Origin of the sequence: Affinundibacterium amnicola, assembly GCF_014284275.1 — a bacterium.
Lineage (GTDB): Bacteria > Pseudomonadota > Gammaproteobacteria > Burkholderiales > Burkholderiaceae_D > Undibacterium > Undibacterium amnicola.
Genome location: NZ_JACOFU010000003.1, coordinates 173,015 through 230,685, shown reverse-complemented (window position 1 = coordinate 230,685; position 57,671 = coordinate 173,015). Strand labels below are relative to the sequence as shown.

General features: G+C 45.5%; 54 protein-coding genes and 4 tRNA genes (1 of these 58 cut by a window edge). 25 read left to right on the top strand and 33 right to left on the bottom strand.

Annotated features, from left to right (window positions below):
• Nucleotides 1-15: 15 nt before the first annotated feature.
• On the bottom strand, nt 16-1,218 hold the full coding sequence (locus H8K33_RS09025) for a histidine kinase (protein ID WP_186890690.1): 1,203 nt from the start codon (nt 1,216-1,218) through the stop codon (nt 16-18).
• A gap of 267 nt (nt 1,219-1,485) precedes the next feature.
• Here H8K33_RS09025 and H8K33_RS09020 point away from each other — a divergent pair, with 267 nt between their 5' ends.
• The 5 genes from H8K33_RS09020 (at nt 1,486) to H8K33_RS09000 (ending at nt 7,524) form a co-directional block, all read left to right on the top strand.
• On the top strand, nt 1,486-2,406 hold the full coding sequence (locus H8K33_RS09020; protein ID WP_186890689.1) for an ABC transporter ATP-binding protein: 921 nt from the start codon (nt 1,486-1,488) through the stop codon (nt 2,404-2,406).
• Nucleotides 2,407-2,418: 12 nt separating this feature from the next.
• Nucleotides 2,419-5,679 carry a M1 family aminopeptidase gene (locus tag H8K33_RS09015; RefSeq protein ID WP_186890688.1) on the top strand — a complete coding sequence of 1,087 codons (3,261 nt, stop codon included), beginning with the start codon at nt 2,419-2,421 and terminating at the stop codon, nt 5,677-5,679.
• A 301-nt stretch (nt 5,680-5,980) separates the two neighbouring features.
• The gene (locus tag H8K33_RS09010; RefSeq protein ID WP_186890687.1) at nt 5,981-6,568 is read left to right on the top strand and encodes a hypothetical protein; all 588 of its coding nucleotides are present in this window, start codon (nt 5,981-5,983) and stop codon (nt 6,566-6,568) included.
• Nucleotides 6,569-6,577: 9 nt separating this feature from the next.
• Nucleotides 6,578-6,829: a helix-turn-helix domain-containing protein gene (locus tag H8K33_RS09005; protein WP_186890686.1), complete on the top strand. Its 252-nt coding sequence runs from the start codon at nt 6,578-6,580 to the stop codon at nt 6,827-6,829.
• Nucleotides 6,830-6,882: 53 nt separating this feature from the next.
• Nucleotides 6,883-7,524 (top strand): DUF4386 family protein, encoded by a 642-nt coding sequence (locus H8K33_RS09000; RefSeq protein WP_186890685.1) that lies wholly within the window; start codon nt 6,883-6,885, stop codon nt 7,522-7,524.
• A 90-nt stretch (nt 7,525-7,614) separates the two neighbouring features.
• On the opposite strand, the gene ybeY is transcribed toward H8K33_RS09000, so the two are convergent.
• From ybeY to H8K33_RS08980, 4 genes are all read right to left on the bottom strand, one after another.
• A complete protein-coding gene (gene ybeY, locus H8K33_RS08995; RefSeq protein ID WP_186890684.1) occupies nt 7,615-8,079 on the bottom strand; it encodes an rRNA maturation RNase YbeY in 465 nt (154 codons plus the stop codon).
• Between the two features lie 20 nt (nt 8,080-8,099).
• Complete coding sequence (locus tag H8K33_RS08990) at nt 8,100-9,278, bottom strand: PhoH family protein (protein ID WP_186890683.1); 1,179 nt, start codon at nt 9,276-9,278, stop codon at nt 8,100-8,102.
• A gap of 103 nt (nt 9,279-9,381) precedes the next feature.
• On the bottom strand, nt 9,382-10,707 hold the full coding sequence (gene miaB, locus H8K33_RS08985) for a tRNA (N6-isopentenyl adenosine(37)-C2)-methylthiotransferase MiaB (protein WP_186890682.1): 1,326 nt from the start codon (nt 10,705-10,707) through the stop codon (nt 9,382-9,384).
• 103 nt (nt 10,708-10,810) lie between these two features.
• Nucleotides 10,811-11,158, bottom strand: coding sequence for a hypothetical protein (locus H8K33_RS08980; RefSeq protein ID WP_186890681.1), 348 nt, complete (start codon nt 11,156-11,158; stop codon nt 10,811-10,813).
• Nucleotides 11,159-11,361: 203 nt separating this feature from the next.
• Between H8K33_RS08980 and H8K33_RS08975 the strand changes: the two genes are divergently transcribed.
• From H8K33_RS08975 to H8K33_RS08955, 5 genes are all read left to right on the top strand, one after another.
• Nucleotides 11,362-11,871: a flavin reductase family protein gene (locus H8K33_RS08975; RefSeq protein WP_186890985.1), complete on the top strand. Its 510-nt coding sequence runs from the start codon at nt 11,362-11,364 to the stop codon at nt 11,869-11,871.
• A gap of 8 nt (nt 11,872-11,879) precedes the next feature.
• The gene (locus tag H8K33_RS08970) at nt 11,880-12,134 is read left to right on the top strand and encodes a SemiSWEET family sugar transporter (protein WP_186890680.1); all 255 of its coding nucleotides are present in this window, start codon (nt 11,880-11,882) and stop codon (nt 12,132-12,134) included.
• A 64-nt stretch (nt 12,135-12,198) separates the two neighbouring features.
• Nucleotides 12,199-13,557, top strand: coding sequence for a sensor histidine kinase (locus tag H8K33_RS08965; RefSeq protein ID WP_186890679.1), 1,359 nt, complete (start codon nt 12,199-12,201; stop codon nt 13,555-13,557).
• Nucleotides 13,554-14,231, top strand: coding sequence for a response regulator (locus tag H8K33_RS08960; protein ID WP_186890678.1), 678 nt, complete (start codon nt 13,554-13,556; stop codon nt 14,229-14,231). Before H8K33_RS08965 ends, H8K33_RS08960 begins: the two co-directional genes overlap by 4 nt.
• A 105-nt stretch (nt 14,232-14,336) precedes the next feature.
• Nucleotides 14,337-14,891 carry a porin family protein gene (locus H8K33_RS08955; RefSeq protein WP_186890677.1) on the top strand — a complete coding sequence of 185 codons (555 nt, stop codon included), beginning with the start codon at nt 14,337-14,339 and terminating at the stop codon, nt 14,889-14,891.
• A 119-nt stretch (nt 14,892-15,010) separates the two neighbouring features.
• On the opposite strand, the gene H8K33_RS08950 is transcribed toward H8K33_RS08955, so the two are convergent.
• The 9 genes from H8K33_RS08950 to H8K33_RS08910 all read right to left on the bottom strand — a co-directional run bounded on the left by H8K33_RS08950 (nt 15,011) and on the right by H8K33_RS08910 (nt 24,415).
• On the bottom strand, nt 15,011-16,045 hold the full coding sequence (locus tag H8K33_RS08950; protein WP_246443466.1) for an L-threonylcarbamoyladenylate synthase: 1,035 nt from the start codon (nt 16,043-16,045) through the stop codon (nt 15,011-15,013).
• A gap of 18 nt (nt 16,046-16,063) precedes the next feature.
• Entirely contained in the window at nt 16,064-17,266 is a 1,203-nt protein-coding gene (locus tag H8K33_RS08945) for a 5-(carboxyamino)imidazole ribonucleotide synthase (RefSeq protein ID WP_186890676.1), read from the bottom strand.
• A 210-nt stretch (nt 17,267-17,476) separates the two neighbouring features.
• On the bottom strand, nt 17,477-17,983 hold the full coding sequence (purE, locus tag H8K33_RS08940) for a 5-(carboxyamino)imidazole ribonucleotide mutase (RefSeq protein WP_186890675.1): 507 nt from the start codon (nt 17,981-17,983) through the stop codon (nt 17,477-17,479).
• 1 nt (nt 17,984) lies between these two features.
• Nucleotides 17,985-18,881: a phosphoribosylaminoimidazolesuccinocarboxamide synthase gene (locus tag H8K33_RS08935; protein ID WP_186890674.1), complete on the bottom strand. Its 897-nt coding sequence runs from the start codon at nt 18,879-18,881 to the stop codon at nt 17,985-17,987.
• A gap of 143 nt (nt 18,882-19,024) precedes the next feature.
• A complete protein-coding gene (gene fba / locus H8K33_RS08930; protein WP_186890673.1) occupies nt 19,025-20,089 on the bottom strand; it encodes a class II fructose-bisphosphate aldolase in 1,065 nt (354 codons plus the stop codon).
• Nucleotides 20,090-20,422: 333 nt separating this feature from the next.
• Nucleotides 20,423-21,853, bottom strand: a complete 1,431-nt coding sequence (gene pyk / locus H8K33_RS08925; RefSeq protein WP_186890672.1) for a pyruvate kinase — start codon at nt 21,851-21,853, stop codon at nt 20,423-20,425.
• Nucleotides 21,854-21,925: 72 nt separating this feature from the next.
• On the bottom strand, nt 21,926-23,119 hold the full coding sequence (locus H8K33_RS08920; RefSeq protein WP_186890671.1) for a phosphoglycerate kinase: 1,194 nt from the start codon (nt 23,117-23,119) through the stop codon (nt 21,926-21,928).
• 215 nt (nt 23,120-23,334) lie between these two features.
• On the bottom strand, nt 23,335-23,658 hold the full coding sequence (locus H8K33_RS08915; protein ID WP_186890670.1) for an AzlD domain-containing protein: 324 nt from the start codon (nt 23,656-23,658) through the stop codon (nt 23,335-23,337).
• Nucleotides 23,651-24,415 carry an AzlC family ABC transporter permease gene (locus tag H8K33_RS08910; protein ID WP_186890669.1) on the bottom strand — a complete coding sequence of 255 codons (765 nt, stop codon included), beginning with the start codon at nt 24,413-24,415 and terminating at the stop codon, nt 23,651-23,653. Before H8K33_RS08910 ends, H8K33_RS08915 begins: the two co-directional genes overlap by 8 nt.
• Nucleotides 24,416-24,623: 208 nt before the next feature.
• Here H8K33_RS08910 and H8K33_RS08905 point away from each other — a divergent pair, with 208 nt between their 5' ends.
• From H8K33_RS08905 to H8K33_RS08890, 4 genes are read left to right on the top strand one after another with little or no spacing between them, the layout of a single operon-like run.
• Complete coding sequence (locus tag H8K33_RS08905; protein ID WP_186890668.1) at nt 24,624-24,821, top strand: zinc-finger domain-containing protein; 198 nt, start codon at nt 24,624-24,626, stop codon at nt 24,819-24,821.
• Between the two features lie 42 nt (nt 24,822-24,863).
• Nucleotides 24,864-25,295, top strand: coding sequence for a YybH family protein (locus H8K33_RS08900; protein ID WP_186890667.1), 432 nt, complete (start codon nt 24,864-24,866; stop codon nt 25,293-25,295).
• Nucleotides 25,295-26,251 carry a YheT family hydrolase gene (locus tag H8K33_RS08895; RefSeq protein ID WP_186890666.1) on the top strand — a complete coding sequence of 319 codons (957 nt, stop codon included), beginning with the start codon at nt 25,295-25,297 and terminating at the stop codon, nt 26,249-26,251. Before H8K33_RS08900 ends, H8K33_RS08895 begins: the two co-directional genes overlap by 1 nt.
• Before the next feature lie 16 nt (nt 26,252-26,267).
• Nucleotides 26,268-26,858: a DUF2946 family protein gene (locus H8K33_RS08890; RefSeq protein ID WP_246443463.1), complete on the top strand. Its 591-nt coding sequence runs from the start codon at nt 26,268-26,270 to the stop codon at nt 26,856-26,858.
• Nucleotides 26,859-27,661: 803 nt separating this feature from the next.
• Here the strand turns inward: H8K33_RS08890 and H8K33_RS08885 are convergent.
• Together H8K33_RS08885 and H8K33_RS08880 are read right to left on the bottom strand one after the other, a co-directional pair.
• Nucleotides 27,662-27,961, bottom strand: a complete 300-nt coding sequence (locus H8K33_RS08885) for a hypothetical protein (RefSeq protein WP_186890664.1) — start codon at nt 27,959-27,961, stop codon at nt 27,662-27,664.
• A 94-nt stretch (nt 27,962-28,055) separates the two neighbouring features.
• Nucleotides 28,056-29,657: a M48 family metalloprotease gene (locus H8K33_RS08880; RefSeq protein ID WP_343043797.1), complete on the bottom strand. Its 1,602-nt coding sequence runs from the start codon at nt 29,655-29,657 to the stop codon at nt 28,056-28,058.
• Between the two features lie 149 nt (nt 29,658-29,806).
• On the opposite strand from H8K33_RS08880, the gene moaC reads away from it, so the two are divergent.
• Nucleotides 29,807-30,328, top strand: a complete 522-nt coding sequence (moaC, locus tag H8K33_RS08875; protein WP_186890663.1) for a cyclic pyranopterin monophosphate synthase MoaC — start codon at nt 29,807-29,809, stop codon at nt 30,326-30,328.
• 253 nt (nt 30,329-30,581) lie between these two features.
• Here moaC and H8K33_RS08870 read toward each other — a convergent pair whose 3' ends face one another.
• Nucleotides 30,582-32,117: an acetyl-CoA hydrolase/transferase family protein gene (locus tag H8K33_RS08870; RefSeq protein WP_186890662.1), complete on the bottom strand. Its 1,536-nt coding sequence runs from the start codon at nt 32,115-32,117 to the stop codon at nt 30,582-30,584.
• Nucleotides 32,118-32,178: 61 nt separating this feature from the next.
• Nucleotides 32,179-33,843 (bottom strand): PglL family O-oligosaccharyltransferase, encoded by a 1,665-nt coding sequence (locus tag H8K33_RS08865; RefSeq protein ID WP_222613358.1) that lies wholly within the window; start codon nt 33,841-33,843, stop codon nt 32,179-32,181.
• Nucleotides 33,844-34,067: 224 nt separating this feature from the next.
• On the opposite strand from H8K33_RS08865, the gene tfpZ reads away from it, so the two are divergent.
• Entirely contained in the window at nt 34,068-34,817 is a 750-nt protein-coding gene (gene tfpZ / locus H8K33_RS08860) for a TfpX/TfpZ family type IV pilin accessory protein (RefSeq protein ID WP_281387322.1), read from the top strand.
• Nucleotides 34,818-34,907: 90 nt separating this feature from the next.
• On the opposite strand, the gene H8K33_RS08855 is transcribed toward tfpZ, so the two are convergent.
• The 7 genes from H8K33_RS08855 to recA all read right to left on the bottom strand — a co-directional run bounded on the left by H8K33_RS08855 (nt 34,908) and on the right by recA (nt 41,378).
• Complete coding sequence (locus H8K33_RS08855; protein ID WP_186890659.1) at nt 34,908-35,489, bottom strand: FHA domain-containing protein; 582 nt, start codon at nt 35,487-35,489, stop codon at nt 34,908-34,910.
• A 56-nt stretch (nt 35,490-35,545) separates the two neighbouring features.
• On the bottom strand, nt 35,546-36,352 hold the full coding sequence (locus H8K33_RS08850; protein WP_186890658.1) for a Stp1/IreP family PP2C-type Ser/Thr phosphatase: 807 nt from the start codon (nt 36,350-36,352) through the stop codon (nt 35,546-35,548).
• A gap of 243 nt (nt 36,353-36,595) precedes the next feature.
• Entirely contained in the window at nt 36,596-37,477 is an 882-nt protein-coding gene (sucD, locus tag H8K33_RS08845) for a succinate--CoA ligase subunit alpha (RefSeq protein WP_186890657.1), read from the bottom strand.
• 145 nt (nt 37,478-37,622) lie between these two features.
• The gene (locus H8K33_RS08840; RefSeq protein ID WP_246443461.1) at nt 37,623-37,826 is read right to left on the bottom strand and encodes a GIY-YIG nuclease family protein; all 204 of its coding nucleotides are present in this window, start codon (nt 37,824-37,826) and stop codon (nt 37,623-37,625) included.
• Between the two features lie 55 nt (nt 37,827-37,881).
• Nucleotides 37,882-39,066 (bottom strand): ADP-forming succinate--CoA ligase subunit beta, encoded by a 1,185-nt coding sequence (gene sucC / locus H8K33_RS08835; RefSeq protein WP_281387338.1) that lies wholly within the window; start codon nt 39,064-39,066, stop codon nt 37,882-37,884.
• Between the two features lie 607 nt (nt 39,067-39,673).
• Nucleotides 39,674-40,129, bottom strand: coding sequence for a recombination regulator RecX (recX, locus tag H8K33_RS08830; protein ID WP_186890655.1), 456 nt, complete (start codon nt 40,127-40,129; stop codon nt 39,674-39,676).
• A 208-nt stretch (nt 40,130-40,337) separates the two neighbouring features.
• Nucleotides 40,338-41,378, bottom strand: a complete 1,041-nt coding sequence (recA, locus tag H8K33_RS08825) for a recombinase RecA (RefSeq protein ID WP_186890654.1) — start codon at nt 41,376-41,378, stop codon at nt 40,338-40,340.
• A gap of 279 nt (nt 41,379-41,657) precedes the next feature.
• Between recA and H8K33_RS08820 the strand changes: the two genes are divergently transcribed.
• The gene (locus H8K33_RS08820) at nt 41,658-42,650 is read left to right on the top strand and encodes a sulfotransferase family protein (protein ID WP_186890653.1); all 993 of its coding nucleotides are present in this window, start codon (nt 41,658-41,660) and stop codon (nt 42,648-42,650) included.
• A 367-nt stretch (nt 42,651-43,017) separates the two neighbouring features.
• Here H8K33_RS08820 and H8K33_RS08815 read toward each other — a convergent pair.
• The 3 genes from H8K33_RS08815 to gltX all read right to left on the bottom strand — a co-directional run bounded on the left by H8K33_RS08815 (nt 43,018) and on the right by gltX (nt 44,864).
• Nucleotides 43,018-43,093: transfer RNA gene (locus tag H8K33_RS08815), tRNA-Glu, on the bottom strand.
• A 179-nt stretch (nt 43,094-43,272) separates the two neighbouring features.
• A tRNA-Ala gene (locus H8K33_RS08810) sits at nt 43,273-43,348 on the bottom strand.
• A 97-nt stretch (nt 43,349-43,445) separates the two neighbouring features.
• Nucleotides 43,446-44,864, bottom strand: coding sequence for a glutamate--tRNA ligase (gene gltX / locus H8K33_RS08805; protein WP_186890652.1), 1,419 nt, complete (start codon nt 44,862-44,864; stop codon nt 43,446-43,448).
• Between the two features lie 271 nt (nt 44,865-45,135).
• Here gltX and H8K33_RS08800 point away from each other — a divergent pair, with 271 nt between their 5' ends.
• The 3 genes from H8K33_RS08800 to H8K33_RS08790 all read left to right on the top strand — a co-directional run bounded on the left by H8K33_RS08800 (nt 45,136) and on the right by H8K33_RS08790 (nt 46,366).
• Nucleotides 45,136-46,041: a pseudouridine synthase gene (locus H8K33_RS08800; protein ID WP_186890651.1), complete on the top strand. Its 906-nt coding sequence runs from the start codon at nt 45,136-45,138 to the stop codon at nt 46,039-46,041.
• 86 nt (nt 46,042-46,127) lie between these two features.
• Nucleotides 46,128-46,204: transfer RNA gene (locus tag H8K33_RS08795), tRNA-Pro, on the top strand.
• 85 nt (nt 46,205-46,289) lie between these two features.
• Nucleotides 46,290-46,366, top strand: a tRNA-Pro gene (locus H8K33_RS08790).
• Nucleotides 46,367-46,494: 128 nt separating this feature from the next.
• Here H8K33_RS08790 and ribD read toward each other — a convergent pair.
• Together ribD and apbC are read right to left on the bottom strand one after the other, a co-directional pair.
• The gene (ribD, locus tag H8K33_RS08785) at nt 46,495-47,625 is read right to left on the bottom strand and encodes a bifunctional diaminohydroxyphosphoribosylaminopyrimidine deaminase/5-amino-6-(5-phosphoribosylamino)uracil reductase RibD (RefSeq protein ID WP_246443458.1); all 1,131 of its coding nucleotides are present in this window, start codon (nt 47,623-47,625) and stop codon (nt 46,495-46,497) included.
• A complete protein-coding gene (gene apbC, locus H8K33_RS08780; RefSeq protein WP_186890650.1) occupies nt 47,625-48,737 on the bottom strand; it encodes an iron-sulfur cluster carrier protein ApbC in 1,113 nt (370 codons plus the stop codon). The genes ribD and apbC overlap by 1 nt, the downstream gene beginning before the upstream one ends.
• Before the next feature lie 294 nt (nt 48,738-49,031).
• Between apbC and H8K33_RS08775 the strand changes: the two genes are divergently transcribed.
• The 5 genes from H8K33_RS08775 to H8K33_RS08755 all read left to right on the top strand — a co-directional run bounded on the left by H8K33_RS08775 (nt 49,032) and on the right by H8K33_RS08755 (nt 54,802).
• Nucleotides 49,032-49,472 (top strand): pilin, encoded by a 441-nt coding sequence (locus H8K33_RS08775; protein ID WP_186890649.1) that lies wholly within the window; start codon nt 49,032-49,034, stop codon nt 49,470-49,472.
• A 305-nt stretch (nt 49,473-49,777) separates the two neighbouring features.
• Nucleotides 49,778-51,886 carry a methionine--tRNA ligase gene (gene metG / locus H8K33_RS08770; RefSeq protein WP_186890648.1) on the top strand — a complete coding sequence of 703 codons (2,109 nt, stop codon included), beginning with the start codon at nt 49,778-49,780 and terminating at the stop codon, nt 51,884-51,886.
• 15 nt (nt 51,887-51,901) lie between these two features.
• Nucleotides 51,902-52,378 carry a GNAT family N-acetyltransferase gene (locus H8K33_RS08765; RefSeq protein WP_186890647.1) on the top strand — a complete coding sequence of 159 codons (477 nt, stop codon included), beginning with the start codon at nt 51,902-51,904 and terminating at the stop codon, nt 52,376-52,378.
• 93 nt (nt 52,379-52,471) lie between these two features.
• A complete protein-coding gene (locus H8K33_RS08760; protein WP_186890646.1) occupies nt 52,472-54,268 on the top strand; it encodes an aminopeptidase P family protein in 1,797 nt (598 codons plus the stop codon).
• Nucleotides 54,269-54,280: 12 nt separating this feature from the next.
• On the top strand, nt 54,281-54,802 hold the full coding sequence (locus H8K33_RS08755; protein WP_186890645.1) for a GNAT family N-acetyltransferase: 522 nt from the start codon (nt 54,281-54,283) through the stop codon (nt 54,800-54,802).
• A gap of 3 nt (nt 54,803-54,805) precedes the next feature.
• Here the strand turns inward: H8K33_RS08755 and H8K33_RS08750 are convergent, their stop codons facing one another.
• From H8K33_RS08750 to nadD, 3 genes are all read right to left on the bottom strand, one after another.
• A complete protein-coding gene (locus tag H8K33_RS08750) occupies nt 54,806-55,651 on the bottom strand; it encodes an alpha/beta hydrolase (RefSeq protein WP_186890644.1) in 846 nt (281 codons plus the stop codon).
• An 804-nt stretch (nt 55,652-56,455) separates the two neighbouring features.
• Nucleotides 56,456-57,127 (bottom strand): ribosome silencing factor, encoded by a 672-nt coding sequence (gene rsfS / locus H8K33_RS08745; RefSeq protein ID WP_186890643.1) that lies wholly within the window; start codon nt 57,125-57,127, stop codon nt 56,456-56,458.
• 89 nt (nt 57,128-57,216) lie between these two features.
• Nucleotides 57,217-57,671, bottom strand: partial view of a nicotinate (nicotinamide) nucleotide adenylyltransferase gene (nadD, locus tag H8K33_RS08740; protein WP_186890642.1) — the 3' portion only. It continues 271 nt past the right edge of the window; 455 of the gene's 726 nt are visible here — the last part of the coding sequence; its start codon lies beyond the right edge, outside the window; it ends in the stop codon at nt 57,217-57,219.

Below are 57,671 nucleotides of genomic sequence, written 5' to 3'. Positions count from 1 at the left end.
TTAGTGCTCCTATATTTATTGATCTACCAGAGTTAGCGTCAACTTCGCGCTATAACATTGATCTGTTTGCGTGATCTGTAGCAAATGCCGATCCGGATAATGCAGCGCCAAGCGTTTGCGCAGATTCGCTAAACCAATACCGCCACCCTGTGTCAGACTGCTTGTTTCTTCTGGATCAAAATTATTGACGACGCTAAAAATCAATTGCGTATGGTCAGCGTAAAGATCAATTTTTACATAGGCATTATCGACCAACTTTTCTACGCCATGTTTATAGGCATTTTCCAGTAAATTGATGAACAACAATGGCGGCAACGGCACATTTTTCTGCACATCGACAATCCATATCACTTGCACTTCTTTCTGAAAGCGCAGCTGTTGTAATTCAATAAAATTCTTTAAATACGCCATTTCCTCTTGCACACTCACGCTATCCCGCTGCCCTTGGTAAATGGTATAGCGCATCATGTCGGACAAGCGCAATATCACGTCGGGTGTTTGGTCTGATTTCTCACGCGCGAGGCCATAAAGATTGTTCAATGTATTGAAGAAAAAGTGTGGGTTGATCTGGCTCTTCAGTAACATTAATTCAGTGTTAGTGCGTTCATTACGTAGCCGCTGATTTAATTTCCACAATTGGATTATCCAACTGAGCATCATATGAATGAATAAAATCCAAAAGACGATTCTCAACTGAAAATGCGGGCCATAGGGGTCGCTCTGATCCATGATGGTACTTAGTAGAAATAACAGCACTAAAAATACCGCATACAGCAGATAAGATTGACGCTGCTGATGTTCCATCAGATCAATCAGCTCACTGTCCAAGGGAATTTTATACGCCACATAACTAATCACATGAAACAACAGCACCGCAAAGGCAAGTACGGCAGCGCTATTGTAAAGCAGTCGATGTTGCGAGATATTTTCTAACGTCATCAGCAAACAGCTTGCGATTACCAAGGTCAGTGCTGTCTTTAGCAGAGGGATGTTGGTGGCTGTCTGGGTCGCTTGTGTCTTGCGTCGCTGCGTGATTTCCATCGCAAGCAACAGCGCAAATAGAAGGTAAGCAAAGACTATATACGCCAAGGAAACCGAGTAAATATCCAGCGCGGTACTGTTATAAAAGCTAATCAGCAAACTACACATGACGAACGCAATCAACACCACAATGACTGCGATTTGATGATGACGCTTGGCAAAAAAAGTTCGCAACACTAAGGCTCCCGTATTTTTTTCATTATGCTGAAGGTGGGAGATTACGCGTTTTAGCGCCAGTTTTCCATGCTGTCGCTGATATTCATGTTCAACGCTGCGAATTAGCGGACGAAATCCCGTAAACGAAGGGTGAACGCATACACACTAGATTTCTGATTGTTGGCCGTCGATCTCAGGTGCTTAGTCATATTAATTGGCGAATGTATTGCCTTGCTTAGTTCAGCGGTGAAAGATGCAGTCCTTTCATTTGCTCATCAAGGAACCAACATGGCGCACAATAATCATCTGCTCATTCAACAGGTCTGCAAATCGTATTCAGGGGATCGCCAAGCGCTGGACAATATTCATCTGGAGCTGGGCAACGGTATGTTTGGTTTGCTTGGTCCCAACGGCGCGGGTAAGTCGTCTTTGATGCGCAGCATTGCCACCTTGCAGTCAATTGACAGCGGTAAAATTTTATTTAATGGCAACGATATTAGCAAACAGCCGGAAAGTATCAGGCGCGTCTTAGGTTACTTGCCACAAGAGTTTGGCGTTTATCCAAAGGTGTCGGCAGAAAAGTTACTGCACTATTTGGCGGTACTGAAAGGCATCCGCGACCAACAACAGCGCACACGGCAGATTGACTACCTGCTCGCACGCACAAATTTAAGCCAATATCGCCATCAGGCAGTCGCCGAATTTTCTGGTGGCATGCGGCAGCGCTTTGGTATTGCGCAGGCTCTGTTAGCCGATCCGCAAATCCTGATCGTAGATGAGCCAACGGCTGGCCTCGATCCTCAGGAATGTCATAGCCTGCATCATTTGCTATGTGAAATTGCCCAGTCGATGATTATCATTTTCTCGACCCATATTGTTGAAGACATTCACAATTTGTGCAGCAATATGGCGGTGCTTGATCATGGCAAAGTACGCTTTTCCGGTGCGCCGAAAACACTCATCGAACGTCTGTCCAAGCAGTTGTGGCAAGCCGACATTTCACCAGAGCAGATCCCTGCATTTCAACAGCAGTTCCCGCTATTATCCAGCCGCTTTATTAGCGGCCGTTGCCAAGTGCGTGTCCTCGCAGCGCAAGCGCCTTCATCCGATTTTATCCAGGCTGCACCTGACTTGCAAGATGCTTATTTCTACCTGTTGCAACAGCATCAGCACGCAAGCTTGGATCTTCAGCAAACGCAAGTAGCATAAGGAAGCAACGACATGCAATCACTACTTGGATTTGAACTCTATTTTGCGGTGAAGCAGCGTATGCTCATCGTGTTATCGCTATTAGCGCTTGGCTACGGTTATCTCATCAATAGCCAGCAGATCGGCGAAGGGATGGAACAACTCGCGTTGAATTCTCCGTATCGCATTAGCTACTTTTTAATTCTGGTTTCGATATTGTTGACGTTTGTGGTGGCCTTGTTCGCCATTACCGTCTTACTAAAGGATCAGGAACATCGATTTGCCAGTGTCATTGAACCATTAAGCAATCGCCCGCTATTAGTCAGCCGTTGGATCACAATTGTGGTGTCATCCGTACTGATTTCTTTTTGTCTGATACTGGGGATGCTGGCGGCACTACTGTTGACTGATGCTGATCCGGCCAAAGTACAGCTGCTAAATTTGAGCGATTTTGCCTGGCCCTGGCTGGTGGTGGTTTTACCGAACATTTTGCTGGTAAGTGCCGTGCTTATTGCGGTCACCACGCGCTGGCGCGACGCCAAAATTAGCTATTGCTGTAGTCTACTACTGGTCGCTCTAGCTGGCACTGCACTGATCGTGATCAAGGCACCAATCAGCGGCGAGTCTTTATTGTCGACATCGGCATGGACACCTTTTTTTGCCATTGTAGATCCATTTGCAGCCAGTGCTTTTTTTGAGCAAACACAGTTTTGGCTACCGCAGCAAAAAAATCAACAATGGTTTCAACTCAGTGGACCTATGTTGCTCAACCGAATTTGGGTGAGCGCACTAAGCTTGCTGCTATTAGGCTATTTATGGCGCGAAGCAAAAGCATCACAACTGCCGCAAGCCCGGCTCCGAAACTTAGCTAAACATGCAGCCGCACCAACGGACAACGCCGTGGACTGGCAACATGCTATGCCAGCTGTGAGACTCACATCAGTACCACAAGAACTTTCTGCCACTCGCTACTGGCTAAGTACATTGAGCCGGCAAGTCGCTTTTTATACCAGTCAATTATTGGCGAACTGGCCCATCCGCATTTTGTTGTTGCTGTGGACGTGCATGTTGCTGATTGGTATCTTGATGGTGGCTGGCGTATTTAGTAGCCATGAATTTTCCGGAAAATACATCACTAGCGCGGGCCTGATCAGACAGGCTGGTGAGGCATTTGGACTGTTTGCCCAGGCACTACTCGTGTTCATTATTGCGGAAAGCATCTGGCAAGAACGCGAACTGAAGGTCGCAGAAATCATCCTCTCGACGCCACTGTATTCAACGACCAACTACCTCGCCAAATTGATCAGCAGCATGACCATTCCGCTGGTCATGCTGGTATTGATGCTTGGCGCCTGCATGATGTATCAGACGACCATCGCTGATTCAAGCATAGCATGGACGCTATATGGCGTAAGCAGCTACTATTTTCTGCTACCGACTCTTTACCATGCCGTACTGATATTTTTTATCCAAACGCTGATCGCACAAAAAACCTCCGCCAATAAGTATCTGGCGATGGCGATCAGTGCTGGCGTGTTGATCAGCTTGAGTCAGTTGCTGCAGACTGCGGGGAACGGCTCCGTTTTATGGCAACTGAATCAATTCCCCGATTTAAGCCGCGACTATTCGGCACTGGCTGGCTTTGCAGGTCACCTTGAACAATTCAATTTGTTGGCGATCTACTGGGGAGCATTGGCTTTAGCCATCGCGCTATTCACCCAGAGATGGTGGTTACGACAGGAGCGGTTAGCGCATAAGGCTATGCGGGCATTCAAAGCTGGCATCATTTTTTTTGGCGCATTTGCTTTGTTTGTTGTCTGGTTACAATCAAGCTTACCGCCACAGGTGCGGCTAAATTCAACCAACGCTCAGTTAGCAGCCAGAGCTGACTACGAAAAAAGTTATCGCGCTTTTGCGACCTTGCCACATCCTGAATTTAGCCAAACTACGGTCTCGCTCGATATCTACCCAGAACAAGGTCTGGTCAATATTCAATCGCGTAATCAGATCACCAATCACTTCAATCAGCCGATTACCAAGATCTTAGTCACCACAAAGCAGCCACTACAAAACATCAGTATTGAAACAGGACGCATAGTAGAGCAAAGATCAGAAAACCTCTGGCACACATATAGCATTGAGCTTAGTCAGCCAATGCAACTAGGCGCACAGCTAACACTCAATTACAGTTTGCAAATGCGTTCACAAGCATTTGCCATCAACCGCGGCATCGTGGAAAACGGCGTGTACTTTCATCAAGGCGAGTTCGAGCCTTTATTGGGCTATGCCGCGATGCTAGAGATCGACGATAGTTTTAGTCGTAAGGCATATGGATTAGCAGAAAAAACTTCAGTGACGCCAAGTTTGACTACCCAAAAGCGCGCATTTTCAGCAACCATCTCAACCACCAGTCCGCAAACGGCACTGACATCAGGGGAGTTAGTTCGACAATGGCAACAGGACGGCCGTTCTTACTATCAATATGAAATGCCACAAAATATTTACCCAGTTGTCGGCTATTTCAGTGCGCAATATCAAAGGCATCAAGTGACTGCAAACGGCATTTCAGTCACCCTTTACTTCCACCCTGAGCACCAACGCAATGCGACTGAAATCGCGAAAGCAGCCACATTTACCTTGAAAACAATGCAAAAGCAATTTGGTGATTATCCTTACGCTTCTCTCAGAATCATCGAAGTGCCTCACTACCATTCCTTTGGTGGCCGTGCTTCTGCTGGAATTGTCGCGCTCAATGAAACCCTGTTCTTGCAGGACTATCAGGATGGTGCCGCGATCAATAACGTCGCGCGCAATACCATCCATGAAGTTGCACACCAATGGTTTGGCGAAAAACTAACGCCGAAAATCACCCGTGGTGAAAAGGTGCTCACCGAGTCTATTGCAAAAGAGATTGAGGCGAGTGTACTGGGTCAGATGTATGGCGCAAGCATGCAAACGAGTCTAATGGCATTCAACTTACGCCGCTATCAAAGTGGTCGTGCATTTGCTCATCAAGACCAAGCCTCGCTGCTCAATCTGGAGCAACAAGAGTACATCGCTTATGGCAAAGGACCGATCATCTTGCACGCGCTGAAAAACCATCTTGGTGATGAAAAATATCATGCGGTGTTAAGAAATTTCATCGAACTGCATCAGCACGATATGCAGGCCACCTTGCCCGAGCTAGTTGCACGGTTCGCCGAACAAAGTCCATCGCCCGAATACGTGCATCGCTTGTTTGGCGACATCGGCTTAGAGTTTCATGAAATACCGCCAAGAAAATCTGAGAAATGAAGTTACTACCATTTTTTCTTAACGCTATAAAAACAAATCTTCAAGCATAGCTTTAAGGTGTTGATAGCAGCGCGCGTGATCGAAGTCTGGCTAGCGGAATGTATCTGCGCTCTTGTACAGGTGCACTTCTCGATCTGAACTTCGGCCGCTCGCAAGGTTTATGCATAAATCTCATTTATTCAAAACCCTATTAACAAATCACTTACATTAATAAATTATCGATAAACAATAAATAAACATTGCTTTTCATATTTTTACTTCATACAATACGCCCATCATGAAACCATTTGAGGAGCGATAGATGAATGTAGAACGCAACAAGCGGATTGCCGCATTTCGCAAAGTTAGTGGGTATTTGATTTGGATTTCTATGCCGATGTTAATTTTGACAGGACTCATGGGTGCGATCGCATTACTCATTTTTGCATGCCTTCCAACAGGGAATACCACGTTAATAGATGTTGTCATAAATATGACAGTGATCAATGACCCAATGGCGTGGTTATGGAAAGCAAAACTAGACCTAACCAGCAAAATAACCTGTATTGCGATCGCGGGAATTGGGCTATACATGTGTACTTACATTATTTTTTATTTCCATGGACTAATTGAGTGTTTTTACGAGGGAGACATATTCAACAAGGTCGCCGTAAATCATGCACGAAAAGCATACAAAATGAATCTGTATTTTGCTTATTTTTTTTATGGCTGCCAATTAATGGCGATCTGCACTACCTTTTATGCTACAAGTTCTAGCGTTGGTTTAGGGATAAATAGTCTTGTCACCAGTGTTCTTCTGTTCTCGATAGAGCTAGGTTTCCTAAGTTTAATGCTTTGGGCCTTAGAAATCGGCACCGACCTCAACGAAGAAGCCGAACTTACCATTTAAGGAAACAGCATGCCTATCATTGTGAACTTAGATGTGGTGTTAGCGCAGCGCAAGATGCGCCTCAACACCTTGGCAGAGTTAGTCGATATCACACCACAAAATTTGTCGGTACTCAAATCAGGACGTGCGAAGGCAATACGCTTTGATACCTTGGAAAAAATTTGTCACGTGCTGCAATGTCAGCCAGCTGACATTTTGGCCTTTGATGGAAAATTATCCGAAGCTCAAGAGGCGACTAAGGACAAAGAAAATACCGAGTAATTTTTTCAATTCCAAGCTAAACATTTCGACGTATTAGATAAAGGAAACTGACGATGAATTTACAAAAAACAGCTGGCATCGCAGCGCTATGTGAAGCCTTAATTTATGTCACCACATTTGCACTTTACGGCACAGTGCTGGCAATGCCAGGTGGTCTGAACGCAGCACAAAAACTCACTTTTTTAGCTGAGCATCAAAGCCTACTTTTCTTCAGTAATTTACTTGCTTATGTCATCTTTGGCGTACTGCTAGCAGTGTTGGTTCTAGCATTACATGAGCGACTTAAAAATGCTGCCGGCACGCTAACCCAATTAGCGTCAATCTTCGGCGTGCTGTGGATTGGCTTGGTCATTGCTAGTGGCATGCTGGCAAACATCGGTTTGAATGCTGTGCTCAAATTAAATCTCACTGAGCCAGAACAAACTCGCGCTCTATGGCTAAGCGTAACGACTGTCATCGAAGCTTTGGGTGGTGGCAATGAAATCGTTGGTGGCTTATGGGTATTGCTGATTAGCTGCGCGGGGCTCAAAGCGGAAATACTTCCGAAGGCACTTCACTATATCGGCATTGCTGTCGGCGTCGCTGGCATCGCGACATGCTACCCCGCTGCCGGACTCACAGAGATATTTGGCATCAGCCAAATCCTCTGGTTTGGATTTCTAGGTGTTGCACTGTTACGGCAACGCCAAGATTAAGCGATTAAAATTTCAAACAAACTACCACGTAAAAAAAGAAGACCTCTGCACAATTTTTTGCAGAGGTCTCGCTAAGTTCAAACGTAGAAATCAAGATTCAGCGTAAGGATTCGCCAACCCTAAACCAGCCAAAATCTCGATTTCCAAAGCTTCCATTTCTTCCGCTTCTTCATCAGTTTCGTGATCGTAGCCTTGTGCGTGTAAAACGCCATGCACAACTAAATGTTGGGCGTGTTCGAGTACGGATTTCTTTTGCTCTTTGGCTTCATTTTCGAGTACATCGGTACACAAAATAATGTCCGCTTGCGTCACTTCGGCATCACTGTCTTCAGTGTAGGCAAAGGTCAATACATTGGTTGCATAATCTTTACCACGATAATCACGATTGAGTTCTTGCCCCTCTTCCGCATCCACGATGCGCAGCGTTAATTCTGCGGGAAAGAACAAGGCAGCTTGTATGGTTTTGCGTAGTAAAGGGCGCGTCAAGACGTCTTTCAAACGTTCGTCAGCGTACTGCACGGATAGCGTTAATTTATGTTTTGGACTAGTGCTCATAATGATCTGAATTAATTACATTATCGACGTCGAGGCTTATTCATTGCGGTAGCATGCTTCAGGCTCACAATTTCAGCATCTTGCTGATCTTGATGTTGAGTCGCTTCTTCATAAGCATCCACGATACGACCGACTAAAGGATGGCGTACGACGTCCACGCTAGTAAATTGATTGAAGGCGATACCGCGTACACTACGTAGAACCTGACAAGCATCCACTAAACCACTTTTTTGATGCCGTTGTAAATCTATCTGAGTAACGTCGCCAGTAACCACCGCTTTACTACCAAAGCCTATACGCGTTAGAAACATCTTCATCTGTTCTGGCGTGGTGTTTTGCGCTTCATCCAAAATAATGAAGGAGTGATTCAAAGTACGGCCGCGCATGTAAGCCAAAGGTGCGATCTCAATCACCTGTTTTTCAAACATTTTCTGCGTACGATCAAAGCCTAGCAAGTCGTACAAAGCATCGTACAAAGGACGTAAGTAAGGATCAACTTTTTGCGCTAAATCACCAGGTAAGAAACCCAATCGCTCGCCCGCTTCAACTGCTGGGCGCGTCAACACTATGCGTTTAACTGCATCACGTTCCAAAGCATCAACCGCGCAAGCCACTGCCAGGTAAGTTTTACCCGTACCTGCTGGTCCTATACCAAAGCAAATGTCGTGCTCCAGTATCGATTTGATATAAGTATTTTGGTGCGGCGTACGGCCACGTAAATCGCTACGACGCGTTTTGAGAATGGGGCTTTCTATCGCTTCCTCAACTTCGACGGGTGCAATTTCTTTGAGTGTGTTTTTTGATGGCGTACCTGCCTTTGTAGTCGCTTTGGTGCTACGACGTTTTACCGGCTTGACTTCTTCTAATCCTGATTCAGATTCTTCATCCGGCGCAAAGCCTGTCTCTGCCGTTTTTTTCAAACTACTTGCGGCACGTTGTTCCACCAAGGCTAACTGTACTTCATCAATGGTGATGATTTTCTTCGCTTGCGCATAAAACTTTTCGAGTAACTCCAAGCCCTTTTCTGCATTGTGCCCACTCACAATAAATTTCTCACCACGGCGGAATATACTTAAATCCAAAGCCGCAGAAATTTGCCGCAGATTTTCATCTAAAGGGCCGCACAAATGCGCGAGCCGTAAATTATCTAGGGGCTGAGGAACAAAATACAAAACTGGAACCGGCGTCTTCGTTTTCAAAATGTTTTATTTTCTAAAATTAATTTAGGTGAAATTTAAACCCCCCTCAACACAGAAAAAATCTTAGTGTTGGCGGCGCGGGTTGCACCCGCCCTACATTGCCTTAATCGACCAACTCACCACGCAAAGAATAATTATAAGATTCCGTGACGCGCGTATTCACCAAGGTACCGATCAGCTCTTTACCACCCGCGAAATTCACTACGCGATTATTTTCGGTGCGACCTTGTAATTCATTCGGGTCTTTCACCGATGGGCCTTCCACTAAAATGCGTTGTATGGTTCCTATCATCGCGTTGCTATATTTCTTGGTATTCGCGTCAATCACCGCTTGCAAGAATTGTAGGCGCTTGAGTTTTAATGGCGCGGGTGTAGTGTCTTCCAAACTCGCCGCCGGTGTACCCGGACGGGCGCTGAAAATAAAACTGAAACTATTATCAAATTCTACGTCTTTAATTAGTTTCATCAACGCGTCAAAATCCTCATCGGTTTCACCTGGGAAGCCAACGATAAAGTCGGAAGAAATGTGCATATTCGGCCGCACCGCACGCAACTTACGCACGACCGATTTGTATTCCAATGACGTATAACCGCGCTTCATCGCCGCCAACACGCGATCAGATCCATGCTGCGCAGGCAAATACACATGATCGACTAATTTCGGAATTTTGGCGTAAGCATCGATCAAACGCTGATTAAATTCTTTAGGGTGACTCGTTACAAAGCGAATGCGTTCGATTTGCGGAAATTCCGCAATGTATTCCAGTAGCAAAGCGAAGTCAGCGATTTCGCCGTCATCCATCACGCCGCGATAGGCATTGACGTTTTGTCCCAGCAAACTGATTTCTTTAATGCCTTGTTCTGCCAAGCCTGCGACTTCAACTAAGACATCATTAAATGGGCGCGAAACTTCTTCGCCACGGGTATAAGGCACCACGCAATAACTGCAATACTTAGAGCAGCCTTCCATGATCGAGACAAAGGCTGTTGAGCCTTCTACTTTCGCTGGTGGCAAGTGATCGAATTTTTCAATTTCAGGAAAACTGATATCGACTTGCGAACGACCTGAATCACGGCGGTCTTTAATCAATTGCGGCAAGCGGTGCAAAGTTTGCGGTCCAAACACCACATCGACATAAGGAGCACGACGGATAATCGCTTCACCTTCTTGCGAGGCAACGCAACCGCCCACGCCTATCAACAAATCTGGCTTAGATTTTTTCAATTCACGCAGGCGTCCTAGATCAGAAAACACTTTCTCCGACGCCTTCTCACGCACACTACAGGTGTTGAGCAAGATCACATCGGCATCTTCCGGACTATCGGTTTTGATCATGCCGTCAGTTGCCGCCAACACGTCTTGCATTTTGTCCGAGTCATACTCGTTCATTTGGCAACCAAAGGTTTTGATGAATACTTTCTTCTGCATGGAACTAAGGTCTTCCTACTATTTTAATAAACACAATCAAACACAATTTTTTATTGACACGATCTCAAATTCGAGCCGGGCATCAAGCTGCATTGCAGTCAGTCTAATTTTTCTTGGGTAAAGGCTGACGCGCCTCTTCTGCGGTCAGCACCCAAATTCTTTGGATTTCTCCGAATTCATTTTCTACGTAATTAATCATGATATTACGTACATCAACGCTTGCTATCGTCAACGTCAAGTTATCTTCGCTATAGATCCGCAAAGCAGGTGTATGTAAGCGTAATTTCCCATCGATGACTAATTCTGCGAGTGGCGTAGTACTTAATTTTCCACGCTTTACATCGACCGGAAAATTGCGCTCCATCTGCATCGCATCAGCATTCAAGATCAAGCTAAAAAAAGCGAGCACGCCACCAATCAAAAACAAACCTAATGATTTACCATTTAACATGCTGACACTCCTTTGAATGTTTTCTATAATATTCTTAAAAATCAATTAGTTACAAAAGACATCATAGAGCAATAAGGGCGACAGTTTAACACAGACCGTTGTTTTCATCGCGGTTTAAGCTCAACAGCGATAGGCGCAGATTGGCAACTCGATGCTTTCGAGAAAAATCTGGGATAATGGCGAAAAATGTTTTTGGAAAACCAATGCTCACGCCGACCAGCACCGCACTCCCACCTGATTTTGATAGCCGTCATTTCCGCCATGCTCTATCGCAATTTGCGACCGGCATCACCGTGATTACGACCCGTCTCGACCAAGACAAATTTTTAGGTTTAACGGCGAGCTCATTTAATTCTGTTTCACTTGATCCGCCACTGGTCATTTGGAGCCTTGGCGACCGCGCGCAAAGTATGCCTATTTTTGCCAATAATTCACATTATGTAATTAATGTATTAGCCGCAGATCAACGCCATCTGGCGGAACAATTCGCCAGTCGTAGCGAAGATAGGTTCGCTGGTGTGGAGTACACATTATCACGTACTGGTTTGCCAATTTTAAAAGGTGCATCAGCTTGGTTCGAATGCTTTAACCGCAGTCGTTATCCAGAAGGCGACCATGTAATTTTTGTCGGCGAAGTTGAACAATGTGCATCCAAAAATCAAGCACCCTTAGTATTTCATCATGGTCAATTCTTGACCAGTAAAACGCTGTAACTGACGCTATGACGCAATTAGATATCATCGGCTATATAGCCGCCTTCCTGACCACGAGCGCCTTCATCCCACAAGCATGGCTAACCTGGCGACGCAAACGTGCCGAAGGCGTTTCACTGGGCATGTACTGCATTATGGTGACGGGAACTGTTGGCTGGCTAACCTATGGTTTGATGCTTGGCGCATGGCCAATTATTGTGGCGAATGTGATTTCGCTTTCGCTTTCCGCGTTTATTCTTGTGATGAAATTGGTCTATAAGTAAATTGAAAAAAGCAAAATTTGGTGAAGCACAACATCATGGTGTAAGTAAAAAGCAAGGTTGAAGTATGACGAGTGTTACACACAGTTTTCTCAGCAAATACTTTCAAGCTTTTTTGAACACCACACTCACCAAAACTTTGAACGAGTCGATCCGCACACTGCAATCCTACCGATTCGTCATCATCGGCTTTTTCGCTTGCATGATTTTCGGTGGATTCGAATTCTTAGAACTATTTTTTACCGAGCCACAGAACGCCAATCTTCAAACCCCTGTTGGCTTTCTCTGCATTTGGTTTGTACGCAATATCTTAAGCAATTGGATTTTGATCGATACAGAGAATGCTCGACTTGAGTGGCAATATCTCTGTTACTTGAGCTATTTTGCATTGCTACCTCTTTTGTCGTCTACTTTGCTTTGGCTGCGTGTGCAGCACCGAGGCTTCCGTGACAATCACTTATTCTCGGTACAATTAATCGCAGGCCTACTCGGCATGTCCGCACTGCTACTAGTGTTAGCGGCTCAGTTCGCAGCTTTTCTTTCGCTACGTCGTGCGCTCGTTTGGTTGGCATTACTGATGCTGGCCTATAGCGGGGTTCATCTATATTACGTCTTTAGCAGTCCGACACTGGCAATACATCATTGGAAAATCGGTGTGTTCTATCTGTTCGCGCAGTTATCGCTTTACGGTATTTGCTTTGCAATAGTCCTTGCACTAAAACGAGACATCAGGCAACGACAGCGATTAAGCGTGGCCTACGCTGAGCTACAGGCAACGCAAGTCATTTTAAGCGATACCGTTCGCGTCACTGAAAGAACAAGAATTGCGCGCGATTTGCATGATATCTTGGGACATCATTTGACAGCCCTTAACCTGCATTTGGACTTGGCACTTCGGCATAGCTCGTTAATGAATTTAGAGACCAGTACAAATTCAGGTAACGACAATACGCTACATCAAACCCTAGTTGTCTCGCGCGAGCTTGCTCGTGACTTGCTTACCGAGGTGCGCGCTGTCGTCAGTAGTGAGAAAAATGACAGAGAAATTAATTTACAAAATGCCCTCACAATTTTGTGCACATCCATACCCACGCCAATAATTGGCTTACATTTTATCACTCCGGACAAGCCCATTCCTGTCCATATCGCGCACAGTATTTTTTGTTGTGTGCGAGAAGCGATTACCAATGCCATTCGCCATGCGAATGCAAAAAACATGAAAATCACCATCAAGCAACACGAACTCAAATTAAGCGTTCAGATTCACGATGATGGACGAGGTTGCGATAGGCTCATTGAAAATAACGGCTTACGAGGTATGCAAGAAAGACTGCGCCTGTGTGGTGGCGAATTCAGACTTGATCATGCTCATAATCAAGGTTTCTATTTGAATATGCTATTTCCCTTAAATGAGTATCACACATGATTCATGTCGCACTAGTCGATGACCAAGCCTTGGTTCGCGGTGGAATTAGTGGCTTACTGAATATGACCGCAGATATTCGAGTTAAGTATGAAGCCAGCGACGGCATCGAAGCACGCGCCTTATTGGCGCTTCCTGCTGAGATTGATTTGCTATTGTTAGATATTCGTATGCCGCGGTGTTCTGGCATTGAATTTTTATTGGCACATGCCAAGCAACTACCGCCCGCGATTTTACTGACAACATTTGACGATGATGAAGTCATGCTAGAAGGAATTCGTGCTGGTGCGAAGGGATTCTTATTAAAGGATATTTCTTTAGAACGCTTGGCAGATGGCATACGTCATGTTGCGCAAGGCGGTAGTTTGTTTCGTCCAGCCCTAACCGAACGTCTGCGTGCCTCTATCTTGAATAGTGCCAATAATTCCCAAATGCTGTCGCTACAACAGATGCGACTCAGTGGGCAAAGTAGCGAGTTGCAAAATGCAAAACTCAGCGAAAGAGAAACGGAAATTCTGGCGTTAATGGCTGCTGGTTTAAGTAATGCCGAAATCGCCAACGCCTTAGCGCTGAGCGAAGGCACGATCAAAAATTATGTGTCGGGCATTTTGAGTAAATTAGATGTCCGCGACCGAATTCGTGCAGTATTGCGTGGTTTGGAATCTGGCTATATTTAGGGAAGCTTATTTGAGAACATGACTTTTGGCACTGTTGCCTCGACAAAGTAGCGCTTAATATGCGAGCACTTTTAATCAACATTATTTCGAGCTACAGAGGTCACCATGACGAATAAATTTATATTGTTCTTATGCACAGCCAGCCTGTGTTTTTCCGCTGAAGTCTTAGCGCAAAAGCCCTACATTGGCATCGCCATTGCAACGCCTGGCGAAGGATCGTGGCAATATGCGCCAGGGAAATTCATTCCAAATACGAAGCATGAGCAATCCAAAAAAATATACGTTGGATTGGATTTCAAAAATCAATTTAGTGTAGAAGCTGGTTATCTAAATTCTGGCTATCAATTTCAACACCCAGAAAAAAATAAATCGTCTGCAGATTTATCGGTCAAGATGTTTTACGCTGCCGGCAAATACAGCATGCCGCTCGGTGATTCTTTTGATGCGTTCGCCAAAATCGGTTTAACACAAATTCATTCTGAATTTAGCGTTGAAAATAGCAATAAAAAATCTTCGCAAGCGATACGCCCACTACTAGGATTCGGCATTGATTTCAAGATGGCAGAGCACTTAGATTTCATTTTAGAATTTGAACGTGACGGAAAAATAAATCACGTGCCACAACAGAAGCTAAGCGCCGGTCTTAAGTGGCGGTTTTAAGCCATATATTCCATTAGGATTTGTAATGATGATGGATGCACTTTTTGAGACAGTTTTGTCGCGAATGAAACATCAGCACACAAATAGCACTAAAGGTGCACCTAATGAAAAATCTGGGTTTAAGCTAATTTCTCGCTCAAAAGCTTTTGCAACACCCCTTGTGAATCAAACGCAGCTCGGCGCAATCGATCACTCACACCTTGCCATTCGCTGGAAAGTGGCAAGGCCTCAACCAAAATAATATCAGCATTGACGTGATCAAGTTCGCGTAGATCAGCGTACAAGTCGTGCGCATAAGAAACAGGGTCATTATTCAATTGACGCCAGGCTTGCAAGCCGCTGGTTTCACGATGCGCTTCATAAGCCATGATGGCGACTCGTTTTCCGGCCGCAAGTAATTGTGCAATCGTATGGTCTAAAGCATCAACTGCGACCAAAGCAACTGGCGTGCTTGGTGCGTAGTGCGCTTCCAAAGTGCCGGATGCGCGCGGTGCTGCTTGATCCGGCGCATTTACAGACATGCCCAGCACCTGCTCTAATTGTGCTGCAGTAATATGCCCCGGGCGCAGCAAGACGGGGCCATGCGTCGTTAAGCGGCTCATATCAACGATGGTGGATTCTATGCCGACATCGCTTTGCCCGCCATCGAGCACTGCCGCTATCATGCCATTTGCTACTTCAGAGGGAAATTCTTCTAAGACGTGTTCGGCTTTAGTTGGACTGACGTGCCCAAATTTATTTGCCGATGGTGCGGCTACGCCGCCCTTACCACCTTTAAAAGCACGCAATAAAGCTTGGGCGACGGGATGTGATGGGCAACGAATGCCGATAGAATCCTGGCCGCCAGAAACCGCATCTGGAATTTGTTCTGCTCGCTTTAAAATCAAAGTCAAAGGACCGGGCCAAAACGCGTCGATTAATGCTTGCGCTGGTGCGGGGATTTCTTTCACCCAGTACGCAATATCAGCCTCCGGTGCGACATGTACAATCACTGGATGATTCGAGGGGCGGCCTTTAGCTTTATAAATATTTGCGACTGCCTCGATATTCTCAGCATCCGCGCCGAGGCCGTACACGGTTTCCGTCGGAAAGCCGACTAATGCGCCCTGCTCTAAAGCACGTGCTGCGGCAAGGATTTGTTCAGAAGAATCCAATCTCAACCTCAGTCTTGATCAAACAGCGATGCCGAGGATTTCACAAGCTTGGCGCATCTCGTCTTGCGCTTGTTCTAATGTGGGTGCGATGAAAGTGATATGCCCCATCTTGCGCGCACGGCGTGCTTCTGCCTTACCGTATAAATGCAAATGCGCTGATGGCAAGGCTAAAACTTTATCCCAAGCTGGCTGACGTTCAGTATTTTGTTCAACATCGTCAAACCAAATATCACCAAGAATATTCAACATCACACAGGGTGAATGCAGACGTACGTCGCCCAAAGGCAAACGCGCCATCGCTCTCACTTGCTGCGCGAACTGACTGGTTACGCAAGCGTCTATCGTGTAATGCCCACTATTATGTGGACGTGGTGCCATTTCATTGACGACGACGGAACCGTCTTGCAAGACAAAAAATTCTATGCAGAGCACACCAACATAATTGATATCAGCAATCAGTTTCAATGCCGCGTTTTGCGTTTTCAAAGCAGCTTCCGCTGAAACATGCGGACTAGGTACCGTGGTCGTGAATAAGATACCATCACGATGCACATTCTCTGCAATCGGATACACGACCGCCTGACCATCTGCACCACGCGCGACCAACACCGAAACTTCATATGCCAGCGGTAACATTTTTTCAAGCACGCAAACTACGCCGTTGAGATTCGCAAAAGCCGCGCGTAACTCTTCTATGGATTTCACGCGCACCTGACCTTTACCGTCATAACCCATGCGCGCAGTTTTCAAAATCCCTGGGAATAAATCTGCACTGACATGATTAAGGTCATCCGCTGTGCGCAAAATCGCATGCGGTGCTGGCAAGATGCCCGTTTGTGGTGCGCAACGAGTGAAGAATGCTTTCTCCTCTATACGGTCTTGTGCAATCGAAACGCAAGCGGCGCTTGGCGCGACAAAACCAGTTTCTGCAAGTTTTGCCAAACTAGCTGCAGGGACGTTTTCAAATTCGGTCGTGAACGAAGAACAAGCGTCTGCGAGTTGCTGCAAGCCAGCCGCATCATCATAGGCGGCTTGAATATGCGCATCCGCAGCATGGGCTGCAGGGCTGCCAGCTTCAGGCTCTAACACCATCACTTGAAAACCCAAAGCCTGCGCTTCGTGCACAAACATGCGTCCTAATTGTCCACCACCGACCATGCCTAACATGCTGGATTTGGTATTTGGAAATTGCGGAGAGTTGTTGATTGATGAAGAGGACATCGTTGGATTTTCCATACTGGTGCGATACAAATTAAATGCGATTTAAAACGAATAAGACTGACACAAAACAGTATCTGGTAGGGTGCGCCATGCGCACCATCGTCAATCAAAAACTAAAATAAAACGGTGCGCATGGCGCACCCTACTTTATTTGCCAAAGTCCTGAAAAATACGAACTCTGAAAAAACATCAAAAGCGCTTGCCCCAGTATTACAAAGGCAAATGCATATCCCGCGCAACTTGTGTTTGCTTGGCGCGGAAGGCTTCTAACTTGGCTGCCATTGCATCGTCAGTCGTCGCTAACATCGCAATCGCTGCCAAGGCTGCATTACCCGCACCCGCTTCACCAATTGCAAAGGTGTTGACCGGTACGCCTTTCGGCATTTGCACGATAGACAGCAATGAATCTTCACCACGCAAATACTTAGATGGCACAGGCACACCAAATACTGGCACGATGGTTTTCGCTGCAATCATGCCTGGCAAATGCGCCGCACCGCCAGCACCAGCGATGATGCCGCGTATGCCACGACTGCGCGCTGTTTCAGCATAGGTGAACATTTCATCTGGCATGCGATGAGCAGAAACAACTTGCGCTTCGAAAGGAATGCCGAATTCTTTCAGCATATTCACTGCATGTTGCATCACATCCCAATCGGATGAAGACCCCATCACGACACCGATGATCGGCGCTGCATTTAATGTTGCGTCACTCATATTACGCCTTCAAACTTTCACCCGTTAAGCGCTCTAAGGCTTCACGGTATTTCGCTGCGGTTTTTTGTACGACTTCATCTGGTAAAGTTGGCGCAGGTGCAGTCTTATTCCACGTCGTAATCGTTTCTAAATAATCGCGTACAAATTGCTTATCGAAGGATGGCGGAGAAATGCCAGTCGCATAAGAATCTGCAGGCCAGAAACGTGAAGAGTCTGCTGTTAAAACTTCATCCATCAAATGCAATACGCCATTGTCATCGAGACCGAATTCAAACTTGGTATCGGCGATGATGATGCCACGTGTCGCTGCATAGTTTGCCGCTTCGGTGTAGAGCTGAATACTGATATCGCGCATCTTGGCAGCGAGTTCTGCGCCTATGCGTTTTTCCATTTCAGCAAAGCTGATGTTTTCATCGTGCTCGCCCATTTCGGCTTTTGCCGCTGGTGTGAAAATCGGAGCGTCCAATTTAGCAGCTTGGGGTAAACCTGCTGGCAATTGGATGCCGCAGATTGCGCCTGTTTCTTGATAGTCTTTCCAGCCTGAGCCAATGATGTAGCCACGCACTACGGCTTCGACCATGATAGGTTTCAAGCGCTTAGCGACCACTGCGCGGCCACGTACTTGCTCTGCTTCATCGGGTGCCACCACAGAAACAGGATCAATCCCTGTCAAATGATTTGGCACAACGTGACCAAGTTTTTCAAACCAGAAATTGGCCATTTGATTGAGCACACGACCTTTATCAGGAATCGCTTCATTCATGATCACGTCAAATGCGGACAAGCGATCGCTCGTCACGATCAACAATTTATCTTCGCCAACGGCATAGTTATCACGGACTTTGCCACGACCTAACAGTGGTAGCGAATGTAAAGTGGAGTTTATTTGCGTAGTCATAATGTGGTCTCAAAAAAAATGCTGAAGGGAGATTCATCAGTTGTTCATCAATACGTAAAACGCATCAACAAACTACCTTTGAAACTCCCCGCGGGGCGCACCACGCGCCCGGTTTACTTCGATCTAAATTCAATCAAGAACGCTTATTTCACAAGCTGCGCCAAAGCACCTGACTTGTATTGCTCTGCAACTTTTTCCAAAGTCAACGGCTTGATCTTCGCGGCTTGACCTTCGCAACCAAATGCCAGGAAGCGTGCTTTGCATACCAATTTCGCGGCTTCGCGTGCTGGCTTCAAGTAATCGCGTGGATCAAACTTGCTTGGATTTTCAAACATGTAGCGACGGATCGCAGCAGTCATTGCCAAACGGATGTCGGTATCGATGTTGATTTTACGTACGCCGTTTTGGATACCAATCACGATTTCTTCGACTGGCACGCCATAGGTTTCTTTCATGTCGCCACCGAATTGACGAATTTCTTCGAGCAATTCCTGTGGTACAGAAGAGGAACCGTGCATGACCAAATGCGTGTTAGGAATACGTGTGTGAATTTCTTTGATGCGGTCTATCGCCAAGATATCGCCAGTAGGTTTGCGAGAGAATTTATACGCACCGTGTGAAGTACCAATCGCAATCGCCAAAGCATCGCACTGAGTTTGTTTGACGAAGTCTGCCGCCTGATCAACGTCTGTCAACAACTGTTCACGCGTCATCTTGCCATCTGCACCGTGACCGTCTTCTTTGTCGCCCATCATGGTTTCCAAGGAACCCAATACGCCGAGTTCTGCTTCTACCGTTACACCGATAGAGTGAGAAAATTTCACCACTTCTTTTGATACAGCAACGTTATATTCGTAGCTAGCGACAGACTTACCGTCTTCCATCAAGGAACCGTCCATCATCACGGAAGTAAAACCAGACTTGATCGCCGCCATACAAACCGCTGGCGACTGACCGTGATCTTGATGCATAACAACTGGGATATGCGGATACGCTTCCACCGCAGCAGAAATCAAGTGACGCAAGAAAGCTTCACCAGCGTATTTACGTGCGCCAGCAGAAGCTTGCATAATCACCGGCGCGCCGACTTCATTCGCCGCTTCCATGATCGCTGTTACTTGTTCCAAATTGTTCACATTAAACGCTGGAATACCATACGCATTTTCAGCAGCATGGTCCAACAATTGACGCATAGATACGAGAGACATAGTTTTTACTCCAAATAAAAAAATCTTCTTTTGAGACACTGATTAAGCTACTGCGCGGGCAGATTTTGAATCTGCGATGCTCACCGTACTTAAGTACGGTTGCGCTTCTTAATTCAAACTTTGCCCGCTCGCTACGCTTACTCAGCGCCTCAACAAGCTTGTGGCTTTGGGACTTTACGAATTTTGAATCGTTTTCAAATTACATACATTTTTATGAAGCCTCTAGAAATTCAATTTTAGGGATGCAGTGCTAGGCGCAAAACGCAGCAATACTTTAGTATTGCGAGGCTTTGCAACGACGCAATGCGCCCTACAATTGGATTTATAGCGGCTTCATTCGCCGATCTTCACTATCCGCATTGCATTGGTGCCACCGACTTTACCCATTTGCTCGCCCCAAGTCGCGACGATCAAATCGCCTTTCTTCACCGCACCTTTATCGAGCAGGACATTCTCTGCTTCTTTCAACACCAAATCACGGTCTGGGTTGTATGGCAATTTAAATGTCTGCACATTGCGGTACAAAGCGGCTTTACGCATCGTTGCAACACTTGGCGTCAACGCAAACAAAGGCACGTCAATACTTTGGCGGCTCATCCACAAAGCTGTCGAACCAGATTCCGTCAAGGCAGCGATCGCTTGCACGCGCAAATGATGTGCCGTAAATAAAGCACCGTAGGCTATGGATTGGTCGATACGGGTAAATTGCAAATTCAAAAAATCTGCATCTAATTTGCACTCTTGGAACTTCTCAGCTTCCAAGCAAATCGCTGCCATGGTTTCTACCGTTTCGATAGGATATTTACCGGACGCTGTTTCTGCCGACAACATCACTGCATCGGTGCCATCCAACACCGCGTTCGCAACGTCGGAAACTTCAGCACGGGTTGGCACAGCGTTCACAATCATGGACTCCATCATTTGGGTCGCTGTAATTGCCAATTTATTCGATGCGCGTGCCATTTTGATCATGCGTTTTTGCAAAGCGGGAACGGCGGCATTACCAACTTCCACCGCCAAGTCACCACGAGCAACCATAATGCCATCTGAAGCATCGAGAATTTCTTGTAATGCTGGGATCGCTTCCGCACGCTCTATCTTCGCGATCAACATCGGTTTATGGTTGTATGGTTCGCCTGCGATATTCGCGAGTTGACGCGCCATTTCCATATCAGTGGCGTTTTTCGGGAACGAAATTGCCAGATAATCGGCTTGAAAAGACATCGCCGTTTTGATGTCTTCCATATCTTTCGCTGTCAATGCCGGCGCAGTTAAGCCACCACCTTGACGATTGATGCCCTTATTATTCGACAGCTCACCACCAATTTTGACCGTGGTGTGAATCTCATTACCAATGACTTTATCAACGATCAAAACGATCAAGCCATCATTCAACAACAACACGTCTTTTGGCTTCACATCACGTGGCAAGGCTTTGTAATCAAGACCAACACGTTCTTGATTCCCTAATGTGCAATCCGCATCCAGAATAAATTTATCGCCGTTTTCGATTTGAATCTTGCTGTTTTCAAACTTACCAATACGGATTTTTGGACCTTGCATATCCGCCATAATCGCGATTTCAATACCGCAAACCTCGGCGGCTTGGCGCACCAAATTTGCGCGATCAATATGGTCCTGTGCTTTGCCGTGTGAAAAGTTTAAACGCACTACATTCACACCAGCTTTCAACATACTCACTAAAGTATCCAAATCATTGGATGCCGGGCCTACTGTCGCTACAATTTTGGTTCCGCGTAACATTGAATCTCCTGATGGATAATTTTTACAAGGTCGGGCTTAAACTAAAAATCTTTTTTGCCGCAAAGGCGCAGATTACTGAGCAGCTCTTTGCAACAAAATTTCTACCGCTGGCAATGTCTTACCTTCCAAGAATTCCAAGAAAGCGCCACCACCAGTCGAGATATAACCAATTTTTTCTGTGATGTTGTACTTGGCAATCGCTGCTAAAGTATCGCCGCCACCAGCAATGGAGAAACCATTGGAATCCGCAATGGCTTCAGCCAAAACTTTGGTGCCATTACCGAATTGATCAAATTCGAACACACCAACTGGGCCGTTCCAAACGATGGTGCCAGCTTGACGGATTTGTGCAGCTAACACTTGCGCTGTCTCTGGGCCGATATCGAGAATCATGTCATCGTCTTGCACATCTGCAACGGCTTTGACTGTAGCGACAGCCGTTGGAGAGAATTCCTTCGCGCACACAACATCCGTTGGAATAGGCACAATCGCGCCGCGCGCTGCCATCATGTCCATGATGGCTTTTGCTTCGCCAACCAAATCGGCTTCCGCCAAAGATTTACCGATCTTCAAACCAGCGGCCAACATGAAGGTATTCGCGATACCACCGCCAACGATGAGTTGATCAACTTTTTCTGCCAGCGATTTCAAGATCGTTAATTTACTCGATACTTTAGAGCCCGCCACAATCGCGGACAATGGACGCGCCGGATGGCCGAGTGCTTTACCTAAAGCATCCAGTTCAGCAGAGAGCAAAGGACCAGCACAAACGATAGGTGCATATTTCGCGATGCCGTGAGTTGTGGCCTCAGCGCGATGCGCAGTACCGAAGGCATCATTGACGTAGATGTCGCACAGCTTTGCCATTTTTTGCGCAAGTGCGTCATCGTTCTTTTTCTCGCCTTTGTTGACACGGCAGTTTTCCAACAAGACGACCTGACCTGCAGCAACTTCAACGCCATCGACCCAGTTTTGTTTGAGTTCAACCGTCACACCTAACAACTCTGACAAGCGTTTAGCAACTGGTGCCAAAGAGTCTTCTGGCTTAAATTCACCTTCAGTCGGACGGCCCAAATGTGATGTCACCATCACTGCTGCACCTGCTTGTAAAGCTTGTTGAATCGCTGGCACAGAAGCGCGGATACGCGTGTCTTCCGTAATATTGCCAGCATCATCTTGCGGAACATTCAAATCTGCACGAATAAAGACACGTTGAGCTTGGAGTTTATTAGCAGCGATGAGATCGCTCAGACGATTAAATTGCATAGCAGGACCAGTTAAGATGAGAAGGAATTAAATCGAGATGTAAAACTCCGAATTTCCAATGCCGCTTGCACTTCACACAATAAACATCCGCGTTGGCAAACTAGGAATTTCGGGATTTTTTAAATTAATCGCGTATTTTACCAAATCAGCAGCCCGAATCACGATTTTTCTCGCCCTTCTGGCATTTTATGCAATATAAGAATTTGTCTCTCAGATCAAAAATAGAGACGAATCAAAGTAAATACACCCATACCAAAAATAATAGTTAAGAGCATATCTTTTTTCCAAAGATAAAATAGAGAAGCGGCGACACCAGCAATCAACTTGGGATTATGCCAACTGGTAACAATTTGATTATCGTTAATAAAAAAATCCGGCACAACAATCGCTGCTAATGCGCAACTTGGCGCATATCGCAAAGCCTCTTGCACGCGCTTGGGTAAATTGATGTGGTGACCAACCACCCAAAATGCACTACGATCAATCACCGTTGCAACTGTCAACAGAATGATCACAATCCAAATTTCTAAATCACTCATCGCGCTTCTCCTGTCGTTCTAATCCGGAAGCACTAGCCTCAGGCGTTACAGCGACATCCATATGCTCTTCTATCCACATTGAAACCGCCATACCAATCAACACAGCAAGTAACAAACCTAATTTATACGGCAAATCATGAGCAGCAACAGCCACCGCACCAGCTACGACCACACCGATAAAGCCAGGGCGATTACGCATTAATGGCAACAAAATGCAAAGAATCGCCAAAGTACCTGCAAAGCCCAGACCCCAATGCGTCGGTACTTGGCTACCTGCCAAGATTCCTAAAATGGAACCGACCTGCCAAACTATCCAATTGGGCACCACTAAACCATGCAAATACAGCACCTGATCACGTTCTTCCGCAGGCGTTTGCCACATAGTTGGAAATCGTTGCATGAACAAAGCAACGGTTAAATCACCAGTCAAAAATCCTAATAAAGTGCGACGCAACCACGGCAGATGCGCAAAGCGTGGCGCGATCAATGCTGACATGATCAAAAAGCGCAAGTTGACAATTAATGCGGTAGCGAATATCACCCAAATCGGCGCATTCGCAACGATCAGTGGCAATGCTGCCAATTGCGCAGAACCAGCAAACACCAGCAAAGTCATGCCCAGCGCTTGCGGTAAACTCAAACCAGCCTTGATCATCGCAACCCCAACTACCATGCCCCAAGCACCCATACCAAACAAGGATGGTGCGCAAGCCCTAAAACCTTCACGGTAAATAGGTGAATTCCAATCTTTTAACATAATAAGAAACGCAAATGCGGCTGAAGAAAAACAGTGGGGAGCGAATAGTTGCAGGCAAACGCTGCAAGGTAGATATTGTAACGCGATGGACAAATGCTTGCTCAAACTCAAAGCAAATCAAACCGCAGCAGGCAATCGCTCAACGCAAACCTGATGAAATCCTTTAAAATCATGCGCTAAAGTAAATTCACTCTTTGAGGAGCAAAACATGTCTAATAAACCATCAACACCAGCGGTCGAATTGCAAGCAAGCGACTTACCAGCACACTGCCCTAATCCTGCAATGCCTTTATGGTCATCACACCCTCGCGTTTACTTGGATTTGTCCCATGGTGATTCCGCAACATGTTCCTACTGCGGCACGGTTTATAAGTTAGCACCAGGAACTGTATTAAAAGCACATTAATTTGCGGCGAACCTAACATCAAGCGCCTCACAGAAAGTATCCATGCCCGCCAAGAAGCAACTCAATGGTAGTGCCGATGAAGTCGAAATCGCCTTCTACGATGCAATTGCACGCGGCGATCTCGACGGCATGATGGCGCTCTGGGCAGAAGATGAAGAAATTGTTTGCGTTCATCCAAACTCATCTCGCTTAATCGGCCATGCGGATATCCGCGCGTCATGGGAAGCGATCTTCGAAAACGGTAGTGTGCACATTCATACGCGTCAATTGCACACGATGCATAATTTGCTGACAGCCGTGCATAGCTTGATCGAAGAATTCCACCCGAAAGATCAGATCGCCCAAGACGTGCATATCATTGCCACCAATGTCTATGTCAAAACGCCGCGTGGCTGGCGCATTGCCATGCATCACGCTTCCGTCGCTGCCGGGCCCGCACCTGTCGACCTATCCAAAGGCGACGTTTTACACTGATGCATTATTCTTCCCCTTGGTGGCTAACTGGCGGCCATGCACAAACAATTTATCCAGCGACCTTAATGCAAAAACCTGAAGTAGCACTCAGGCGCGAACGCTGGATCACACCAGATCAGGATTTTATCGACATCGATTTTCTCGATGGCGAAGCGGGCAAGCCCTTTCTGGTGTTGTTTCATGGTTTAGAAGGCTCCAGCAATAGCCACTATGCACGTGCTTTGATGCACCAGCTCAAAGCACTTGGCTGGTCAGGTGCCGTGCCCCACTTCCGTGGCTGCTCAGGCGAGCCGAATCAAGCACCGCGTTTTTATCATTCTGGCGATGCGCAAGAAATCAACTGGATCATCCGTCGCTTGCATAGCGAATTTAAAGCAGCGAATCCGCAAGCCAAGTTTTTTGCCAGTGGCGTTTCCTTAGGCGGCAATGCCTTGCTACGTTGGTTAGGTGAATCGCAATCAAGCGCCAGCATCGTCGATGCAGCTTGTGCAGTTTCCGCTCCGCTAGATCTGACCAATAGCGGTGCCACTTTATCGCGTGGCTTTAATCACATTTATACAAAAAATTTCTTACAGACTTTAAAGCCAAAATGTCTGCATAAGCTCACGCAATTCCCCAAGCTATTTGATCGCGAGCGCATGCTCAGTGCAAAAAACTTATACGAGTTCGACAATGTCGTGACCGCACCTTTGCACGGCTATCGCGATGTCGATGACTATTGGCATCGTGCCAGTGCGTGTTTGGTATTAAATGATATTCAGGTGCCGACCTTGGTGTTGAACGCGCAAAATGACCCGTTTATGCCAGCGCAATTTTTACCCAAAGTCGCATCAACTTATGTCACACTCGACTACCCACAACACGGTGGTCACGTGGGCTTTGCGCAGGGAAGCTTCCCAGGCAAGTTAGATTGGTTACCTGAAAAAATCATCACTCACCTTCAAGCATATGGATGACATCGTTGCAGCCGCCATGGCCAAATGGCCAAATGTACCGCATTGCTACGGCTGGTTAGCACTCGATGCACGCGGCAATTGGCGTATGCGCGACGAACGCGCACAAGCTTTGAACTTGGCAGGCGATATTATTCGCAACCCCACATTGCAAGGTTTTATCAATCGCAATTATCTGTGCGATGGTAATGGCAATTGGTACTTTCAAAATGGCCCGCAAAAAGTCTATGTCGATTTAGCAGCAACGCCTTATATCGCTCAGATTTTGCCTGACAATCAATGGCGCTTACATACCGGACAAATCATGCCCGCAGCGACACGCGTCTGGATTTTGGATGATGGGAATATTGTTTGTCTGGCCGACCAATTTCTATCTCAACTTGACGATAGAGATATCGCTTTATTTCTAGAGACACTCACAGAAAATCAGTTGCCCTTGAGTGAGACTCGCTTACTTGAATTCATGGAAGCATCAGCGGAAGCGGTTTCAGAATTCACCATCTCTGCGCGGATAAGAGATCAGGAAGTTCGTTTAGAAAAAAGTGATTTAATCAGCTTGATGTTAGAGGTTGCTTATTGTCAGCAACCTCGCTTGCCTGAGAATAATTGACAATAATAAGTAAGGTGCAATAGCCAAAGGCGTATTGCACCGACCGAAGATTGTTCGATCAACGGCAAAGCAATTTATTTATCGAACAAAAAAGCGAAGAAAATCATTGGCCCCCATAATCAAGCTTCATACGGCGCTACGATGTGATTGCGTCTTACCGGGTTGAAGAGCGTTTGCTCGCGTTTATGGAAGCGCCTACCGGAAGTGTATCACCATTCAAGATCATTGCGCGAATAGGTTGGCAGGAAATGGCTTTGCAAAAGGCGGATTTGGTTAGCTTGCTAAACGACACTGGCTGTTGCCAACGGCCGCTGCAAACCGGACTTCCGCAGCCCTCGGCTTGAAGTTTCCTTGGGTTTAATCGTTATCGTTCCGGCTGCGTTGTTTGTCAGTATTTCTATGAATCAGATTTGTACAATCAATTTTTATCGCTTGAATTAAGCCGCCCTGATGCGGGTTCGGCGTCAATGGATTCGTAAACCGCACGCCGACCAAAGTTGGTGCTAAATGCCCAGTAAGCCCAGAAACATATAACCAGTCCAAGCCAAAGAAAGGCGACCTTGAAGCAACTCGCCGCGAAAGCAATGTAGGGAAACGAATTAGCAGGGCTCTCCCCAAGCAAACGTGGCAACACCTCGGCATGCCAAAACGACATATACGTATCTACACCAAGCCACAGCGGGATTAACCAACCCGCAGAAATGATTGCGACCACTATTGAGAAAAGCCTGTGTTGTTTCATAACGGCCTAACGAAGTCCGATGGCGATAAATGGAGCGAACTTGAGTATTTAGTTGAACACTTTATTTCCAAAATTGCCACCACTTCTTTTCAATATAAAATGTTCTACCCACATTTATCTCGCCCTCTGGGAACTGTTGCACTGATATTAATTTACTGACCTGAACGACAAGCGGTTCGCTGTCAGGATTTTGAATTTCTTCGGCTAACCCATTAATCGAAATATCAATGGCTTTATCTTGAGCCTCTTCTACGTTTTCAGCTTCCACGTAAACTGTTTGATAATAACCAAAGGATTTAATTTTTCCAGAGTCCTTTAACCAAAAATTGGTTCCATTAAGTAACGCTTGATATTTCTGCACGAACTTCCCATTTCATCGGCACAAAACTCTTAAAAAATACATAATGATAAATATGCATTTCACCAAACACTTTGGCAATGCTAACGGCGCTATCCTACTTCCCCTTCTTCTCTTCTTCCATTTCCTCTTTACGCTTTTCTTTCCACTCCCGCTCACGCGCGTCAATCACCGACAAGTCGTAATACTTCACATCGGGATCAAGGCGGGCGATTTCTAACTGTGCTAGCGCGGCAGGTAATGCACCTTCTAAGGCATAGGCTTCGGCCAAGGCGATATGTTGTAGTGCTTGCTTGCCTTCTGCTGCATAGGCTTTGGCTAATAAGTGCTGTAACTTTGCCTCACGACGGTACAGGCTAATTTGGTCACGCAGAAATGCTTCGGCTTCTTTGTAGCTTTTTGCTTCGATCAATACTTCGGCATATTGATGTGCTAAACCACGCGCTAAGGGTAGATCACGCAATGCAATTTTTGCTTTGGCAACCGCTAAATCTGGGCGCTTTTTACCCATTTCAATATCGATCGCCAAACTCGCAAAAGCACTGGTTTCTTTTAGCCATTTCTTTTGATTTGGCAATTGCGCGATTTGTGCCGTTAAGGCATCCAAGAGCTTTTCAGCTTTTAGAAAATCATTTTTCTTATAGGCGACAAAAGCCAAACCATATTGGCCGCTCAAGCGACTTTCCTCGTTTCCATTTTTGATTTGATTGTCAAATGCGACGGTCGCATCCATCAAGCCTTGCGCTTTACTGTCTTGCAAAACGCGCACGCGGGCTTGCGTTAAATAAAAATCTAAACCATCGACACGCTGACGATAACGTTCACCGAACAAACGTCCTTGAATATCGGCCATCCTTTCGCCGGTGAGCGGATGACTGCGTAAATAAGACAAGCCATTATCTGTGTAGTTACGCGATGCATGTTGCATGCGTCCGAAAAAAGCTAGCATACCCGCAGTATCGTAACCACCGTCTTTTAAGATCTGAAAACCGATACGATCAGCCTCGCGCTCAGCATCTCTACTAAAACTTAATTGCCTTTGTATCGCCAAACCTTGTCCACCCATGACCATTGCCATCGCTGCATCTGGACTAGAACGTGCCGCCAACGCCGCTAAAATAATCGCGGCGATTGGAATTAAATAATCATTTTTTTGGTTACCCAACATACGGGCAATATGCCTCTGTGAGACGTGACCAATTTCATGCCCCATAACGGACGCTAATTCAGACTCAGACTGCGCTGCCAGAATCAATCCAGTATGAAAACCCAAGAAACCACCAGGGAAGGCAAACGCATTCAAGACTGGATCACGTACCGCAAAAAACTCAAATTCATAGAACTCTTCGCCACGCGCATCTGGACGCTTATCTAATAAAGAATTGCCCAGCTTGGTTAAATATTCAATGACCGGGCCATCTTCCAAATAATCAGGATCGCGCCTGACGCTACTCATAATTTGCTCACCAATCTTACGTTCCATGATAGGCGACAGATCGCCACGAGCGGCATCGCCTAAGGTGGGCAAGCTTTGATTTTTAGGAACGCTTTGTGTCGTACTTGAAGGTGTCGAAGGAACGGTGGAGATTGTTCCTGTTTGCGCATATCCCCATGGTGACAAGACAAATGAACAGCCAAAACTCAGTGAGAGTGTGAGCTGGATCAACTTAAAACGAAATTGCGGGAATTCTTTTTTCACGATGATATGATCACGAATTAGATTAAAAATGCGTTACAACAAACTTGTGACTATGCTTGACATAAGGTCGAGTCAGACTGAGTTTATCGCCTTTTAATGACAGAGTATCTTAACTTACAATCGCTCACAATCGAATCGAGTGTTTATTTATGACTAGCAAAATTTCTACAAGTTCCGTCACAGAACTAAATGGTGGCTTAACCCATTTTGATCAAGGTGGGCAAGCGCATATGGTGGACGTCGGTGATAAAAATAGCACGCATCGTATCGCCGTTGCCGCTGGAAAAATACGCATGCAGGCAGCCACCTTTGCAATTATTCAAGGTGGTAATGCAAAGAAAGGCGACGTTATCGGTATCGCCCGAATTGCCGCGATCATGGCGGCAAAGCGTACCAGTGATTTGATTCCTTTATGCCATCCGCTCGCGCTGACGCGTGTAACGGTGGATTTTCAACTTGTGCCAGAAAGCCATAGTGTTGAATGCCAGGCGCAAGTGGAAACCTATGGCAAAACTGGGGTAGAAATGGAGGCCCTCACCGCCGTGCAAGTTGGTTTACTCACCATCTACGATATGTGCAAAGCGGTTGATCGTGGGATGGTGATGAGTGATATTCGCGTGTTAGAAAAACACGGTGGAAAATCGGGCGATTGGACTGCTGTTATTGATTGATACGTACTGATTAAGTATGCCTATCAAAAGGTAATCTCTAACCTTCGCACAATGTAGTCCGAAATAAGTTTCTTGGCAGTTCAGCGCGCCTTGTTTGGCTCCTTCCCCTTCAAGGGGAAGGTTGGGATGGGGATGGGTTAAGTCGTACAATTGAAGCTGCAGAATGCAACACGAAACACCCATCCCCACCCTAGCCCTGCCCTTGAAGGGAGGGAATTCCACAAAATTCACATTCGGATTTCTCGTTGAAATTTCAAACCGAAGGCAACATGCGCCCTTCGCGCTCATAACGACTATGCCAAGACAAAGCTTCATCAAGAATATGCGGCGTATGCATGCCGCCATGTCCTGCTTGCGCGCTGTGTTGCGCACGCTGAACATAGTCAAGCAGTGCAGGACGATAATCAGGATGGGCGCAGCGTTGAATAATTAATTCAGCGCGATGACGCGGTGCTAAACCACGCAAATCGGCTAAGCCTTGTTCGGTCACGACAATTTGTACATCATGCTCAGTATGATCAACATGACTAACCATCGGCACAATACAAGAAATCGCACCTCCCTTGGCGGTCGATGGTGTCATAAACATCGACACATAGGCATTGCGCGCAAAGTCACCTGAGCCACCTATTCCGTTCATGATGCGTGTGCCCATCACATGGGTTGAATTGACATTGCCATAAATATCGGCTTCTAACATACCATTCATAGAGATGACACCGAGGCGTCGAATTAATTCAGGATGATTTGAAATTTCTTGCGGGCGTAAAATGATCTTATTGCGATAGAAATCTAAGTTTTGTAAAAATTCCTCGTTCGCCGTAGGGCTCAAAGACAATGCTGTCGCCGAAGCCATAGTCATCTTGCCAGACTTGATCATTGCCAGCATGCCGTCTTGCAGCACTTCGGTGAATCCAGTTAGATTTTCAAATGGCCCGCGATTCAATCCAGCCAATACCGCGTTTGCAATATTGCCGACACCTGATTGCAAAGGCAAAAGTGCTGGCGGCATACGCCCCATTTTTACTTCTTGCGCAAAAAATTCCAAGATGTGCGCAGCTATTTTCTCTGAAGTTTGATCAGGTGCATTAAATTCTGTATTTCGATCAGACAAGTCCGTTTCAACCACCGCAACCACTTTATTCAAATCGACGCGCAAATACGGTTCGCCGATGCGATCACCTGTGTGTTCCATGGGTATCGGTTTGCGATGCGGTGGGCGCTCAGTGCCATAATAAATATCGTGCATGCCTTCAAGCGCTGCGCTCTGATGCGAGTTGACTTCCAAAATCACCTTATCCGCTTGGTCTAACCAGGTCTTGTTATTACCTACTGACGAAGATGGAATCAAGCGACCATCCGGCAATACACCAGCAACTTCAATGACGGCGACATTTAACTTACCCAAGAAACCAAACCACACAATTTGTGCTACATGAGATAAATGCAGATCGACATAATCCATCTGACCCGCATTAATCCGCGCACGGCAGGTTGGATCTGATTGATACGGCAGTCGCATGTTAATGCCACCCACTTTGGCTAAGGCACCATCCAATTCGGGTGCCGTTGATGCTCCCGTCCACACGCCAATACTAAATTTCGATTCACCTTGATTGGCCAACTCTATCCGACGCGCTAAAGCTTGCGGAATCAACTTAGGATAACCAGCACCGGTAAATCCACTCATTCCTACATGATCACCGTTTTCAATCAACATCGCAGCTTCCTCTGCGCTCATGATTTTTTGTTTCAATAATGGATGTTGAATGCGGGATGAAATCGTCATCTTTGTCTGACCTAAATTTGATTCATAAAATAGATTATCAACTCACAAGCTATCACTTGTATTACGGCGCATTTCGCGCCGGCATGGCTGCGAATACAGCGCTATATCGCGCATCCGTTTTCGCAAGTGTTTGCCAGTAATCGTAATATTCTGGATACGCAATCGGATGCAGTCGCTGCAAACTCTGCATGGTGCGTTTAGCAGCATCAATCTGGTTATTTAAAACATATGCCTGTGCAAGCTTATCCAAAATATGAACATAGCCAAAGCGATGGCTGGTAATGACCACAAACTGCAACTCTTCTGCCGACATGTCGCTACGAGGTTTCACTAACAACAATTTGAAATAATCAAAATAGTCCGGCATCAAAGTCCAACGCGGTGCTTGAATTTTTTCTTTGGGAATGAGGGCATAGTCTTTGTTTTGTCGAAAGGCGACAAAACCATCAACCACGCGGTGATAATCAACCCAAGCAAAAGCCAATATCGCAAAGCATACAGCCGACGCTGCTTGCACAAATCCTCGCGAAATCTGCCAACCCGAAGTTGACCAATGCAATTGATGTATTGCCCCCATCATTAAACCAATTGGCAAAAGTACATAGGCATACCACAAAGGAAATTCCACCAAGCTATGCACACCAACAGCAATTAAGATCATGAAAATAAATGTGACAGGCTTGTTTTGATGCTGCTCACGAGTGCCAAAAGTTTTCCAAAGCCAAACTAACAAAATCCCAAAAAATAAAATCGAAAACGGTAAACCTAACTCAGCAGCAAAATTCAAGACGATATTATGCGAATGTTCAGCATAAATCGTCGAAGTAAAATCTGCCGCTATCGCTACCTGCTGCGCACCGAAACCAGACCAACCTGCGCCTAGCCACGGATGCGTCGTGGCCATCGCCCATGCCTGTTGCAACAACACCGATCGCTCGGATCGACCGCCAACCCGTTCGCCTAAAGTACCAACAGCAAATCCTAAGAATTTGGCAAGCGTCGGCAAAGCAATGACCAAGCTCACATAAATCGCCAAAAGGCTCAGCATGCCAAGCAAAGTTAGCTTCTGCGTGGTTTTACGCAGATAGAGCACTAAAACGAATAAGGCCGGCAAAATAATCCAGCCTATCCTCGATTGCGTTAAGGCCAGCCCCCACAATAAAAACACCGCGATACACCAAGCAATTTTCCCAGACAAGCGACTGTTTTCTAACAACCACCACAAAGACGCAAATCCAAAAGAAATTAATAAAGCCAACTGATTTGGCTGTGCAACATTCGCAAAAGCGCGAATTGGATTCACACCGTCATTACTCATATACATCACTAGGGGGCGCCAATCCAGCCCCATAATTTGCACCTGTTGCATGAAAACAGATAACACCGCAGCCAGCAAGTAAACCACAGCAAACATTTGACACAGATCATCCGCATTGCCATTTAATCGCACCCAAGTCGCACCAAGCGCCATCGCGAGCATGGTGCAGAACAGGAAGAACAACGGATAGTAAATCGTCGCACCAGCGACCAAACCAACTACCGCTTGCAGACCCATGAACATCATAAGTAGAAGAACGATCACAACAATCGCTGGCACTACCAACTTATGCTTAGAAAATACGAAGAGAGGAAGGCAGGCAAGAAATACCCCGAGCACGACTGCAAACTCATGATAAAAACTACGGTAGGGATGAATATGCCCTGAATACAGCTGAGCAAACAGCAAACAAATTCCGAAAATCAGGATAGAGGGGCGAGTGCTATTTTTAAGAAACATCTTTTCTAGATATAATTTGTTGAGTGAATGTTGGCTATTGAAATTTCACGTAGACCATCATATTTTAAACGAATGGTTTTTAGCGCTGCCGCGACATGATATGTCTGCACTAAACAGCCATTTTCTGATATACAGATTCCTTTCCAACCTCATACTTTTCTATCGACACTATTATGTTTACACATCGCTTATCAAGTCTGAGCCGTCTCCAAGCCTTCGGTTTTCACTTTCTGGCAAGTGCCGCAGTGATCGCAATCATTTTTAGTTTTGTGAAACTTGTCTGGTATCCACATCAATTGTTTGAAGCCGCGGATGGCTTTGAACTGCTAAAAATCTTGGTCTTAGTCGATCTGATTTTAGGACCATTGATTATGTTAATCATCTTCAATCCGGCAAAGAAATCCCTCAAGTTCGATATTAGCACTGTCTTAGTATGCCAACTTTTATTCCTTGGATATGGAGTCTGGTCATTGTATACGGTACGTCCGGTCTACATCGCCTTCGTCGAAAAACAATTTTACCTAGTAAAGGCGAATGAAGTTGAAGATAAAGATTTGGAGAAAGCACAATTAGCGGAATTTAAAAGCTTGCCCCAATTTGGACCGATGTTTGTAGGAACCCAACTTCCCGAATCCAAGGAAAAACAAGAAGAAATCATGTTTGCTAAATTAGGCGGAATGGGAATACAGAATTTGCCACAATTTTATGTTCCCGTTAAAGATATCCAAAATCAGATTCGTACCGCAAGCGCATCTATTTCGGGATTATCAATAGACCAAGAAAGTAAAGCGCCACTTGAATTGATAGCTCAGGCATCAGAAGCAAAAGGCCAGAAAGTTTTATTTGCGCCGTTACTAACAAAAACCAAGCAATTATTTGTGATCGTTGATGCAAAAACTGGCGCACCAATTCAAACGAACTAATTCTTACCTCTCAAACTGAAGAGTGAGAATCATCAATAAAAAAGCGAGACACAACAATATTGTGTCTCGCTTCTTCTGAATCCCAATGAATTAATGCAGTTGAAATTCCATTTTGGTGCCAGACAAATCTATCTCATCACCATGCACTAATACTCTAGGACGAGCATCGGTAGCTTCGCCATTTATTTTAGGAAATACTTTACCTTCAACAAAGGTAATTTTAAAACGATTGCCATCACGTGCAATTGACACCACCAAAATACCAGGACTCCCTAAAGTTGTTACTGGTTTAGATAAAATCATTTCTTTGCCAGCGTTTGAACCTGTCAACACTTTGATTTTCCCAACTTTCAGAGTTTCGTCTGGAGACACCTGATAGTTATCAACTTCAACCACAAACTTTAATTGATACTTTCCCATTTCAATAACATCATCATGCTGCAAAAGATGCTTCTTAATAGGTTGACCGTTGACCGATGTACCGTTCGTGCTACCTAAATCAAGCACGTAAGTACCTTCAGAGGTTGTATCAATCGCCGCATGACGACCACTTACAGCAAGATGATCTAACACTAAGTCATTACCTGGTCGACGACCAATATTCAAGCGTGCACGGTCAATACTCATTTCCTTCTGAACCTGACCGTTAAAAACCACCACAACTTTTGCCATAATATGTCCGCTAAATACAAAATTAATTGATAGGAGAGTAAGGAGTTTCTTGTTTTTTAACTAGCAAAAATATACTCCATAAACCCTCGTTCATGCAATTCTTTAACGCGTATTAAAACAACGGAAATATTATCAAAACCACCCTGACGGTTTGCCAAATACACCAAAGTTTTACAGCAAGTATCTAAATCATTTGATTGTTCACGCAACACTGTTTGTAGATGAATCTGATCAAGCATGTCACTTAAGCCATCAGAACACAAAACAAAAATATCGCCGACGCGCATTTGATGATCATGCACTTCGACCTCAATGTCATCATTTGAGCCGACTGCACGTGTAATTAAATTTTTAATTGGCGACAAATGTGCATCGGCTTGCGATATTAAGCCCGCATCAATTTGTGCTTGCAACACGGAATGGTCGCGCGTAATTTGCTCTAAATATTGATCGCGAAATAAGTAAGCGCGGGAGTCTCCAACATGGCCAACGACCAACTTATCCTGATGGCACAAGGCAGTAACGATCGTCGTGCCCATGCCAAAGTTATCGGGGTTTTTGTTAGCTTGCTCAATCACCTTTTGATTCGCATAAACAATGGCATCGTTTATCCACTTTGCGGGAATAGATGTCTGCCAAGGCAATCGCGGCATCCAAGAACCCGCTTGTTTTTGCTGAATTTGCTCGCGAACTAAATCGACGCTCATTTGACTGGCGACTTCACCAGCGTTGTAACCGCCCATACCATCTGCCAAGATTGCCAACCCAATATCAGAACAAATAACGATCGCGTCCTCGTTATGACTACGGACTAAACCTGTGTCTGTGTGACTGGCAAACTCCAAAACTGTGTGTGCGGACATGTACAAGAATAATCAGAATGACATCGAAATTAAGAAAGCTAGAAGTTGCCCAAAAAAATGCTAAGCGAAATGAGCTTACCATTAACCAGAAGTATTATGAACTTAGTTTGCAAATTTTAATGTTTCAATAGCGCAACTACAACATTCGTCTGATCAGATTATTTTTAGAAGGATCAAAAAATAAGGGAGCCGCAGCTCCCTTATCAATATCTCTAAATAATTGGCATCTAGAGGAAACTTAAATTACAACATTGCTTTCAACAAACGCGCCATTTCTGACGGGTTCTTAGTTGCTTTGATACCGCATTCTTCCATGATATCCAATTTTGCTTGCGCAGTATCAGCACCACCAGAAATCAATGCACCAGCATGGCCCATACGTTTGCCTGGAGGCGCAGTTACACCAGCGATGAAACCAACGACTGGCTTCTTCATGTTGTCACGTACCCAGTAAGAAGCATTCGCTTCGTCTGGACCACCGATTTCACCGATCATGATCACAGCGTCTGTATCTGGATCATCGTTGAACATCTTCATGACGTCGATATGTTTCAAACCATTGATTGGATCGCCACCGATACCAACTGCAGAAGATTGACCCAAGCCGAGCGCTGTCAATTGACCAACTGCTTCGTAAGTCAATGTACCAGAGCGGGAAACCACGCCGATACGACCTTTACGGTGGATATGACCTGGCATAATGCCGATCTTAATTTCGTCTGGTGTGATCAAACCTGGGCAGTTAGGGCCGAGCAATTTTGTTTTGCTACCAGCTTTAGCCATGCGGTCTTTCAACATCATCATGTCACGGACAGGAATACCTTCTGTGATACAGATCGCCAAATCGAGATCCGCTTCAACCGCTTCCCAGATCGCCGCTGCTGCGCCTGCTGGTGGAACGTAGATTACGGAAACTGTCGCGCCAGTAGCCGCTTTAGCTTCAGAAACATTCGCGTAGATTGGGATGCCTTCGAAGTCTTCGCCAGCTTTCTTAGGATTAACGCCAGCAACGAAACAGTTTTGACCGTTCGCGTAATCGCGGCACATACGTGTATGGAACTGGCCAGTTTTACCAGTGATACCTTGGGTGATGACTTTAGTGTCTTTATTAATCAGGATACTCATTTTTCTTTCCTTTTAACTTGTCGTTCCCGCGGTTTTTGGCGGGAATCCAGCGTCGTTATGCAGTCAGGTTTAAATACAAATCGTTCCAATAAGGATTAGCGTTTTCGATCAATCTGATTTTCCAATCACGGTTCCATTTTTTGATTTACTTCTCACGCAAAATCGCACCGGCGATTTCTTCATGTTGTTCGAACCAAACCAATTGATCGATACCGTGTTGCTTGGTAAAACCCTCAACAAATTTATTCTTATGCTGCCACACTCGCTCCATCAGATTTGCCGTCACACCTAAATATAAAGTGCCATTGCGCTGACTCGCCAACATGTAAACGTAATAGTATTTGTCCATCAATCTACGACGCTAGGTTCCCGCCTAATACCGCGGGAACGACAGTTCTAAATTATTAAGATTGACCGGCAGCAGCGGCAACAACCTTCTGCGCCGCTTCTTCCATCGTGTCTGCAGCGATGATAGGCAAACCAGAGTCAGCCAGCATTTGCTTGCCGATTTCTTCGTTAGTACCTTTCATACGTACCACCAAAGGTACTTGCAAGGACACTGCCTTAGATGCAGTGATCACGCCTTCAGCGATCACGTCGCAACGCATAATGCCGCCAAAGATGTTGACCAAGATTGCTTTCAAACCTGGGTTTTTCAACATGATCTTGAATGCTTCAGTCACTTTTTCTGCGGTCGCACCACCACCTACGTCCAAGAAGTTAGCTGGCTCACCGCCGAACAACTTAATCGTATCCATCGTTGCCATCGCCAAACCAGCACCATTCACCAAGCAACCGATGTTACCGTCGAGGGAGATGTAAGCAAGGTCAAATTTAGATGCTTCGATTTCTGCTGGATCTTCTTCATCCAAATCGCGGTACGCAACGATTTCTGGTTGACGGAACAAAGAGTTTGCGTCGAAGTTGAATTTCGCGTCGAGCGCGATCACTTTGCCTGAACCAGTCAAGATCAAAGGATTGATTTCTGCTAAAGAGCAATCGGTTTCCATGAAAGCTTTGTACAAGCCTTTCAACTGAACACGTGCGTCTTCGATAGAGCCTTCTGGTACACCGATTTTACGGGAGATATCATCTGCTTCTGCATCTTGCAGGCCAGCAGTTGGATCGATCGCGATAGAGTGGATCAATTCTGGATGAGATTCAGCCACTTCTTCGATGTCCATACCGCCTTCAGAAGACGCCATCAACACCACGCGTTGGCTGATACGGTCAGTAACCATACTGACGTACAGTTCTTTTTTGATGTCAGCGCCTTCTTCGATCAATAAGCGACGAACTTTTTGACCTTCAGGGCTAGTTTGATGCGTGATCAATTGCATGCCCATGATTGCTTCCGCATATTCACGTACTTGCTCCATGGATTTAGCGACTTTAACGCCACCACCTTTACCACGGCCACCGGCGTGAATTTGTGCTTTGACTACCCATACTGGACCGCCTAAAGTTTCAGCAGCTTTGACTGCTTCTTCAACGGACATGCATGGGATACCGCGCGGTACGGTCACTCCGTATTTACGGAGGATTTCTTTACCCTGATACTCATGGATTTTCATACGACTTCCCTTCAGACACTGAGGTATTAGTTAAAAAGTAAAAACAAAAAAAACCTAAACTCGATATACACACTGTTAAAGCACAAACATTCAAAATTCAGTCTAGCTACAACACAAAAAATCTACGGTACAAACAAAAAAACGTAACAGCCAACTTGGATGTTACGTCTCTTAAGCAAAACCACTGGAACAGTGAGAAAATTTTGTGTGCATCAATTCAGCACGAGCAAAAGCACGATCGGCCTGATCACATATCAATTTATCCGAGCTTTGTTGACAAAGCTGGACAAAGAATTCAAACCCTGAAACGGGCGTCAAAAAAGTAATCAATTTGATTAAGGCCATCATGCCTGTAGGCGGCAATTTGAATATAAAAAGCCACAATTGCGTGCGTCATCGCAGTTTCTACGATCACAGCCGCTCTTGCGGCATTGCAAAAAACCTGTGGATTCTAGCACAGCTAAGCGATGAATTCTATTTTTTGGTTAGACCAATTATGTCCAGACAATCGTCAAAAATACCTTTTTTTAACGCTTTAACAGCATTTTTGATGCATTCTCAATTCTGTCTGATCCAAGTCAAAGTACAAAACAATATCAAGGAACAAAAAAACGATGCGATTTTATTCATCGTCATCACGAGGCGCCCGCAAAGCTTGGTTAATTGCACGACTTGAAAAACCGCGCTGCGCGAGAAACTGCATTTGTTTTGCTTTTTCGCGATGATCAACAGGCGCGGTTGAAAACTTTCTCCATAAAACTTCAAGCGCCCTTTGCATCTCTGTTTCTTGCAATTCTTCTTTAATATCGGACAAATCGTCTTTGCTCAAGTTATGGCTTTGCAACTCCGCTAAAATCTTCTGATTTCCAAACCGCGCCTGTCGCTTATGCACCAAAGCTTCAGAGAAACGCTGATCAGACAAGAATTTAGATTCTTCCAACCAATTGAGCAGCCCCTCCAAATCACTAGCTTCTTCCACATAAGGAGAAAGCTTCCGTACTAACTCAAGACGGCTGTGCTCACGCATAGAAAGATAGCGTAAAGCACGCGCCTTTAAACTAATTTTAGGTCTATTCATGACGAAAGGAGTTACCTATAGAAATCATAAGTAGCATTGAATTTACTTGAAAATTACAGTGCATCAACTCAACACATAAAATAGATGAAGCATCGATTGACCAATAAACAAAAAAAATCGACCACTCGTTGCCAAGTAGGTCGATTTAAGACTACCGTGATCTATAAAAAAGTGAATTGATCAATCCAAACTTTATCGCGATGACTGACTATGCGCTCTCAGGAAGCGCTGGCAAGAGTGGAACGCCTAACTGTTCGCGAACTTTATTTTCAATTTCATAGGCTAGCGCAGGACGCTCAATCAAGAAATTACGTGCATTATCTTTGCCCTGACCGATTTTCTCGCCGTTATAGCTATACCAAGAACCAGATTTTTCAACGATCTTACAGTCGGCACCCAAATCCAAAATTTCACCTTCACGCGAAGTGCCTGCGCCGTACAGAATGTCGAAATGTGCTTCTTTAAACGGTGGTGCAACTTTATTCTTAACAACCTTCACCTTGGTTTCATTACCAATCACTTCATCGCCCGCTTTAATAGAGCCAGTACGACGGATATCTAAACGTACAGAAGCATAAAACTTCAATGCATTACCACCCGTCGTTGTTTCCGGACTACCAAACATCACACCAATTTTCATACGAATCTGATTAATGAAAATCACCAGTGTATTAGTACGATTGATGCTACCAGTCAATTTGCGTAATGCTTGCGACATCAAGCGTGCTTGCAAGCCAGGCAAAGAGTCCCCCATGTCGCCCTCAATCTCTGCTTTTGGCGTCAAAGCAGCAACTGAATCGACGACCACTAAATCGACACTACCAGAACGCACCAAGGCATCCGTAATTTCCAATGCCTGCTCACCTGTATCTGGCTGTGAAATCAGCAAATCATTCAAATTAACGCCAAGCTTTTGTGCATAACCAACGTCCAAGGCATGTTCCGCATCAATAAAAGCACATGTGCCGCCTAACTTTTGCATTTCTGCAATCACTTGCAAAGTCAGTGTCGTTTTACCAGATGATTCTGGGCCATAAATTTCAACTACACGACCACGTGGCAAACCACCAACACCCAACGCGATATCCAAACCAAGAGAGCCTGTGGAGACAACTTGTATTTCCTCAACCGCAGCGCCATCAGCTAAACGCATAATTGAGCCTTTACCAAATTGCTTTTCAATCTGCGCTAAAGCAGCAGCTAAGGCTTTACTCTTATCGGCGCTGTTATCAGTTTTTCTGTCGTCCATGATTTCTTCCTGGTTAGTACAAAGATATGTATCAAATAATATTAAGGTGCTGGCAAAATCTGTAGCAGTGCGATAAAAACCTGCGCAAATCACTGCATGTCGACACTGTATAAAAAATCAGTAGTTTGTGCAAGCTTCTTTTTAAAATATTTTTTGCTGCTGGATTTAATCGCAGATAACGGTTAGAACCAATAATATTAACTTCCCAACTAAATCTATCAAACCTACAATAGTCGAATCGAAATAATTACAATTTCACTATTCCACCTTAGCCCACCCATGCAAACATCGCTTAGTTTTGTAGCAGAACATCGTTCCTTAATTCAGGGAGAGTTAGTTGAACAAAATCAGCTTTCCTCTTTGAAAAATTGGTATCCAGTCAGCATTTGCGATCAAACCTTAGATATTTTTTGGCGCGATATGGGTGAACAAAAATTTCACGCATCTTTTTTTCAAAACACTTTACATGAGCAAGCCCAAGAGCGGCGTCGCGTTTGCAGAACATCAGTCAACGCGTTAGCTCAATTTACAAATTCTGTTGAGCCAACCGCATTTGTATTCCACGTTTCGCGTTGTGGTTCAACCTTATTGACACAAATGCTCAGCACCTTAGCTCACTGTATCGTGCTTTCTGAACCGCCTGTGATCGATATATTTTTTCGCACTCATAAAGAATCAAACGAAAGAAACATCGACACCTTTCGACAATTAGTCTCAGCACTAGGACAAAAACGCTTCGATAATGATAGAAATTTAATTATTAAGTTAGATAGCTGGCATTTGGGACGAATAGCTTTTATCCGCGCGGCTTTCCCGCAAACACCTCTTCTTTTTTTATATCGAGATCCACAGCAAGTACTAGCATCGCATCAGCGCCAACGTGGCCCGCAAATGATTCCTGATTTTGTTGACATGGGTTGTTTATGCATTGATAAAAGTGAATTATCTCAGGGGGATCTTGATGGATACTGCCTCAGAGTGTTAGACCGATTCTATGCCACCGCGATTGAGCACCAACACCAGAACGATCTGAAGCTAATTAATTACTGCGAATTACCAATGTTTATTTGGAAAAAATTGTTATCGCAATTAAGTATTGATTGCAGTGTAGAAGAATTGGCACAGCTAAAAGCACGTTCACAATTTCATTCGAAACATCCACATCAATCATTTAACGGAGATCCACCGCTACTGAAAGAACATGCCCATTTCAAAGCGACGCGAGAACTTTACCAACAACTAGAATCTTTACGTCTGACACATTCAACATAATCGAATGAGCTTATAAGTAGCTATCAAACAGATAAACATTCCCTTAAATGACTAGATGTCTAGGATTTGATCTGGCATTACAGGCGCTGACTTTCATCCACGAATGCAGCTCGCAATCCCGCAGCAAGGCTGAACTTTGTCAAATGTTCTCGCATGAGTAAGATCATTTTTATTCGCAAAACAAAAAAGCCGCTAAGTCTTTCAACTTAGCGGCTTTATCTGGCGTCCCCAAGGGGATTCTCCTACACTAGCGCAGGCCGCGGATTCGCTTGCAAGCGAATCCCTTCGAATCCCCAGCGCGAGCAATGCTCGCTTTGCTTTGACAAAACAAAAAAGCCGCTAAGTCTTTAAACTTAGCGGCTTTATCTGGCGTCCCCAAGGGGATTCGAACCCCTGTACTCACCGTGAAAGGGTGATGTCCTAGGCCTCTAGACGATGGGGACATAAATCTGTCCTTATTACTGACCTTGTTTTGCTGCTTTTACCTGAATTATTTCGCTTCGTTAATTACGTTTGCGATCAAGTAAGACCAAGATTATATACTCAACTTCTTCATTCTTGCAAGCACTTTTCTAAAACTTCTTAAAAAATTACTTTGCTGATTTGAGTTACAAACTGATCGTGGTGGAGGTAAGCGGAATCGAACCGCTGACCTCTTGCATGCCATGCAAGCGCTCTACCAACTGAGCTATACCCCCGTACAAAACAGAAACGGGAGTATAGCAAGTTTCAAGTTTGCTTGTAAAGCTTAAAGCTTGACAGACAACTTGCAGATTCAATATTGAAGCGAAATGCTCAAGCTTTCGCGAGGCGTGCTAACACAACTTCACGACCAAACAATTCAATCACTGCATCGATCGATGGAGTTTGCAATTGACCTGTCAACAGCAAACGCAGAGGCATGGCGAGTTGCGGCATTTTCAAACTATGCTTTGCCAAGATCTCTTTCATCGTTGCCGCAATGGCGGTTTTACTCCATTCGACAGTAGCACATGCTTGCGTAAATTCTTGTAAAGCTGGCTTGATCGCATCAGTAATATGTTGTTCCACCAAAGCCAAGTCGGGTGCTGGCTGGCGATAAAACAGCATCGCTGCTTGCGCCAATTCGATTGTGGTATTGGTGCGCTCTTTAAGCAAAGCAATCACAGATGCTAATGCTGGCGCGCCTTCGAATTGCGCGCCGAGTTTTTCCATATCAACTCGAATCAAATCCGCTAAACGCTGATTGTCGGCCGCCTTGATGTAATGATTATTCAACCACGCCAGTTTTTCTGGATTAAATTGCGCAGCAGAACTCGACAAATGTGTCAGATCAAACCAACTGATCATTTGCTCCATGCTAAAGACTTCGTCATCACCATGACTCCAACCTAATCGTGCCAAATAGTTCAATAGAGCTTCTGGCAAAAATCCTTTGTCTAGATAATCCATCACACTCACAGCATCACGGCGCTTAGACAGTTTCTGCCCATCGGTTCCGAGGATCATCGGCACATGACCATAGAACGGTAGTGGCGCACCCAACGCGTTCAAAATATTAATTTGGCGCGGTGTATTATTCACGTGATCATCACCACGAATGACATGGGTGATTTGCATATCACTATCATCCACCGCTACGCAAAAATTGTAGGTCGGCGTGCCATCTGGGCGGGCGATAACTAAATCATCCAATTCACGATTTGAGATCGTGATCGTGCCCTTGACGACATCGTTCCAACTAACATCGCCATCTTGAGGATTCTTAAAGCGAATCACCGGTTTGCGATCAGCAGGAATCGCTGGCAAAGTTTTTCCCGGCTCTGGACGCCAAGTACCATCGTAGCGAGGTTTGTCACCAGCAGCACGTTGACGTTCACGCATCGCCTCGACTTCATCGGTCGAACAATAGCAGTGATAAGCAGTACCATCTTCCAACATTCTTGCGAGCACTTCACGATAGCGATCCATGCGTTTCATTTGATAATATGGACCTTCGTCATGTTGCAAGTTCAGCCAATTCATACCATCTAAAATCGCTTGTACCGCTTCTGGCGTTGAGCGTTCCAAATCGGTATCTTCAATCCGCAAGACAAAAGTGCCACCAAAATGGCGCGCAAACGCCCAGCTAAATAAGGCAGTACGAGCACCACCAACATGAAGGTAACCAGTAGGACTTGGTGCAAAACGCGTGCGCACTGGCGTTGTAGGAGTAGGTAAATGAGAAGCGGTCATCGATGCAGGGCGGATTTCAGAGTGAATAGCGACAAATCGAAGCCAAGAACTCTAAAACAATCGCAAAAAAGTAAAAACGCTATTTTACCGCCTTAGCGACTTCGAAGATACCTCACTGATTGCCCGTCAAGCTCGCTGTTCGCTATCAATCGAAACACATGGCAATACTAGAATCGCATCAAAATGTTAATATGACGACCTTGTATTAGGTATTAACTAGTTGTTAGTTAGTTGTTCATAACTGTTCGCAACTCAGTAAATTATCAAGCCAGTGAACGAATTCAACCGAAACTTATCCGCACCGTTACCGAGCAAAAACGGCATCAGTCCCAGCTATATTTGGCTGCCTGAGGGGCATTGGGAAAATGCACTCACATTCCTCTCTGCGCAATTGCCAGACATCAGCCCTGATATCTGGCGCAAACGCATGGATAAGAAAGAAGTTTGCGATGCGCATGGAAACAATCTACAAGCGGAAAGTCCAGTAAAACGCGGCATGTGCATTTATTACTATCGCGAAATCGAAAATGAAACACGCGTTCCATTCCAAGAAAAAATTCTCTTTGAAGATGAACATTTATTAGTCGCAGATAAGCCGCATTTTTTGGCAGTCACACCGGGCGGACTATATTTGCGCGAAACTTTATTAGTGAGACTGAAAGTCAGTACCGGCATCGATCACCTAAGCCCCTTACATCGCTTAGATCGAGAAACCGCTGGCGTGATTTTGTTTTCGAAACAAATACAGAGCCGCGGTGCTTATCAAAGTTTATTTCAAACACGCCAAATCGAAAAAACTTATCACGCATTAGCAGCGCATTTGCCACTGCAATCTTTCCCTCTTTGTAAATCAAGTCGCATCGAAGAAAGTAAACGTTTTTTTATGATGCACGAAGTAGCAGGTGTCGCAAATAGTAAGACGCTAATTAGCGTAATCGATCATCGCGACAATATCGATTTATACCAATTACGACCATCTACAGGCAAAAGACATCAGTTAAGACTACATATGACTAGTCTGGGAGCACCGATATTGAACGATCAGTTTTATCCAGTGCCAAAGCCAGTTGGCAATGATGATTACAGCAAACCATTAAAGTTACTGGCAAAATCCATCGCCTTCATCGACCCAATTAATCACCAAAAGAGAGAATTCCATAGCGAGCAAAGTCTCTAGGCGCACCTAGGTTTACTATTGATGCTGATCAAATCAATGGCAAGGCGGTTGACAAGAATTGCCGTCCGAAGTATTATCTCGCTTCTCGGAGTGTAGCGCAGCCCGGTAGCGCACCTGGTTTGGGACCAGGGGGTCCAAGGTTCGAATCCTTGTACTCCGACCAAATTTAAAGGATCGTTGAGAAATCGACGATCCTTTTTAGTTTCACCAAATTCAGTTATTTAGCCGATTAAATAACGATCAGTTTTCGGAGTGTAGCGCAGCCCGGTAGCGCACCTGGTTTGGGACCAGGGGGTCCAAGGTTCGAATCCTTGTACTCCGACCAAAATTAAGCCTCGTTGAGCAATTAGCGAGGCTTTTTTTTATTTCATCGACTCATAATATTGCTTACCAACTATTGCTTGCCAACTCAAGGCTGGATGATCATCTAATACGCAATTAGTCTCACGCAATTTAAGACCATCGCAGCAATACACGAATTGTTTCACCTATTTGTCGCATCTCATGCACTTTCAAAGAATCAGCCTCATCAATTTTTTGGAGCGCAGGCAAAGTAAACATTGGCCTGCCCTGTCCTAATAATTTAGGTGCCAAATACAACAATAATTCATCCACACATCCCGCCTGAAGCAAAGCGCCACTCAATTTTGCACCAGCTTCCACATGCAATTCATTCACTTGATCACGCCCTAGCACATTCATCAGCTCAAGCAAATCTACTTGAGGATTTTTTGTGGAGGAATGATCAGGCAAAAACCGCAAATCTACACCAGCACTCTGCAAATTCTTTTCTCGCTCCATTTGGCTTGTCGAGTGAAAAATTGTCACGCCACCATTTTGCAAGATTTTTGCGCTGACCGGCGTAGCTAACTGCGAATCCGCAATGATTTTACGAGGTTGATGAGCTGAAATTGCTGTTACATCCACCAAGCGTACAGTCAATTGGGGATCATCCGCCAACACCGTACCAATTCCAGTCAAAATCGCATCCGCCCGCGCACGCCAGCGATGTCCATCTTCCCGCGCGCTAGCGTCCGTAATCCATTGGCTCTGTCCATTTGGTAAGGCAGTAAAACCATCAAGACTGGCCGCCATTTTCAAGCGCACCCAAGGTCTGCCAGTTTCCATGCGCTTAAAAAAACCGATATTCATTTCACGCGCTTCGGATGCCAACAAACCATACTCGACTGCAATCCCAGCATCACGCAACATTGCAAACCCGCGACCAGCCACTTGCGGATTGGCGTCTTCTATCGCCGCAACCACGCGCACAAGACCAGCATCAATCAAGGCATTTGCGCATGGTGGCGTTCTACCAAAATGACTACAAGGCTCCAGCGTCACGTAGGCTGTTGCACCTTGCACACGATGACCCTGTGCAGCAGCATCGCGCAAAGCCATCACTTCAGCATGCGCCTGCCCGACAGGCTGAGTCCAACCCTGCCCGATCACTTCACCATCCTTAACCAGCACACATCCAACCTTAGGATTAGGCGAAGTCGCCATGGTGGCGCGGGACGCTAGCTCCAGTGCTTGGCGCATATAAGCTTGATCTTGTGGCGAAAATTGTGACGAATAAGTCATCAAGTATTTTGTACGGTAATCGTTGGAAATTTACTACTCATATCTTTAGCTTTGTCGGCGACCTTGATCGCAACTTTGCGCGCGATATCTTTATATATAGTCGCAATCTGCCCATCTGGATCGGCAACGACAGTGGGCTTACCAGAATCCGCTTGCTCACGGATTGCCATTGTTAATGGTAAGCCACCCAAAAATTCGACTCCATATTCCGCGCACATTTTTTCACCACCACCCGCACCAAAAATCGCTTCGGTGTGGCCGCAGTTTGAACAAACATGGGTACTCATATTTTCGACGATGCCGAGAATAGGAATACCAACTTTCTCAAACATCTTCAAGCCCTTACGCGCATCGAGCAAAGCGATATCTTGCGGCGTGGTCACAATTACCGCTCCGGTGACAGGTACTTTTTGCGACAAAGTTAATTGAATGTCACCCGTGCCTGGCGGCATATCTACAATCAAATAGTCTAGATCACGCCAATTCGTCAGCTCTAATAATTGCTGCAAAGCCTGCGTCACCATAGGACCACGCCAGACCATAGGCGAATCGGGATCGATCATGAAGCCAATCGAAGAAACCTGCACCCCATAATTCTCTAATGGCTCCATTGTCTTGCCATCGGCCGACTCTGGACGCCCTGTAATTCCCATCATCATCGGTTGCGATGGACCATAAATATCCGCATCCAATAAACCAACGGAGGCGCCTTCCGCAGCCAAGGCCAAAGCCAAATTGACCGCCGTAGTTGATTTACCAACACCACCCTTACCAGAGGCAACGGCAATGATATTTTTTACACTTGGCATTAGCTTGATACCGCGCTGCACTGCATGCGCGACGATCTTGCTACTTACTTTAACCTCAACTCGCTCTATGCCAGGCAACCCGCAGATTGCCTTCTCAATTAAACCAGCAATCAAAGTAAACTGGCTCTTGGCTGGATAAGCAAGTTCAACATCCAAACTAACCAGGCCTGCTTGCACCTGTATATTCTTGATCGACTTGCTCGAAATAAAATCTTTATTGGTATTCGGATCAATTACCGACGATAAGAGCAATTTAATTTGCTCGATTTGTTGATTCTTGGGATCTTGATTTATTACAGACATACGTTTCTCCGTTCAATTTCCGCAAGTCTAACGTAATTTGATGGCAAGCTTTCGGATAACCTTGCCGCAAAGTCGTGTTTTAATCGACGTAATTCGCCGCTTAAACTGACAAATTTTCATAAGCAAATAAATGAAAGTGACAAAATTTGTCCATGAAATTCACAAAAAATTAATCAAAATACAATATTTATGGTTAAAAATAGCTATTTGAAGGTTGGCACAGCACTTGCGTAAGTAAAATCGTAGCAAGCAGAAACACCAAATTCTTTATTTTTAATTGAGGGAGTACTTAATATGAAATCCACACGCATACAACAAGGTTTTACATTGATCGAATTGATGATCGTTGTTGCAATTATCGGTATTTTGGCAGCAGTTGCTTTGCCAGCTTACAAGCAGTACACAACTAAAGCTCGCTTCTCGGAAGTGATTGCAGCAACTGGTGGCTTTAAAACTGGTGTAGAAACATGTGCACAAACTGGTTCATGCTTAACAGCCGGAGCAATTGCTGGGCTTGTAGCTGGTGCTGGCGACATTCCTGCTGCGCCTGTGGCAAACAATCATGTTGCTAGCGTAGCAATTTCAGATACTGGTACGATCACTGGCACTGCTACTAACAACAATGGTTTAGGAAATCAAACGTACATTTTAGTTCCAACTTTAACTGCAGGCGGTCAAGTTACTTGGACCTCAAATACAGGTAGCTGCTTTACAGCCACACCAAAAATTTGCTAAAAACAAATCCATCTCTATAGAAGCGCTAGAAGTGTAACGGAGGGGCTCTTAAGCCCCTCCGTTTTTTTAAATGCATCTTAAATCAATACACCATTTGGAACGTGCGTGAGTTGACCCAGCTTGTGTAACGATCTCAATCGATACCAGCAGGTTAAAAAATGATCCACATTTTCAGCCATCCCTCAATAATTTTTTGTGTAAGAAAAAGAATCATCACTTAGAACTGCAGCCGCCAGTTTTTCCAGTTTCGACACATTCGCTGTTAAAATAGCTGCTTTATTCCTCAAATAAAGCAATCATCCATCATGACTCGCAAGCTGTTCGTCACCACCGCCCTTCCTTACGCTAACGCCCCCTTCCACCTCGGCCATATCATGGAATACATCCAGGCTGATATTTGGGTTCGTCATCAGCGAATGTCTAGGCATGAAGTTAACTTTGTTTGTGCTGACGATGCGCATGGTGCGCCGATTATGATTGCTGCTGAAAAAGCGGGGATCACGCCACAAGAGTTTGTTGGTCAAATTGCAGCGGGTCGTAAGCAGTATCTCGATGGTTTCCATATCGAATTCGACAACTGGCACTCGACCGATGGCGCAGAAAATCACGAATTATCACAAGACATCTATCGCAAACTGAAAGCTGCGGGTTTTATCACAAGCAAAACGATAGAACAGTTTTATGACCCGGTCAAAAACATGTTCTTACCAGATCGCTACATCAAAGGTGAATGCCCGAAATGCGGCGCGAAAGATCAGTATGGCGATTCTTGCGAAGTGTGTTCAGCTGTTTATGCACCGACTGATTTGAAAAACCCCTATTCTGTATTGACTGGTGCGACACCAGTGATGAAATCATCCGAGCATTTTTTCTTCAAGTTATCTGACGAAAAATGCGTGGAATTTTTGCGTGGTTGGGCTTTGCAAAATAATCGCCTGCAGTCCGAAGTGGCGAATAAATGCAAAGAGTGGTTGGAAGGTGAAGGCGGCCTCGGTGATTGGGATATCAGTCGCGACGCGCCCTATTTCGGTATCGAAATTCCTGATCAACCGGGCAAATACTTTTACGTCTGGCTCGATGCCCCCGTGGGTTATCTGGCATCTCTGAAAAATTACTTCAATAAAACTGGCCGTGATTTTGATGCATTTATGGCAGATCCTACGACGGAACAAATTCATTTTATCGGCAAGGATATTACTTACTTCCACACCTTGTTCTGGCCTGCGATGTTGAAATTCTCTGGTTACAAAACGCCAGACAATGTGTATGCACACGGCTTCGTGACGGTCTCTGGTGAAAAAATGTCAAAGTCACGTGGAACTGGTATTTCTCCATTGCGCTATCTCGATATCGGCATGAATCCTGAATGGCTGCGCTACTACTTTGCAGCGAAACTGAATGCCAAAGTCGAAGATCTGGATATGAACCCGGATGACTTCGTTGCACGCGTTAATTCTGATTTGATTGGTAAATACATCAATATCGCAAGTCGTGCAGCAGGTTTTATTACCAAGCGTTTTGACGGCGTGGTGAATACGACTTGGGCGACCAGCGATGATGTATTCATTCAAAAATTGCGTCATGTTTCTGGCGATATACAAGCATTGTATGAAGCGCGTGAATTTGGTAAAGCCTTGCGTGCAGTGATGGAGCAAGCCGATATTATCAATGCTTATGTGGATGCGAATAAACCTTGGGAACTGGCAAAGCAAGCCGAGAATGATGCGAAGTTGCAAGAGGTTTGCAGCCGTTTATTGGAAGCTTTCCGTATTCTGACTGTGTTCTTAAAACCGGTCTTGCCGCAACTTGCTAGTCAAGTTGAAGCGCAATTGAATATTGCGCCATTGGATTGGGCGAGCGTGAATACACCGTTACCGGATCAACATAAAATTAATCCTTATGTGCATTTGATGCAGCGTGTTGATATTAAGATTTTTGATCAGTTGTTTGATGCGCCGGTGGTGAGTGCGCCTTCGACTGAAGTTGCTGCAGCGTCGGCTGAAACCCATCCCCTCCCCAACCCTCCCCTTGAAGGGGAGGGAGTCGTTAATGGTATGATTGAAGAGCTCGCTCCTGAGATTAAGATTGATGACTTCGCCAAAATTGATTTACGTATCGCCAAAATCCTTAATTGTGAACATGTCGAAGGTTCAGACAAACTCTTGCGCCTGACTTTAGATGTCGGTGAAGGCAAGACTCGTAATGTCTTCTCCGGTATTAAATCTGCCTATCAACCAGAACAATTAATCGGCAAATTCACGGTCATGGTGGCGAATCTGGCACCACGTAAGATGAAATTTGGTATGTCCGAAGGCATGGTTTTAGCCGCCTCCGCTGCGGATGAAAAAACTAATCCTGGTTTATATATCTTAGAAGCATGGCCTGGTGCTGAACCCGGTATGCGCGTTCGTTAATTTGTCAATTAGCTTATGGACATCGTCATACGCGAAGCCAATGTCGAAGATGCGCCTTTACTGGCGCATTTAACCCGCACTTGCTGGGCGGGTAAAGTTGCGGACACATCGTCTGGTCATTATGAAAGTAGCGAAAAAGTCGCCGAAGAATTGACGCAAGGCGGCGCCTTTATTCTACTCGTCGATGAAGAACCTGCTGGCTCGGTGCGTTGGCTGCCAGTCGATGGTGAAACCAGCACTTGGGAAATGCGGCGCATGGGCATACTGCCCGCATTTCGCGGCGAAGCATTGTCGCAACATTTACTCGAAGCAGTCATTCATCAGGCACAAACTTCCGGCGTCGAGGAGTTACGATTAGGCGTGCGCACAGATCAACCACGTTTAGTAGATTTGTACACCGCCTACGAGTTTGAACTAGCACCAGAACTCGAGTATGCGCATGCGAATCCGCATGAACCTATGCCACACGTGATGCGCCGTTTTCTCCGTTGATTGCTTCTTCAGTTTCGCACTTAGTTTATCCCTCAGTCATTAATAATCAATCCCTGACTTGGCGCTGGAATTGCCCTCTTCAACAGGACCAACATGAGCATCTCTATTCCTCAACGTTTAACTGAACTACGTGCGGCGATGGCAAAACACAGCGTACACGCTTGTTTAATTCCATCGGCAGATCCCCACTTATCCGAATATCTTCCAGCTCGCTGGCAAGGTCGTGAAGTATTTTCCGGCTTCACTGGCTCAGTCGCAACGCTTATCGTAACGTCTGATTTCGCAGGCTTATGGGTAGATAGCCGTTACTGGTCACAAGCGGATATTGAGTTAGCAAATACAGGTATTAGCGTGATGAAGATACAGTCATCCGCTGCCACTGCGCACATCGACTGGCTCACAGAAAATTTAAGTGAAGGTCAAACACTCGCCGTTGATGGTAATGTTTTAGGTCTAGCGAGCGCACGTGCTTTACAAGCAGCCCTAATGCCGAAACAAATCAAGCTCAACACACAACTCGATATCTTGGAAGAGGTATGGAGCGACCGACCTGCCTTGCCAGATACGCCGATCTACGAGCATCTACCGCCATTTGCGGTGCTAAGTCGCGCCGACAAACTCGCTGCTGTACGCGCGCAAATGCAAGCCAAAGGCGCCAACTGGCATTTTGTTTCTACAGTTGACGATATTGCCTGGATATTCAATCTGCGTGGAGCGGATGTCAACTACAATCCGGTCTTTGTCTCACATGCCTTAATCGGCATAGATAGCGCGACGCTATTCATTCCATTGAACAAAGTCCCTCAAGCAATCGCTGAAAGACTCTTAAAAGATGACGTGCAATGCCGACCATACGAAGATGCTCGTGTGGCATTGTCGAATCTAAATGCGAGTGCTACGCTACTCATCGATCCACGCCGCATTACCTACGGCTTCCAGCAAGCGATTGCCAAGGAAGTTCAAATCATCGAAGCACTGAATCCCTCGGTCTACAACAAATCACGCAAACATTCTGCTGAGGCGCAATTCGTGCGTGAAGCCATGGAGCAAGATGGCGCGGCCTTATGTGAATTTTTTGCATGGTTTGAACAAGCACAAGGAAACCAGCGCATCACAGAAATCACCATCGATGAACAAATCTGTGCAGCGCGCGCGCGTCAGCCACATTTTATTTCACCAAGTTTTGGCACGATCGCAGGTTTTAACGGCAATGGCGCGATGCCACATTATCGCGCTACAGCAAGTTCACATGCGGTGATTGAAGGCAATGGCTTGTTACTGATTGATTCGGGTGGCCAGTATCTGAACGGCACTACCGATATTACGCGCGTCGTACCTGTAGGCACGGTTTCTACCGAACAAAAACGTGATTTCACGCTGGTATTAAAAGGCATGATAGCGCTGTCGCGCATGCAATTTCCGTATGGGACTTACTCTACCGTGCTCGACACCGTCGCACGTGCACCGATGTGGGCAGAAGGCATCAATTACGGTCACGGCACGGGTCATGGCGTTGGCTATTTCCTCAATGTCCATGAAGGCCCGCAGTCAATTTCTGGTGCGATTCCCAACAGCGACATGGTGATGGAAATTGGCATGATCACATCGAATGAACCTGGTATTTATCGCCCTGGAAAATGGGGCGTGCGCATAGAAAATCTCATGCTGTGCGTACCTGCACAAACAACTGAATTTGGCGAGTATCTGAAGTTTGAAAGCTTAACTTTGTGCCCAATTGATACGCGTTGCATCGCACTCGATCTGATGCACCAAGATGAAATTGACTGGCTCAATGCTTATCATCAGGATGTCTTACACAGACTCTCGCCACGCGTACAAGGTGATGCATTGAACTGGCTTAAAGAGCGTACAAAGGCGATTAATAAATAAATGGAGGACAGTATGAGCGAAACCAACACTTATCTTGTCACCCCTGCCTGCAAAGAAGATTTCGCTGGCATCAAAGCGCTCTATCAACATGTCGCGCGACAAGGTGGCGGTATCGCCCGTACTGAAGATGAAATTACTGACGACTATATCCGCCACAATTTAGACGCCGCGATGGCCCGTGGTGTCTGCTTTGTTGCAAAAGTGAATGCACAAATTGTTGGTGAAATTCATGCTTACCCACCCTTCCCCCGACTGTTTGCACACATCTTGTCAGATCTGACGATTGCCGTGCATCCTGATTATCAAGCCATCGGTGTTGGGCGCGCAGTTTTTACTGCTTTACTCGACGAAGTCAAACTGCATCGACCTGACATCTGCCGGATCGAGCTATTTGTACGCGAATCTAATCACAAAGCCATCGCCTTTTATCACAGCCTAGGTTTTGAGATTGAAGGGCATTTTAAACAACGCGTACGCCGGCCAGATGGCGATTTGGAGATGGATATTCCTATGGCTTGGTTGCGTTCAAACTAGTCTTTATTTGTTATTTGGCTCAGGTGCAAACAATTGTCGAAACGCAATCAACGCAGCGGGATGATAAATCGTCGCATGCGTTTCTTTTGCGAAGTGTTCATAAGTCCAGTTCAAACCCACTGGCTTCTGCGTTTGCAACATCTGCGCGAAATTCTGAATCACCGATTCCATTCCACGTTGCCCACTACTAGCGAAATACAAATTCTTGGCCAGTTGAGGCTGCGCCTGCAATTTCTTAGCAAACTGCGCCGTCAAGTGTTCGTCATTCCACCACAAGCTAGGATCGATCGCGATATACGTCTGGAACATATCAGGCGTGTGAAACAAAGTCTCTAAGGTGAAGAGTCCTGCCAATGATTCGCCCACCAAAGCGCGCTCTTGTGTTGTGCGATAGCGCTGCTCGATTTCGGGTATTAATTCCTTAGTCAAGAATCGACGATAAGACTCAGCACCACCCAGATTGGGAATCGCTTTTTTATCTAACTCGCTATTACTAGGCCCAGTTAAGTCACGCCGCCGTACGGTATTTTCAATGCCCACCAAAATAGATGGCCGCATCGTTCCGTTCGCCATCGACACCTGCATCAAACCGGCAATATGCAAAAAATCTTCTGCTACGCCACCGTCGGGCATGTAGATGACGGGATACGCTTTTGATTGATCTAGTCGATAGCCATCTGGTAAATACACGTTGATCCGTCTAGTCTCTTGCATGGTTTTAGAAACGAGTTCCAGGGACTCACCTATGACTAGCGGCTTGACTGTGACTTGCGCCGTCGCTGTCGATCCAACTGTAATCGTTAGACTGGTGGCTAGCAAGATGGTGGTGATCAGGTGATTAATGCGCATTGCTTCCTCTCAAATGTTATCGGTGATTGCTGAATGATGAAGTGTGAATTGTCGTTGATTATGTGATTATTGTTTTGACTTCTTATTCTTGATTCTTAATTTGCCGTTAATCAACGTCCTGTAGGTCGGGGGTGGCCCGACAGCCAAGCACCTTTTTTGCTTCGCCAAAAAAGGTGCTCCAAAAAAGGCGACCGTAGACTCGCCCTTCAGGTGCTTACGCTTCGCTTCAGCATAATTTATGCATCACAAAAAATGGGAAAGTGTTGAAACTCGCCTTCGGCTCAGACAACAACACTTTCTTATCCATTTTCTGTGACGCACAAATTACATCGTCTCAAACGGGGGTAGGTCAACATCAACATCAACATCAACATCAAAAACAACGACATACAACTGCAAATAGAAAATTGAACGTCCGTCGATATTGATTGTTTTGATGTTGCCGTTGTTTTTGACTTTCATCCACTTCTGACACTGCCAATTGTGTAGGACAGAAAATGGATAAAGAAAGTGTCGTTGTCTGAGCGAAGCGAGTTTCGACACTTTCCCATTTTTTGTCTTGCACAATTGGGAAGCCGAAGGCCAGTGGCAGCGTGGTCGCCTTTCTTTACTTTCTTTGGCGAAGCAAAGAAAGTAAGTGGCTGTCGGGCCACCCCCGACCTACCGACCATTCAACAGTCTCGAAATAAATTAGGAAAACAAAATTCAAAATTTGATTCAAACACGAAACTCAAATAAAAAAGGAGAAAGTCCAAAAAGACTTTCTCCTTTCAATCAAACATTCATTCCTACCAAACAAAAATATTACTCAGCAGTCTTACGACGCGTAGTAGCTTTCTTAGCTGCAGCCTCTTTAGAAGACGCAGCAGCTGTTTTAGTAGATGCCACCTTCACACGACCACCAGAAGGAATCTTTGGAGTCGCAGATGTCGCACGAGGCTTACGAGCAGGTTTGTCACCAGCCAACTCAGCCGCCACTTTGCTCACGCGCGGTTTGCGCTTTGGTTTCTCATCTTCCACTGTCGTTTGAATTGCCATCATATCTGGCGTCACTTCGACTGGTGCGGCTTTGGAACGTGAGCGTTTTGGTTTTTCTTCATCCATAGGGCCAGCAGTCATTTTAGAGGTACGTTTTGCAGCCCCCATTTTGACTTCTTTACCGCCCCACAACTCTTCTAAACGGTAGTACGCGCGGATTGCTGGTTGCATGATGTGGACGACCATATCGCCCAAATCGACCAGTACCCATTCACCCGTACCTTCACCTTCCATGCCGACGATGTTGCCGCCGTTTTCTTTGACCTTGTCGCGCACCGCAGCAGCGAGCGCTTTAGTTTGACGGTTGGAAGTACCAGATACCACGCAAACGCGATCGAACAGGCTGGTGATTTCGGTGGTGTCGAAGATTTGTATGTCTTGACCTTTAACGTCTTCTAATGCGTCGAAGACCAATGTTTGCAATTTTTTGATATCCATAATGTCCAATCTATCCTAATTTCTTGTAATCCTGATCGCTGCTTCGTCGTGAGTTTGAAGCAGCTAATGCGAAGGTTAATGGTTTTGCGCTAATTGTAAATCCCTTGGCTTTGAAGGTAGTCTAACACCTTGCGCGGAATTAGCGAGGTGGTTTCCCTGGTTTGCCCTTGTTGCTGCAATTCGTCGCGAATTCGTGTTGCAGAAATATCCCAGGCCAGATCAGTTTCTAGCCATGTTTTGCCAAAAGAGCATTGCTTAAGATCTTCAATTGCGCCATTTGCTTGCTGCCAGAGCGCGGCAAATTCGCTGGGTAATGTGTCGATTTGCAAGCTATAGCCGGGTCTTGCGGCAACGACGATATGTGCCAATTTAAAAATTTGTTGCCAATTTTTCCACGTTGCAAAATTGTGAAATTGGTCGGCACCAATTAGCAAAATAAGCGCGATCTCCTCATTTAACTGAGCATTACCCCATTGAGATCGCATGTTAGTTAAAGTATCGACCGTGTAGCTGGGAATCTGCGCAGCTGCACGTTCTATCTCTT

What these genes read in the sequence shown, in the direction of transcription:
- H8K33_RS09020 (WP_186890689.1), top strand. Translation starts at nt 1,486, where the DNA reads ATGGCGCACAATAATCATCTGCTCATTCAACAGGTCTGCAAATCGTAT.
- H8K33_RS09015 (WP_186890688.1), top strand. Translation starts at nt 2,419, where the DNA reads ATGCAATCACTACTTGGATTTGAACTCTATTTTGCGGTGAAGCAGCGT.
- H8K33_RS09010 (WP_186890687.1), top strand. Translation starts at nt 5,981, where the DNA reads ATGAATGTAGAACGCAACAAGCGGATTGCCGCATTTCGCAAAGTTAGT.
- H8K33_RS09005 (WP_186890686.1), top strand. Translation starts at nt 6,578, where the DNA reads ATGCCTATCATTGTGAACTTAGATGTGGTGTTAGCGCAGCGCAAGATG.
- H8K33_RS09000 (WP_186890685.1), top strand. Translation starts at nt 6,883, where the DNA reads ATGAATTTACAAAAAACAGCTGGCATCGCAGCGCTATGTGAAGCCTTA.
- ybeY (WP_186890684.1), bottom strand. Translation starts at nt 8,079, where the DNA reads ATGAGCACTAGTCCAAAACATAAATTAACGCTATCCGTGCAGTACGCT.
- miaB (WP_186890682.1), bottom strand. Translation starts at nt 10,707, where the DNA reads ATGCAGAAGAAAGTATTCATCAAAACCTTTGGTTGCCAAATGAACGAG.
- H8K33_RS08980 (WP_186890681.1), bottom strand. Translation starts at nt 11,158, where the DNA reads ATGTTAAATGGTAAATCATTAGGTTTGTTTTTGATTGGTGGCGTGCTC.
- H8K33_RS08975 (WP_186890985.1), top strand. Translation starts at nt 11,362, where the DNA reads ATGCTCACGCCGACCAGCACCGCACTCCCACCTGATTTTGATAGCCGT.
- H8K33_RS08970 (WP_186890680.1), top strand. Translation starts at nt 11,880, where the DNA reads ATGACGCAATTAGATATCATCGGCTATATAGCCGCCTTCCTGACCACG.
- H8K33_RS08965 (WP_186890679.1), top strand. Translation starts at nt 12,199, where the DNA reads ATGACGAGTGTTACACACAGTTTTCTCAGCAAATACTTTCAAGCTTTT.
- H8K33_RS08960 (WP_186890678.1), top strand. Translation starts at nt 13,554, where the DNA reads ATGATTCATGTCGCACTAGTCGATGACCAAGCCTTGGTTCGCGGTGGA.
- H8K33_RS08955 (WP_186890677.1), top strand. Translation starts at nt 14,337, where the DNA reads ATGACGAATAAATTTATATTGTTCTTATGCACAGCCAGCCTGTGTTTT.
- H8K33_RS08945 (WP_186890676.1), bottom strand. Translation starts at nt 17,266, where the DNA reads ATGTCCTCTTCATCAATCAACAACTCTCCGCAATTTCCAAATACCAAA.
- purE (WP_186890675.1), bottom strand. Translation starts at nt 17,983, where the DNA reads ATGAGTGACGCAACATTAAATGCAGCGCCGATCATCGGTGTCGTGATG.
- H8K33_RS08935 (WP_186890674.1), bottom strand. Translation starts at nt 18,881, where the DNA reads ATGACTACGCAAATAAACTCCACTTTACATTCGCTACCACTGTTAGGT.
- fba (WP_186890673.1), bottom strand. Translation starts at nt 20,089, where the DNA reads ATGTCTCTCGTATCTATGCGTCAATTGTTGGACCATGCTGCTGAAAAT.
- pyk (WP_186890672.1), bottom strand. Translation starts at nt 21,853, where the DNA reads ATGTTACGCGGAACCAAAATTGTAGCGACAGTAGGCCCGGCATCCAAT.
- H8K33_RS08920 (WP_186890671.1), bottom strand. Translation starts at nt 23,119, where the DNA reads ATGCAATTTAATCGTCTGAGCGATCTCATCGCTGCTAATAAACTCCAA.
- H8K33_RS08915 (WP_186890670.1), bottom strand. Translation starts at nt 23,658, where the DNA reads ATGAGTGATTTAGAAATTTGGATTGTGATCATTCTGTTGACAGTTGCA.
- H8K33_RS08910 (WP_186890669.1), bottom strand. Translation starts at nt 24,415, where the DNA reads ATGTTAAAAGATTGGAATTCACCTATTTACCGTGAAGGTTTTAGGGCT.
- H8K33_RS08905 (WP_186890668.1), top strand. Translation starts at nt 24,624, where the DNA reads ATGTCTAATAAACCATCAACACCAGCGGTCGAATTGCAAGCAAGCGAC.
- H8K33_RS08900 (WP_186890667.1), top strand. Translation starts at nt 24,864, where the DNA reads ATGCCCGCCAAGAAGCAACTCAATGGTAGTGCCGATGAAGTCGAAATC.
- H8K33_RS08895 (WP_186890666.1), top strand. Translation starts at nt 25,295, where the DNA reads ATGCATTATTCTTCCCCTTGGTGGCTAACTGGCGGCCATGCACAAACA.
- H8K33_RS08890 (WP_246443463.1), top strand. Translation starts at nt 26,268, where the DNA reads ATGGCCAAATGGCCAAATGTACCGCATTGCTACGGCTGGTTAGCACTC.
- moaC (WP_186890663.1), top strand. Translation starts at nt 29,807, where the DNA reads ATGACTAGCAAAATTTCTACAAGTTCCGTCACAGAACTAAATGGTGGC.
- H8K33_RS08870 (WP_186890662.1), bottom strand. Translation starts at nt 32,117, where the DNA reads ATGACGATTTCATCCCGCATTCAACATCCATTATTGAAACAAAAAATC.
- tfpZ (WP_281387322.1), top strand. Translation starts at nt 34,068, where the DNA reads ATGTTTACACATCGCTTATCAAGTCTGAGCCGTCTCCAAGCCTTCGGT.
- H8K33_RS08855 (WP_186890659.1), bottom strand. Translation starts at nt 35,489, where the DNA reads ATGGCAAAAGTTGTGGTGGTTTTTAACGGTCAGGTTCAGAAGGAAATG.
- H8K33_RS08850 (WP_186890658.1), bottom strand. Translation starts at nt 36,352, where the DNA reads ATGTCCGCACACACAGTTTTGGAGTTTGCCAGTCACACAGACACAGGT.
- sucD (WP_186890657.1), bottom strand. Translation starts at nt 37,477, where the DNA reads ATGAGTATCCTGATTAATAAAGACACTAAAGTCATCACCCAAGGTATC.
- H8K33_RS08840 (WP_246443461.1), bottom strand. Translation starts at nt 37,826, where the DNA reads ATGGACAAATACTATTACGTTTACATGTTGGCGAGTCAGCGCAATGGC.
- recX (WP_186890655.1), bottom strand. Translation starts at nt 40,129, where the DNA reads ATGAATAGACCTAAAATTAGTTTAAAGGCGCGTGCTTTACGCTATCTT.
- recA (WP_186890654.1), bottom strand. Translation starts at nt 41,378, where the DNA reads ATGGACGACAGAAAAACTGATAACAGCGCCGATAAGAGTAAAGCCTTA.
- H8K33_RS08820 (WP_186890653.1), top strand. Translation starts at nt 41,658, where the DNA reads ATGCAAACATCGCTTAGTTTTGTAGCAGAACATCGTTCCTTAATTCAG.
- gltX (WP_186890652.1), bottom strand. Translation starts at nt 44,864, where the DNA reads ATGACCGCTTCTCATTTACCTACTCCTACAACGCCAGTGCGCACGCGT.
- ribD (WP_246443458.1), bottom strand. Translation starts at nt 47,625, where the DNA reads ATGACTTATTCGTCACAATTTTCGCCACAAGATCAAGCTTATATGCGC.
- apbC (WP_186890650.1), bottom strand. Translation starts at nt 48,737, where the DNA reads ATGTCTGTAATAAATCAAGATCCCAAGAATCAACAAATCGAGCAAATT.
- H8K33_RS08775 (WP_186890649.1), top strand. Translation starts at nt 49,032, where the DNA reads ATGAAATCCACACGCATACAACAAGGTTTTACATTGATCGAATTGATG.
- metG (WP_186890648.1), top strand. Translation starts at nt 49,778, where the DNA reads ATGACTCGCAAGCTGTTCGTCACCACCGCCCTTCCTTACGCTAACGCC.
- H8K33_RS08765 (WP_186890647.1), top strand. Translation starts at nt 51,902, where the DNA reads ATGGACATCGTCATACGCGAAGCCAATGTCGAAGATGCGCCTTTACTG.
- H8K33_RS08760 (WP_186890646.1), top strand. Translation starts at nt 52,472, where the DNA reads ATGAGCATCTCTATTCCTCAACGTTTAACTGAACTACGTGCGGCGATG.
- H8K33_RS08755 (WP_186890645.1), top strand. Translation starts at nt 54,281, where the DNA reads ATGAGCGAAACCAACACTTATCTTGTCACCCCTGCCTGCAAAGAAGAT.
- H8K33_RS08750 (WP_186890644.1), bottom strand. Translation starts at nt 55,651, where the DNA reads ATGCGCATTAATCACCTGATCACCACCATCTTGCTAGCCACCAGTCTA.
- rsfS (WP_186890643.1), bottom strand. Translation starts at nt 57,127, where the DNA reads ATGGATATCAAAAAATTGCAAACATTGGTCTTCGACGCATTAGAAGAC.